The sequence below is a fragment of the Nocardioides nematodiphilus genome (genome assembly GCF_020216525.1).
Classification (GTDB): domain Bacteria; phylum Actinomycetota; class Actinomycetes; order Propionibacteriales; family Nocardioidaceae; genus Nocardioides; species Nocardioides nematodiphilus.
In genome coordinates this window covers 57,672-114,145 of sequence record NZ_JAIWOY010000011.1, presented here as the reverse complement: position 1 = coordinate 114,145, position 56,474 = coordinate 57,672, and the positions used below count along the sequence as shown (strand labels likewise).

At 70.4% G+C, this 56,474-nt stretch carries 56 protein-coding genes and 3 tRNA genes (1 of these 59 only partly in view); 28 read left to right on the top strand and 31 right to left on the bottom strand.

The features are described 5' to 3' along the window. Positions 1-432 precede the first annotated feature (432 nt). Together KSO98_RS16280 and KSO98_RS16275 are read left to right on the top strand one after the other, a co-directional pair. Complete coding sequence (locus KSO98_RS16280; protein ID WP_443680817.1) at positions 433-1,767, top strand: MATE family efflux transporter; 1,335 nt, start codon at positions 433-435, stop codon at positions 1,765-1,767. A gap of 14 nt (positions 1,768-1,781) precedes the next feature. Next, positions 1,782-2,369: a DinB family protein gene (locus KSO98_RS16275; RefSeq protein ID WP_225286742.1), complete on the top strand. Its 588-nt coding sequence runs from the start codon at positions 1,782-1,784 to the stop codon at positions 2,367-2,369. 77 nt (positions 2,370-2,446) lie between these two features. Here the strand turns inward: KSO98_RS16275 and rplI are convergent, their stop codons facing one another. The 5 genes from rplI to KSO98_RS16250 form a co-directional block, all read right to left on the bottom strand. After that, positions 2,447-2,896, bottom strand: coding sequence for a 50S ribosomal protein L9 (rplI, locus tag KSO98_RS16270; protein WP_225286741.1), 450 nt, complete (start codon positions 2,894-2,896; stop codon positions 2,447-2,449). Between the two features lie 14 nt (positions 2,897-2,910). Beyond that, positions 2,911-3,147 carry a 30S ribosomal protein S18 gene (gene rpsR, locus KSO98_RS16265; protein WP_008355445.1) on the bottom strand — a complete coding sequence of 79 codons (237 nt, stop codon included), beginning with the start codon at positions 3,145-3,147 and terminating at the stop codon, positions 2,911-2,913. A gap of 82 nt (positions 3,148-3,229) precedes the next feature. Further along, positions 3,230-3,850: a single-stranded DNA-binding protein gene (locus tag KSO98_RS16260; protein WP_225286740.1), complete on the bottom strand. Its 621-nt coding sequence runs from the start codon at positions 3,848-3,850 to the stop codon at positions 3,230-3,232. An 85-nt stretch (positions 3,851-3,935) separates the two neighbouring features. Further along, positions 3,936-4,223 carry a 30S ribosomal protein S6 gene (rpsF, locus tag KSO98_RS16255; RefSeq protein WP_225286739.1) on the bottom strand — a complete coding sequence of 96 codons (288 nt, stop codon included), beginning with the start codon at positions 4,221-4,223 and terminating at the stop codon, positions 3,936-3,938. Positions 4,224-4,344: 121 nt separating this feature from the next. Continuing rightward, positions 4,345-5,565, bottom strand: coding sequence for a D-arabinono-1,4-lactone oxidase (locus tag KSO98_RS16250; RefSeq protein WP_225286738.1), 1,221 nt, complete (start codon positions 5,563-5,565; stop codon positions 4,345-4,347). A gap of 41 nt (positions 5,566-5,606) precedes the next feature. Here KSO98_RS16250 and KSO98_RS16245 point away from each other — a divergent pair, with 41 nt between their 5' ends. Genes KSO98_RS16245 through KSO98_RS16230 form a run of 4 tightly spaced genes read left to right on the top strand, consistent with a single transcriptional unit; the run spans position 5,607 to position 10,481 of the window. After that, positions 5,607-7,376 (top strand): protein kinase domain-containing protein, encoded by a 1,770-nt coding sequence (locus KSO98_RS16245; RefSeq protein ID WP_225286737.1) that lies wholly within the window; start codon positions 5,607-5,609, stop codon positions 7,374-7,376. A 27-nt stretch (positions 7,377-7,403) separates the two neighbouring features. Beyond that, on the top strand, positions 7,404-8,192 hold the full coding sequence (locus tag KSO98_RS16240; RefSeq protein ID WP_225286736.1) for a deoxyribonuclease IV: 789 nt from the start codon (positions 7,404-7,406) through the stop codon (positions 8,190-8,192). Between the two features lie 52 nt (positions 8,193-8,244). Continuing rightward, a complete protein-coding gene (locus KSO98_RS16235) occupies positions 8,245-9,420 on the top strand; it encodes a lipid II:glycine glycyltransferase FemX (RefSeq protein WP_225286735.1) in 1,176 nt (391 codons plus the stop codon). Next, positions 9,417-10,481: an alanine racemase gene (locus tag KSO98_RS16230; RefSeq protein WP_225286734.1), complete on the top strand. Its 1,065-nt coding sequence runs from the start codon at positions 9,417-9,419 to the stop codon at positions 10,479-10,481. The genes KSO98_RS16235 and KSO98_RS16230 overlap by 4 nt, the downstream gene beginning before the upstream one ends. Positions 10,482-10,524: 43 nt before the next feature. Here KSO98_RS16230 and KSO98_RS16225 read toward each other — a convergent pair whose 3' ends face one another. After that, positions 10,525-11,976 carry a glycosyltransferase family 87 protein gene (locus KSO98_RS16225; RefSeq protein WP_225286733.1) on the bottom strand — a complete coding sequence of 484 codons (1,452 nt, stop codon included), beginning with the start codon at positions 11,974-11,976 and terminating at the stop codon, positions 10,525-10,527. 92 nt (positions 11,977-12,068) lie between these two features. After that, positions 12,069-14,360 carry a transglycosylase domain-containing protein gene (locus KSO98_RS16220; RefSeq protein ID WP_225286732.1) on the bottom strand — a complete coding sequence of 764 codons (2,292 nt, stop codon included), beginning with the start codon at positions 14,358-14,360 and terminating at the stop codon, positions 12,069-12,071. Positions 14,361-14,539: 179 nt separating this feature from the next. Here KSO98_RS16220 and KSO98_RS16215 point away from each other — a divergent pair, with 179 nt between their 5' ends. Together KSO98_RS16215 and KSO98_RS16210 are read left to right on the top strand one after the other, a co-directional pair. Continuing rightward, a complete protein-coding gene (locus KSO98_RS16215; protein ID WP_225286731.1) occupies positions 14,540-15,136 on the top strand; it encodes a PadR family transcriptional regulator in 597 nt (198 codons plus the stop codon). Further along, positions 15,136-16,218 carry an inositol-3-phosphate synthase gene (locus KSO98_RS16210; protein ID WP_225286730.1) on the top strand — a complete coding sequence of 361 codons (1,083 nt, stop codon included), beginning with the start codon at positions 15,136-15,138 and terminating at the stop codon, positions 16,216-16,218. The genes KSO98_RS16215 and KSO98_RS16210 overlap by 1 nt, the downstream gene beginning before the upstream one ends. A gap of 70 nt (positions 16,219-16,288) precedes the next feature. On the opposite strand, the gene KSO98_RS16205 is transcribed toward KSO98_RS16210, so the two are convergent. The 3 genes from KSO98_RS16205 to KSO98_RS16195 form a co-directional block, all read right to left on the bottom strand. Further along, positions 16,289-17,194, bottom strand: a complete 906-nt coding sequence (locus KSO98_RS16205; RefSeq protein WP_225286728.1) for a carbohydrate kinase family protein — start codon at positions 17,192-17,194, stop codon at positions 16,289-16,291. Next, entirely contained in the window at positions 17,191-18,405 is a 1,215-nt protein-coding gene (locus KSO98_RS16200) for an AGE family epimerase/isomerase (RefSeq protein WP_225286726.1), read from the bottom strand. The genes KSO98_RS16205 and KSO98_RS16200 overlap by 4 nt, the downstream gene beginning before the upstream one ends. Before the next feature lie 110 nt (positions 18,406-18,515). Next, entirely contained in the window at positions 18,516-18,722 is a 207-nt protein-coding gene (locus KSO98_RS16195; RefSeq protein WP_225286754.1) for a hypothetical protein, read from the bottom strand. Positions 18,723-18,794: 72 nt separating this feature from the next. Here KSO98_RS16195 and KSO98_RS16190 point away from each other — a divergent pair, with 72 nt between their 5' ends. Continuing rightward, a complete protein-coding gene (locus KSO98_RS16190; protein WP_225286725.1) occupies positions 18,795-20,423 on the top strand; it encodes an amidohydrolase in 1,629 nt (542 codons plus the stop codon). 38 nt (positions 20,424-20,461) lie between these two features. Then, positions 20,462-20,620, top strand: coding sequence for a hypothetical protein (locus tag KSO98_RS16185; protein WP_225286724.1), 159 nt, complete (start codon positions 20,462-20,464; stop codon positions 20,618-20,620). Positions 20,621-20,749: 129 nt separating this feature from the next. Here KSO98_RS16185 and KSO98_RS16180 read toward each other — a convergent pair whose 3' ends face one another. Continuing rightward, on the bottom strand, positions 20,750-21,652 hold the full coding sequence (locus tag KSO98_RS16180; protein WP_225286723.1) for a LysR family transcriptional regulator: 903 nt from the start codon (positions 21,650-21,652) through the stop codon (positions 20,750-20,752). 124 nt (positions 21,653-21,776) lie between these two features. Here KSO98_RS16180 and KSO98_RS16175 point away from each other — a divergent pair, with 124 nt between their 5' ends. Continuing rightward, positions 21,777-22,646, top strand: coding sequence for an aldo/keto reductase (locus KSO98_RS16175; protein WP_225286722.1), 870 nt, complete (start codon positions 21,777-21,779; stop codon positions 22,644-22,646). Positions 22,647-22,666: 20 nt separating this feature from the next. Next, a complete protein-coding gene (locus KSO98_RS16170; RefSeq protein ID WP_225286721.1) occupies positions 22,667-23,599 on the top strand; it encodes an aldo/keto reductase in 933 nt (310 codons plus the stop codon). Between the two features lie 67 nt (positions 23,600-23,666). On the opposite strand, the gene KSO98_RS16165 is transcribed toward KSO98_RS16170, so the two are convergent. Beyond that, a tRNA-Leu gene (locus KSO98_RS16165) sits at positions 23,667-23,750 on the bottom strand. 190 nt (positions 23,751-23,940) lie between these two features. Between KSO98_RS16165 and KSO98_RS16160 the strand changes: the two genes are divergently transcribed. Genes KSO98_RS16160 through pknB form a run of 7 tightly spaced genes read left to right on the top strand, consistent with a single transcriptional unit; the run spans position 23,941 to position 32,680 of the window. Continuing rightward, entirely contained in the window at positions 23,941-24,630 is a 690-nt protein-coding gene (locus KSO98_RS16160; RefSeq protein WP_225286720.1) for an FHA domain-containing protein, read from the top strand. Between the two features lie 9 nt (positions 24,631-24,639). Then, on the top strand, positions 24,640-25,113 hold the full coding sequence (locus tag KSO98_RS16155) for an FHA domain-containing protein FhaB/FipA (protein ID WP_225286719.1): 474 nt from the start codon (positions 24,640-24,642) through the stop codon (positions 25,111-25,113). Further along, a complete protein-coding gene (locus KSO98_RS16150; RefSeq protein ID WP_225286718.1) occupies positions 25,110-26,471 on the top strand; it encodes a PP2C family protein-serine/threonine phosphatase in 1,362 nt (453 codons plus the stop codon). The genes KSO98_RS16155 and KSO98_RS16150 overlap by 4 nt, the downstream gene beginning before the upstream one ends. Next, positions 26,468-27,865: an FtsW/RodA/SpoVE family cell cycle protein gene (locus KSO98_RS16145; RefSeq protein WP_225286717.1), complete on the top strand. Its 1,398-nt coding sequence runs from the start codon at positions 26,468-26,470 to the stop codon at positions 27,863-27,865. The genes KSO98_RS16150 and KSO98_RS16145 overlap by 4 nt, the downstream gene beginning before the upstream one ends. A gap of 5 nt (positions 27,866-27,870) precedes the next feature. Then, positions 27,871-29,343 carry a peptidoglycan D,D-transpeptidase FtsI family protein gene (locus KSO98_RS16140; protein WP_225286753.1) on the top strand — a complete coding sequence of 491 codons (1,473 nt, stop codon included), beginning with the start codon at positions 27,871-27,873 and terminating at the stop codon, positions 29,341-29,343. After that, complete coding sequence (locus KSO98_RS16135; protein WP_225286715.1) at positions 29,340-30,878, top strand: serine/threonine-protein kinase; 1,539 nt, start codon at positions 29,340-29,342, stop codon at positions 30,876-30,878. Before KSO98_RS16140 ends, KSO98_RS16135 begins: the two co-directional genes overlap by 4 nt. Before the next feature lie 2 nt (positions 30,879-30,880). After that, positions 30,881-32,680, top strand: coding sequence for a Stk1 family PASTA domain-containing Ser/Thr kinase (gene pknB / locus KSO98_RS16130; protein WP_225286714.1), 1,800 nt, complete (start codon positions 30,881-30,883; stop codon positions 32,678-32,680). A gap of 27 nt (positions 32,681-32,707) precedes the next feature. Here pknB and KSO98_RS16125 read toward each other — a convergent pair whose 3' ends face one another. Next, complete coding sequence (locus KSO98_RS16125; protein WP_225286713.1) at positions 32,708-33,523, bottom strand: DUF881 domain-containing protein; 816 nt, start codon at positions 33,521-33,523, stop codon at positions 32,708-32,710. Positions 33,524-33,592: 69 nt separating this feature from the next. Here KSO98_RS16125 and KSO98_RS16120 point away from each other — a divergent pair, with 69 nt between their 5' ends. Beyond that, the gene (locus KSO98_RS16120; protein WP_225286712.1) at positions 33,593-34,045 is read left to right on the top strand and encodes a cell division protein CrgA; all 453 of its coding nucleotides are present in this window, start codon (positions 33,593-33,595) and stop codon (positions 34,043-34,045) included. A gap of 132 nt (positions 34,046-34,177) precedes the next feature. Here the strand turns inward: KSO98_RS16120 and KSO98_RS16115 are convergent, their stop codons facing one another. The 6 genes from KSO98_RS16115 to KSO98_RS16090 all read right to left on the bottom strand — a co-directional run bounded on the left by KSO98_RS16115 (position 34,178) and on the right by KSO98_RS16090 (position 39,866). Further along, positions 34,178-34,978 carry a rhomboid family intramembrane serine protease gene (locus KSO98_RS16115; protein WP_225286711.1) on the bottom strand — a complete coding sequence of 267 codons (801 nt, stop codon included), beginning with the start codon at positions 34,976-34,978 and terminating at the stop codon, positions 34,178-34,180. 112 nt (positions 34,979-35,090) lie between these two features. Further along, entirely contained in the window at positions 35,091-35,591 is a 501-nt protein-coding gene (locus KSO98_RS16110; protein ID WP_225286710.1) for a peptidylprolyl isomerase, read from the bottom strand. Positions 35,592-35,622: 31 nt separating this feature from the next. Then, entirely contained in the window at positions 35,623-35,964 is a 342-nt protein-coding gene (locus KSO98_RS16105; RefSeq protein ID WP_225286709.1) for a DUF3817 domain-containing protein, read from the bottom strand. Continuing rightward, the gene (locus tag KSO98_RS16100; protein WP_225286708.1) at positions 35,961-36,779 is read right to left on the bottom strand and encodes an SURF1 family protein; all 819 of its coding nucleotides are present in this window, start codon (positions 36,777-36,779) and stop codon (positions 35,961-35,963) included. The genes KSO98_RS16105 and KSO98_RS16100 overlap by 4 nt, the downstream gene beginning before the upstream one ends. A 40-nt stretch (positions 36,780-36,819) precedes the next feature. Next, positions 36,820-37,701, bottom strand: a complete 882-nt coding sequence (locus KSO98_RS16095) for a hypothetical protein (protein WP_225286707.1) — start codon at positions 37,699-37,701, stop codon at positions 36,820-36,822. 29 nt (positions 37,702-37,730) lie between these two features. Further along, on the bottom strand, positions 37,731-39,866 hold the full coding sequence (locus tag KSO98_RS16090) for a phosphoinositide-specific phospholipase C-related protein (protein WP_225286706.1): 2,136 nt from the start codon (positions 39,864-39,866) through the stop codon (positions 37,731-37,733). Between the two features lie 142 nt (positions 39,867-40,008). Between KSO98_RS16090 and KSO98_RS16085 the strand changes: the two genes are divergently transcribed. The 3 genes from KSO98_RS16085 to KSO98_RS16075 all read left to right on the top strand — a co-directional run bounded on the left by KSO98_RS16085 (position 40,009) and on the right by KSO98_RS16075 (position 42,653). Beyond that, positions 40,009-42,075, top strand: a complete 2,067-nt coding sequence (locus KSO98_RS16085; RefSeq protein WP_225286705.1) for a putative bifunctional diguanylate cyclase/phosphodiesterase — start codon at positions 40,009-40,011, stop codon at positions 42,073-42,075. Between the two features lie 78 nt (positions 42,076-42,153). Beyond that, entirely contained in the window at positions 42,154-42,312 is a 159-nt protein-coding gene (locus KSO98_RS16080) for a hypothetical protein (protein WP_225286703.1), read from the top strand. Continuing rightward, complete coding sequence (locus KSO98_RS16075) at positions 42,309-42,653, top strand: antibiotic biosynthesis monooxygenase family protein (protein ID WP_225286702.1); 345 nt, start codon at positions 42,309-42,311, stop codon at positions 42,651-42,653. The genes KSO98_RS16080 and KSO98_RS16075 overlap by 4 nt, the downstream gene beginning before the upstream one ends. A 31-nt stretch (positions 42,654-42,684) precedes the next feature. On the opposite strand, the gene KSO98_RS16070 is transcribed toward KSO98_RS16075, so the two are convergent. The 11 genes from KSO98_RS16070 to KSO98_RS16020 form a co-directional block, all read right to left on the bottom strand. Beyond that, positions 42,685-42,760: transfer RNA gene (locus KSO98_RS16070), tRNA-Ala, on the bottom strand. An 11-nt stretch (positions 42,761-42,771) separates the two neighbouring features. Next, entirely contained in the window at positions 42,772-42,888 is a 117-nt protein-coding gene (locus KSO98_RS16065) for a DLW-39 family protein (RefSeq protein WP_225286701.1), read from the bottom strand. A gap of 55 nt (positions 42,889-42,943) precedes the next feature. Next, a tRNA-Ile gene (locus KSO98_RS16060) sits at positions 42,944-43,017 on the bottom strand. Positions 43,018-43,104: 87 nt separating this feature from the next. Continuing rightward, positions 43,105-43,626 carry a DUF3566 domain-containing protein gene (locus tag KSO98_RS16055; protein ID WP_225286700.1) on the bottom strand — a complete coding sequence of 174 codons (522 nt, stop codon included), beginning with the start codon at positions 43,624-43,626 and terminating at the stop codon, positions 43,105-43,107. Beyond that, complete coding sequence (gene gyrA / locus KSO98_RS16050) at positions 43,626-46,265, bottom strand: DNA gyrase subunit A (RefSeq protein ID WP_225286699.1); 2,640 nt, start codon at positions 46,263-46,265, stop codon at positions 43,626-43,628. Before gyrA ends, KSO98_RS16055 begins: the two co-directional genes overlap by 1 nt. After that, complete coding sequence (gene gyrB, locus KSO98_RS16045) at positions 46,265-48,364, bottom strand: DNA topoisomerase (ATP-hydrolyzing) subunit B (protein WP_263642881.1); 2,100 nt, start codon at positions 48,362-48,364, stop codon at positions 46,265-46,267. Before gyrB ends, gyrA begins: the two co-directional genes overlap by 1 nt. Before the next feature lie 235 nt (positions 48,365-48,599). Then, a complete protein-coding gene (locus KSO98_RS19000) occupies positions 48,600-49,163 on the bottom strand; it encodes a DciA family protein (protein WP_225286697.1) in 564 nt (187 codons plus the stop codon). Further along, positions 49,153-50,316: a DNA replication/repair protein RecF gene (gene recF, locus KSO98_RS16035; RefSeq protein ID WP_225286696.1), complete on the bottom strand. Its 1,164-nt coding sequence runs from the start codon at positions 50,314-50,316 to the stop codon at positions 49,153-49,155. The genes KSO98_RS19000 and recF overlap by 11 nt, the downstream gene beginning before the upstream one ends. Before the next feature lie 27 nt (positions 50,317-50,343). Beyond that, positions 50,344-51,231, bottom strand: coding sequence for a phosphogluconate dehydrogenase (NAD(+)-dependent, decarboxylating) (gene gnd / locus KSO98_RS16030; protein ID WP_225286752.1), 888 nt, complete (start codon positions 51,229-51,231; stop codon positions 50,344-50,346). Between the two features lie 54 nt (positions 51,232-51,285). Next, positions 51,286-52,425: a DNA polymerase III subunit beta gene (gene dnaN, locus KSO98_RS16025; protein WP_225286695.1), complete on the bottom strand. Its 1,140-nt coding sequence runs from the start codon at positions 52,423-52,425 to the stop codon at positions 51,286-51,288. A 385-nt stretch (positions 52,426-52,810) separates the two neighbouring features. Then, positions 52,811-53,230: an organic hydroperoxide resistance protein gene (locus tag KSO98_RS16020; RefSeq protein ID WP_225286694.1), complete on the bottom strand. Its 420-nt coding sequence runs from the start codon at positions 53,228-53,230 to the stop codon at positions 52,811-52,813. Between the two features lie 55 nt (positions 53,231-53,285). On the opposite strand from KSO98_RS16020, the gene KSO98_RS16015 reads away from it, so the two are divergent. Next, positions 53,286-53,726, top strand: a complete 441-nt coding sequence (locus KSO98_RS16015; protein ID WP_308012782.1) for a MarR family winged helix-turn-helix transcriptional regulator — start codon at positions 53,286-53,288, stop codon at positions 53,724-53,726. Position 53,727: 1 nt separating this feature from the next. Here the strand turns inward: KSO98_RS16015 and dnaA are convergent, their stop codons facing one another. Further along, positions 53,728-55,248 carry a chromosomal replication initiator protein DnaA gene (gene dnaA, locus KSO98_RS16010; RefSeq protein ID WP_263642879.1) on the bottom strand — a complete coding sequence of 507 codons (1,521 nt, stop codon included), beginning with the start codon at positions 55,246-55,248 and terminating at the stop codon, positions 53,728-53,730. Positions 55,249-55,634: 386 nt separating this feature from the next. On the opposite strand from dnaA, the gene rpmH reads away from it, so the two are divergent. The 4 genes in view from rpmH to yidC are tightly spaced (at most 23 nt apart) and all read left to right on the top strand, a layout consistent with a single transcriptional unit that may run on beyond the window. Further along, positions 55,635-55,772, top strand: coding sequence for a 50S ribosomal protein L34 (gene rpmH, locus KSO98_RS16005; RefSeq protein WP_225286692.1), 138 nt, complete (start codon positions 55,635-55,637; stop codon positions 55,770-55,772). Between the two features lie 22 nt (positions 55,773-55,794). Further along, positions 55,795-56,130, top strand: a complete 336-nt coding sequence (gene rnpA, locus KSO98_RS16000) for a ribonuclease P protein component (protein WP_225286690.1) — start codon at positions 55,795-55,797, stop codon at positions 56,128-56,130. Then, positions 56,127-56,375 carry a membrane protein insertion efficiency factor YidD gene (gene yidD, locus KSO98_RS15995; RefSeq protein WP_225286689.1) on the top strand — a complete coding sequence of 83 codons (249 nt, stop codon included), beginning with the start codon at positions 56,127-56,129 and terminating at the stop codon, positions 56,373-56,375. Before rnpA ends, yidD begins: the two co-directional genes overlap by 4 nt. Positions 56,376-56,398: 23 nt before the next feature. Then, positions 56,399-56,474, top strand: the 5' portion of a protein-coding gene (gene yidC / locus KSO98_RS15990) for a membrane protein insertase YidC (RefSeq protein ID WP_225286688.1). The gene runs 878 nt beyond the window's last position; the window shows 76 of its 954 coding nt (coding positions 1-76); its start codon is at positions 56,399-56,401; its stop codon lies off the right edge, out of view.

Here is a 56,474-nt window from a genome sequence, read left to right as displayed (position 1 = left end):
TGCCCGAAACCTCGCGTGTCCGCGACCCTAGCCACCCCCACCGACACTTCTCGCCGACCCGGGACTCCGCGTGACCCTACGTGCCGGACGACCCTCTGCATAACCCGGTTATCCACAGGCCCTGGGGATAACCGGGGGACAACGGTGGAGAAGCCGGGGATAGGGGTGCACAGCCTGGGGAGACGGCTGTGTACGACGCGCCGGCGGAGCCCGCTAATCACGGTCTGACCTGCGGAAACACGCCTGTGGACATGTGGAACCGAAAAAGTCCCGGATGTGACCCCGTTCACCTTCGCGTTCCTCCGCGTTTCCGGGACCATCGCCCCAACCCGCATAGTCCGGCCGTATATGCACAGGTTTTCCACCAATCGTCAAACCGACGTCCACGTGCCGTCCGGCACGTCAGCTCCCGAGCGGAGCCACTACGGTGTGCTGGTGCGTGAGCGCTCCCATCCGGCCGACCGGGAGATCCTCCGGCTGGCCCTTCCGGCCTTCCTCGCCCTGGTCGCCGAGCCGCTCTTCCTGATCGCCGACTCGGCGGTCGTCGGGCACCTCGGAACCGGCCAGCTCGCCGGCCTCGGCGTGGCCGGGGTCGTCCTCCAGACGGTCACCGGCATCTGCGTCTTCCTGGCGTACGGCACCACCGCCGCCGTCGCCCGTCGGATCGGCGCCGGCGACCTGCGCGGCGCCCTCACCCAGGGCATCGACGGTCTGTGGCTGGCCGTGCTCATCGGGGTGCTGGTCACGATCCCCTGCACCGCGCTGGCCCACCGGCTGGTCCGGCTCTCCGGCGCGAGGGGCGGCGTCGCCGACCAGGGCGCCGACTACCTGCGGATCGCCGCGCTGGGCATCACCCCGCTCCTGCTGATGATGGCCGCCACCGGTGTCCTCCGCGGCCTGCAGGACACCCGTACGCCGATGGTCGTCGCCGTCGGCGGCAACGTCCTCAACATCGCGCTCAACGTCACGCTGGTCTATGGCGCGGGGCTCGGCCTGCGCGGCTCCGCCCTCGGCTCGCTCCTCGCCCAGGTCCTCGCCGCCCTCGCACTGATCGGCGTCGTCACCCGCGCCGCAGCCCGCCAGCACGGCATCTCGCTGCGCCCCGACCTGGCCGGCATCCGGCAGGCCGCGCGCGCCGGCGTCGCGCTGGTCATCCGCACCCTGACGCTGCGCGGCGCCCTCCTCATCACCACGTACGCGGTCAGCCGCACCGGCACCGGATCGGACCAGGCGACCGCCCTGGCGACGCACCAGGTCGCCTTCACGCTGTGGACCTTCCTGGCGTTCGTCCTCGATGCGATCGCCATCGCCGCCCAGGCGATCACCGGCCGCGCGCTGGGCGCCGGAGACCCCGGGGCGGTCCGCGAGGCGACCAGGCGGATGATCCGGTGGGGCGTGCTCGTCGGCGTCGTCAGCGGCCTCCTCCTGGCCGCCGCCAGCCCGGTCCTCGGCGCGCTCTTCACCGAGGACCCGGCTGTTCGCCACCGCCTCGTCGGCGTGCTGCTCATCGCCGCCCTCGCGGAGCCGATCTGCGGCGTGGTCTTCGTCCTCGACGGCGTCCTGATCGGCGCCGGAGACGGCCGCTATCTCGCGTACGGCGGCCTGCTCACCCTGGTGGCGTACGTCCCCGTCCTGGTGCTCGCGGTGGCACTGGGCGGCGGGGTGGCCTGGGTGTGGGCGGCCTTCTCGTTCGTCTTCATGGCCGCGCGCTTCGCGGTGGTCACCCTGCGGGCGCGTGGCGACGGCTGGCTGGTCGTCGGCGCATGAGGCATGGTGTTCGCATGGAGATCGATGGCGGCGACCTCAAGCGACACCTGTGGCGCGACCTGCAGAGCCAGCGCGACGTGTTGCTCGCGAAGGTGGACGGGCTCTCGGAGCGTGAGCTCCGCCTTCCCCGGACCCCGACCGGCACCAGCCTGCTGGGCCTCGTCAAGCACGCCGCGAACGTCGAGTACGGCTACTTCGGCCCCACCTTCGGCCGCACCCTGGATGAGCCCGCGCTGATCCCGGAGGAGGCGTTCGACGCCGACCCGCAGGCCGACTGGTACGCCACCGAGCAGGAGTCGGCCGCGGACGTCATCGCGCTCTACCGGCGCGTGCAGAGCTTCGCCGACGAGACCATCGACGAGCGCGAGATCAACGCCTCCGGCGCGGTGGCGTGGTGGGCGGAGAGCCGGCGCCATGCCACTCTCGGGCGTCTGATGATCCACGTGACGCTCGACCTGGCGCGGCACGCCGGACATGCCGACATCCTGCGCGAGACCATCGACGGGGCGACCGGTCTGCGCCGCCCCGGCGACAACGTCCCGCAGGACTACGACTGGTCGGCGTACGTCGCGAAGCTGACCGCGATCGCCGACCGCTTCTGAGCCTCGGCCCAACGGGTCTGAAATGACGGCTGCGGCCGGCCCCCGAAAGGGACCGGCCGCAGCCGTGATGAGCGTGATCAGGCGGGGACGACGTTGAGCGCCACCGCAGCGGTGAGCTCGTCGTGCACGCGCACGGTGACCGAGTGGGCACCGAGGCTCTTGATCGGGTTCTTCAGCGCGACGGAGCGCTTGTCGACCGACTCGCCGATCGACGCCTCGAGGGCGCCGGCGATGTCAGCGACGGTGACGGCGCCGAAGAGGCGGCCGTCCTTGCCCGCGCGGACCTTGAGGTTGACCGAGGAGGCCTCGAGCTTGCTCTTGATCTCGGCGGCGTGGTCGAGATCGCGGGCGGCACGCTTCGCGCGCGCAGCCTTGATGTTCTCGATCTCCTTCTCGCCACCGCGGGTCCAACGGATCGCGACGCCCTGCGGAAGCAGGTAGTTGCGCGCGTAGCCGTCCTTGACCTCGACGACGTCGCCCGCCGAGCCGAGACCGGAGACTTCCTGGGTCAGGATGATCTTCGCCATGGTTCCGTCTCCTCTCAGCGACCGGTGGACGTGTAGGGCAGCAGAGCGACCTCGCGCGCGTTCTTGACCGCGATGGCCACGTCACGCTGGTGCTGGACGCAGTTGCCGGTCACTCGGCGAGCGCGGATCTTGCCGCGGTCCGAGATGAACTTGCGGAGCAGGGTGGCGTCCTTGTAGTCGACGCCAGTCGCCTTCTCCTTGCAGAACTGGCAAACCTTCTTCTTCGGCTTGCGAATCACTGCCTTGGCCATTGTGGTGCTTCCTTTCTAGAAGCCCGGCCCCTTGCGGGTTAACGCCGGAATGGTTGAGGGATTCGGTCTGGGTGGTGCTGGATCAGAACGGGGGCTCGTCGCCGGCCACGCCCGGGGCACCCCACGGGTCGTTGGCCGGAGCGCCGCCACCGGCGTTGCCGCCGTAGCCACCGCCGGCGCCGCCCTGCTGGGCGGGAGCCTGCGGAGCCGGGGTCGCCCACGGGTCGTTGGCGGGCGCGGACTGCTGCTGCGGGGCGTTGCCGCCACCGCCGAAGCCACCCTGCTGGCCACCGCCGGCGTTGCCGCCGCCGAAGCCTCCGCCACCCTGGCCGCCCTGGCGGCTGACCCGGTTGACCTTCGCGGTCGCCCAGGTCAGCGACGGGCCGATCTCGTCGACCTCGAGCTCGTTGACGGTGCGCTTCTCACCCTCACGCGTCTCGTAGGAGCGCGCCTTGAGGCGGCCCTGGACGATGACGCGGGTGCCCCGCGTCAGCGACTCAGCGACGTTCTCAGCAGCCTGGCGCCAGATCGAGCAGCGCAGGAACAGCGTCTCGCCGTCCTCCCACTGCTGGGTCTGGCGGTTGAGCGTGCGCGGCGTCGAGGCCACCGTGAAGTTGGCGACCGCAGCACCGGAGGGCGTGAAACGCAGCTCCGGGTCGTCGGTCAGGTTCCCGATCACGGTGATGATGGTCTCGCCAGCCATGGCGTCTCCCTAGGTCTTGTCGTTCTGATCTACGAACTGGTGTCGGTGCCCATCAATACAGCAAGACACCGACAAGTTCGAGGGGTCACTTGCCGGGGCGAATGACCTTGGTGCGGAGGATCGACTCGTTCAGCGTGAGCTGGCGGTCGAGCTCCTTGACGGTGGCCGGCTCGGCGGTCAGGTTGACGATGGCGTAGATGCCCTCGGCGTTCTTCTTGACCTCGTAAGCCAGACGACGACGGCCCCAGACGTCGACGGACTCGACGGTGCCACCGTCGTTCCGAACAACATTGAGGAACTTGTCGAGCGACGGGGCGACAGTGCGCTCGTCGGTGGACGGGTCCAGGATGACCACGACCTCGTATGCACGCATAGCTTCTCCACCTCCTACGGACTCAGCGGCCATGGTCTCTCCATGGCAGGAGGGCTTTGCGGTGTCTCCGCCTACAGGACAGACGGAGACGCGTCAGGCTATCAAGTCCGCGGAGGGTGGCCTAAATGCCGAGATGCCGCTCGGTCCATGCGTTGCGGAAGCGGCCCTCGGGGTCCATCCGCGCGGCGAGCGCGCGGAAGTCGTCCCAGCGCGGGTAGGCAGGAGCCAGCGCGTCGGCGCGCGCGTGGAAGACCTTGCCCCAGTGCGGCCGGGCCTGCAGCCGGAGCAGCGCCTCCTCGAGGCGCGCCACCAGCGGCAGCACCCGCTCGAAGTCGCGCTGCCAGGTGAAGTGCAGCGCCAGCACGTCGGTCCCGTACGCCCCCGACAGCCACTGCTCGTCGCCGCGCACCGTGCGCAGCTCGGTCACCAGCAACGTCTCGCCGAAGAGCTCGCCGAGCGCGCGTACGGCCGCGAGCGCCTCGCCTGCCTGGGCGAACGGGACGAAGTACTCCGTCTGCAGCTCCTCGCCCGCACTCGGCAGGAAGCCCATCCGGAAGTGCGGCAGCCGCTCGTGCCACGGGCCGGCGACGCCGAGCTGGGCGGTGGTGTTCTCCACGCCCATGCCCGCGATCATGTGGCGCTGCTCGGTCGCGGGATGCGCACCCTCGATGTCGACCGCGGCCCCGCCACGCGACTTCACCCACACCTGGCCGACCTCATCGCCGGTCCAGTGGGTGAAGACGGAGACGGAGTACGCGGCGCCGAGTACCTCGTCCACGTCCCCGAGGAACGTGTCCCAGCGCAGTCCCTCGTGGACCACCTGGGCGATCTCGAACGCGGGCTCGACGGCCAGCTCGACCGCGGTCACGACGCCGAGCAGGCCCAGACCGACGACGGCACCGTCGAGCTCGGACCCCGTCAACCGGACCAGCTCGCCGCGTCCGTCGACCAGCTCCAGGGCGCGGACGGAGGTCGCCAGCGAGCCGTTGCCCCGACCGGAGCCGTGCGTGCCGGTGGCGATCGCTCCGGCCACCGAGATGTGCGGCAGCGAGGCGAGGTTGGCCAGCGCGAGGCCGCGCGGCACCAGCTCCGTCGCCAGGTCGCCGTACTTCACCCCCGCCGGCACCCGCACCGTGTCATCGAGGATCTCGATGCCCGCCGGAAGCCCCTCCAGCGAGACCTGCACCCCGGTGGTGTCGGCCAGGTCGGTGAAGGAGTGCCGGCTGCCCAGCGCGCGCACCTTCGGTGAGGAGGCCACCACCTCCTGGAGCTCCTCGACGCTCGCCGGGGTGACCAGCGCGGTCGCTTCGTAGGTGTGGCTGCCTGCCCAGTTGGTCCGCACGAGGACAACCGTACGGGTCGCGTCCGTGCGAGCATCCACCCATGGAGAGCGGGCTCGGGAGCCGGCAGCACCCCATCGCCGGGCGGTACGTGCTCGTCGACCGGACCGGCGCGGGCTCGACGGGCTCGGTGTGGCGGGCGTACGACCAGCGCACGCGCAGCTGGCTCGCCCTCAAGGTGCTCACCGCGCGCTCCGGCTCGGTGCTGCTGCGTTTCGTGCGCGAGCAGGGCGTGCGGATCCCGCACCCGCACGTGGTCGCCCCGACCGGCTGGGTCGCCGAGGACGACCTGGTCGTGCTGACCATGGACCTGGTGCGCGGTGGCTCGGTGGCGGACCTGCTCGCGGAGCACGGCACCCTCCCCGAGCCGCTCGTCGGGGTCCTGCTCGACCAGCTCCTGCAGGCGCTCGCCGCGGTGCACGCGACCGGCACGGTGCACCGCGACGTGAAGCCGGCCAACCTGTTGCTCGAGGCCACCGGCCGCGACGTCCCGCACCTGCGGCTCGCCGACTTCGGCGTCGCCGCGGGTCGCGAGGAGCCCCGGCTCACCCGTACGCCCGGCGGCGTCGGCACCGACGGCTACCTGGCGCCCGAGCAGGAGGCCGGCGGACCGCCCGACCCGCGCTCGGACCTGTACGCCGCCGGCCGGGTCGGGATCGAGCTGCTGACCGGCTCCCCGACCTCCCCGGTGCCCGGCGGCGCTCTCGCGGCGTTGCTGACGACCCTGACCGCGCCCGAGCCGGAGGACCGCCCCGCCTCGGCGGTGGCCGCCCTGGTCGAGCTGCGCACCCTCGCGCTGCCGCCCTGCGACGGCTCGATCCCGATCCCGGAGCGCCTCCCCCAGCAGCCGCTGCCGCCGCCGGAGGGGCGGTCGGAGGGGCTGGCGCTGCCGGATCCGCGCACGGCTCAGCGCCGCCGCCATACCCGCGCCCGCCGGCGTCGCATGGCACCATCACTGCCCATGACGAGAGCACGCTGGTGGCACAGGTCGAAGCGACGGACGGACTACCGCGCCGGCGTGGACGCCGTGGTCGTCAACTACCGCACCCCGGAGGACCTGGAGGGCTTCGTCGCCTCCTTGGCCGAGCACAGCGACGGCGTCGACGTCTCCCTCGTGGTGGCGAACGTCGCCCCTCGTCAGGGTGACCTCGAGGCCGGCGAGCGGGCGCTGGGGCTCGCCCGGGACGGGCTCGCCATCCGGCACCTCGTCTTCGAGGACAACGTCGGCTACGCCCGGGCCTGCAACGCGGGCGTGCTCGGCGGCACCCACGACGTCATCGGCCTGTTCAACGCCGACGTCCGCCTCACCGCGGACGCTCTCGCCACCCTGGCCCGCGTGGTCCGGGAGAACCCGACGTGGGGCGCGGTCGGCCCGCGCCAGGTGGACCAGCTCGGCCGGATCACCTCGGGCGGCACGCTGGGCACCAACGAGCAGCCCAAGCAGCGCGGCTGGCGCCAGGACGACATCGGCCAGTTCAGCGACATCCGTGAGGACGCCGTCGCGGTCGCGGGCTCGGCGTACCTCATGCGACGCGGGGTCTGGGAGGAGCTGAGCGCCTGTCGTGCCTACCGCCGGGTCGCGCCCGGCGCCGAGGGCGCCTTCCTCCCCACGCGGCTCTTCTACGAGGAGACGTTCTGCAGCTATCACGCCACCGCCCACGGCTACCGCAACGTCTACTACGGGCCGGTGCAGATCATCCACACCTGGCACGGCTCGATCGACAGCAACGACGCGCCGGCGACCGATCTGTTCGCCGAGTCGCGGGAGTACTTCCGGCGGGCCTGCGACGCCCACGGGATCGCCCACGACTGAGCTCCGACCCGCAACTAGGCTGGCCGCATGCTCATCGGTGCGCACGTCGACCAGACCGACCCCATCGCCGAGGCGAAGGCGCGCGGCGCCTCGCTCGTGCAGTTCTTCCTCGGCGACCCGCAGGACTACAAGGGCCCCGAGATCGCGTACGCGGGCGGCGCGTCGGGCCTCAGGGCGGACGCTGAGGCGGCCGGGATCGACCTGTACGTGCACGCCCCGTACATCGTGAACGTGGCGACCACGAACAACCGGATCCGGATCCCCAGCCGCAAGCTGCTCCAGCAGCACGTCGACGCCGCCGCGGAGATCGGCGCGAAGGGGCTGATCGTGCACGGCGGCCACGTCAACAAGGCGGACGATCCCGAGAAGGGCTTCGACAACTGGCGCAAGGCGATCGAGGCCACCGACCTCAAGATCCCCGTGCTGATCGAGAACACCGCCGGCGGCGACAACGCGATGACGCGCTACCTCGACCGGATCGGCCGCGTCTGGGACGCCATCTCCGGTGCGGAGCAGGCCGACATGGTCGGCTTCTGCCTCGACACCTGCCACGCCCACGCCGGCGGCAACGCACTGGAGACCGTGGTCGCCGACGTCCTCAAGATCACCGGCCGGATCGACCTGGTGCACTGCAACGACAGCCGCGACGAGTTCGACTCCGGCGCCGACCGCCACGCCAGCCTCGGCGCCGGCCGGATCGATCCCGACCTCCTCGCCCAGGTCATCCGCGACGCCGACGCCCCCGTGGTCTGCGAGACCCCCGGCGGCGCCGAGCAGCACCAGGCCGACTTCGCCTGGCTCCGCGACCGACTCTGATCGCGACGTACGGGGAACGTCCGACGTCCGCGGCACCGGTAACCTTCCGCAGGTGAGTGTCAGCGTCCGGGTCCTGTCCAGCGAGGAACACCTCGCCTTCATCCGGAGTCGCCCCTCAGCGAGCTTCCTGCAGACGCCCGCGTGGGCGCGGGTGAAGACGGAGTGGCGCGCGGAGTCGCTCGGCCTCTTCGAGGAGGCCAACGGGGCACAGACCCTGATCGGCGCGACCCTGGTCCTGCACCGGCCGGTCCCGAAGCTGAGGAAGTACACCCTCGCCTACCTGCCCGAGGGCCCGACCCTGGACTGGGGACGCCCGCTCAGCGAGTGGATCGACCCGCTCACGGCGCACCTGAAGAAGAACGGCGCCTTCGGGGTCCGGATGGGTCCGCCGGTGCCGACGGCGACCTGGTCGGCCGACCAGGTGAAGCAGGGCATCGCCGACGAGGCCGTCCAGCGGCTCGGCCAGATCCCGCCGACCCAGCGCAGCGACATCGGCGCCCGGGTCGTCTCCCAGCTGCGCAGCGCCGGCTGGCGGCTCCAGTCCCCAGAGGACGGCTTCGGCGCGGGCCAGCCTCAGTACACCTTCGAGATCCCGCTCACGGACGCGGACGGCAACGCCCGTACGGAGGACGACGTCCTCAAGGGCATGAACCAGCTCTGGCGCCGCAACATCAAGAAGGCGGACAAGGAGGGCGTCGAGGTCACCGTCGTGACCCCCGCCTCGGCGGGCAGCGACGCCGCCTTCCAGGAGCACCTCGCGGCGTTCCACGACCTGTACGTCCACACCGCCGAGCGCGATCACTTCACTCCGCGCCCGCTGTCGTACTTCCGCACCATGTTCGCCGCGATGAGCGCCGAGGAGCCGGACCGCATCTCGCTCTTCCTCGCCCGGCACGAGGGCGACCTGGTCGCCGCCACGATCCTGGTGCGCGTCGGGGGCCACGCCTGGTACTCCTACGGCGCCTCCTCCACCGAGAAGCGCGACGTCCGCGGCTCCAACGCACTCCAGTGGGCGATGATCCGCTCCTCGCTCGCGGCCGGCTGCCATGTCTACGACCTGCGCGGCATCACCCCCACCCTCGACGCCGAGGACTCCCACGTGGGCCTCATCCAGTTCAAGGTCGGCACCGGCGGCCAGGCCGTCGAGTACGTCGGCGAGTGGGACCTGCCGCTGCGCCCGGCGATCTACAAGGCCTTCGACCTCTACATGACGAGGCGCGCACGATGACCCTCAAGCTGACCGTCGACGGCGACCGCTGGCGCGCCCACCTGCGCTCGGTCGTCGACGAGATCCCCGGCCTGGTTCCGGTCGCCAAGGGCAACGGGTACGGCCTGGGCATCGCCCGCCTCGCGCGCCGCGCCGACTGGCTGGGCAGCGACGTGGTCGCGGTCGGCACCTACGCCGAGGTGCCGGAGATCGCCAGCCGTTACCGCGGCGACATGATCGTCCTGACGCCGTGGCGTCCCCCTGCGGTCGGGCGCAGCGAGCCCGACCTGCCGACCGATCTGGCCGACCGGGTCATCCACACCGTCTCGCGGCCCAGCGACCTCGGCGAGCTGCTCGCCCGCCAGCCCGGCGCCCGCGTCGTGCTGGAGCGGATGACGAGCATGCGCCGCCACGGCCTGTCCGCCGAGGAGCTGTGGGCGCTGGCCGGCCTGGCCCGCAACCGCGCCCGCCTCGAGGGCTTCTCGATCCACCTGCCGATGGGCGAGCACGGCGCCAACCTCGCCGAGGCCCGCCGTCTGATGACCGACATCATCGGCGCGGGCGCGGCCGACGGCGCCACCGTCTGGGTCAGCCACCTCACTCCCACCGAGCTGGCGACCCTGCGCAGCGAGTACGCCGACCTGACGATCCGTCCGCGCATCGGCACGGCGCTGTGGCTGGGCGACCGCGGCGCCCTGAGGGTCACCTCGACCGTGCAGGACGTGCATGCGATCGATCGCGGCGACACGTACGGCTACCGCGGCCGGCACGCGCTGCGCCCCGGCCACCTGGTCGTCGCCAGCGGCGGCACCGCGCACGGCCTCGGCCTCAGCGCACCGACCGGCGAGTCCAGCCTGAGGGCGCGCGCCTCGGCGGCGGCCCGCGGCGGCCTCGACGCGGTCGGCGTGGTCCGCTCCCCGTACCTGCTCGACGGCATGCAGCTCTTCTTCGCCGAGCCGCCGCACATGCAGGCCTCGATGCTGCTGCTGCCGCACGGCGCGACGGCGCCGGAGGTGGGCGACGAGCTGGAGGTGCGGGTCCGCTACACCACCACCACGTTCGACGAGATCGCGCTCGACTGAGGCGACCGACGAGAGCCGTCGCGAGCGCGAGCGGGCAACGGGCTCAGGTGCCGGCCGCGAGCGCGGGAGACCGGCGCGCAGCGTCGGCCCGCGACGCAGCCTCGAGCTCGGCCTCGTCCTCGGCGCGCGCCACCGGGTCGTCCTGCGGGGCGAACATGTCGCCCAGGATCATCGCGGCCAGGTAGAGCTGGCCGATCACGCGGATCACGATGGAGAGCCAGTAGAACGGGTTGCTGGTGCCGTCGCCCGCGGTGAGCTGCCCGCCGAGATACCACCACACCGACGCGAAGTAGAGGACCTCCGTCCCCTGCCAGACGAGCTGGTCACGCCACCGCGGCCGCGCCAGGACGGCGAGCGGCAGCAGCCACAGCACATACTGCGGCGAGTAGACCTTGTTGACGATGAGGAAGCCGGCCACGATCAGGAAGCCGAGCTGCGCGAAGCGGGGCGTCCGCGGCGCCAGCATCCCGAGCACGAGCACCCCGACGCACCAGGCGCCGAACAGCACCCACGACCAGAGGTTGATCTCGTGCGGGGTGAAGGTGTGGCCGGTCACGTTCTGGAGCACCATCCACAGTGAGCCGAGGTCGGCGCCCCGGCTGCTGTTGAAGCTCCAGAAGACCTTCCACTGCGCGACCCCACCCCCGAGCATCGCGGGCAGGTTGAACAGCACCCAGGCGATCACCGCCGAGCCGGTCGCCATCACGAACTCGTACCACGTGCGCTTGCGCCAGCAGATCACCAGCAGCGCGCCGAGCAGGAAGAGCGGATAGAGCTTGGTCGCCGTGCCGAGCCCGATCATCACGCCGGTCAGCACCGGCTTGCCGCGCGACCACGCCCACAGCGCCCCGGCGACGAAGCCGACGGCGAGCAGGTCCCAGTTGATCAGGCCGGTCAGCAGCAGCGCCGGCGAGAGCGCGAAGGCCGCCGCGTCCCACGGGCGGCGCCGGTTGACACCGGCGATCAGCCAGCACGCCACCAGTGCGATCGCGGCGAAGCCCAGCGCGTTGACCGCGACGAAGAGCCGGATCTCCTTGAGCATCCCCGGCACGCCCCACAGGTCGTCCGGCTTGGTGGCCGCGCGGTCGGCGAGATCGGGCGAGCCCGAGAGCCAATGCGTGACCCAGGCGGTCCCCCAGGCCCAGTACGAGATGCCGACGGGGTACTCCATCACCTGGTAGCGCTGCCGGGTGGTGGCGTCGTCGGTGTAGGGCCACTCGAGCTCGGCCAGGCCACGCCCCGTGTAGAGGTACGGCAGGTCGGAGTAGCACATGTGGGTGTAGCGGGTGTCGCCGTTGCTCCACGTCTGCCGGTAGCAGTCGGACTTCTGCACCATGCCGAGCGCCATCACGAAGGCCGTCAGGAGCAGCAGCCACCCGACCGGCGCGAGCCGGCGGCGCCGAACGGCGTGGTCGCCGATCGGGCCGCCGATGCTCTCGCTCAGCGTCGTGACGACGCGGTCCTCGTGCGCGGGTGCGTCGACGTCGCCAGGCATGCCCGCGATAGTAGGCGACGAAGCGAACGGCCGCGCGCGCGAGGGACGGGATCAGGCCCGGCCCGCGAGGGCCGGAGCCGGTCGCCGTGCCGCTACGGGCTGGCGGTCACCGTCTGGCCGGGTGACGGCTCCTGGCTGGCACAGCCGAGCACGCCACATCCGCCGTTGCCGTTCCCGTTGCCGTTACCCGGCCCGCCGCCCCCGTCGGTGGGCTGCGGCGGAGCCGGCTGCGAGCTCTGCACCGGCGGCGGCGCGAACGACGCGGACGGCGACGGCTTGGGCTTCTTGGTGGGCTTCGGCGCCTTCGACGGCTGGGGCTTGGGCGCGATGCTCGGCAGCGGCGCGTGACCCTCCGAGGGCGGCGTGCCGGTCACGTTGGCCGGCGGCGGGAAGTCCTCCACCGGGACGCCCTCCATGTCGGCCTGCATCACCGCGAGCCAGGTCCGCGCCGGGTAGTCGGCGCCGAAGTAGGAGGGCAACCAGCCGTCGAGCGCCTCGCTGCCCTTGCCGCGGATGTACATGACGGCGGTTGACGCCTGCGGCGTGTAGCCCACGAACCAGGCCGAGGACACGTGCGTACCGACGCCGTTGGAGTTCGGCGACGTCGCGGTGCCGGTCTTGCCCGCGGCGGGGCGGCCGAGCGCGAGCGCGGCGCGGCCCGTACCGGCGTTGACCACCTGCTGCAGCGCGTACGAGACGTCGTCGGAGACGTCCGCGGGGATCGCCTGCGAGGTGTCGTTCTGGTACTTGTACAAGATGGTGCCGTTCTGGTCGGTCACCTTGTTGATCACGTGCACGTCGGCGCGCTTGCCGCCCGCGGCGATGGTCGCGTACGTGTTGGCCATGTTGATCGGGCTCACCCGGGCCTTGCCGAGCGTGATCAGCGAGTCGTCGGGCAGCAGGTCCGTCGTCGTCGACGGGATGCCCGGGTGGTCCGGGTTCGGCTTGCCGTTGGGCGTCAGGCCCATCTTGAGCGCGTTGTCGTAGATCTTCTTCGGCCCGTTGGGGATCGAGTCCGACATGTCGACGAACGCCGTGTTGATGGACTCCTGCAGCGCGTAGACCGCGTTGACGGCCGCGCCGTAGGAGTGGCCGTTGGCCTCGCCGGCCTGCTCACCCTCGTTGTGCACCTGCAGACCGCCGGTGAACGTGTACGGGGAGTTGCCGTCGAACGTCGACTTCAGCGAGTAGCCCGCCTCCAGCGCGGTGGCCAGCGTGATCGGCTTCATCGTCGAGCCGGCCATGCCGCCCGAGGCCGCCCAGTTGATCTGCGACTGGAGGAAGTCCTGGCCGCCGTAGAAGCCGAGCAGGGCGCCGGTGCCGGGCTGCACGGTGGCGACGCCGATGTGCAGCTCCTTGTCGCCGAAGCCCTCGGGCTTGGCCTCGGCCACGCCGTTGGCGGCCGCGTCCATTGCCTTCTTGGTCAGCGTGGTGGTGACCCGCAGGCCGCCGCCCTGGATCTGCTCATCGGTGAAGCCGAGCTTGAGCAGGGAGTTCTTGATCAGCGACAGCGCGTGACCGCGCTGGCCGCCGTACGTGTTGGAGGCGTGCTGCTTGGGGAAGGGCGGCAGGTGACCGGCGGCCTTGGTCGCCTCCTCCGGGGTGATGTCCCCGGCCTTGGCCATGCCGGACAGGACGTACGCGTAGCGGCCCTTGAGCGCCTCGCGGTGGGTCTTGCCGTTGGCCGGGTCGAGCTGGCTCGGGTTGTTCAGCACCGAGGCCAGCACCGCCGACTGACGCAGGTCCAGCTTGCTGACCGGCACGCCGAAGTACGCCTTGGCCGCGGCCTGGATGCCGTACGCGCCCCGGCCGAAGTAGATGGTGTTGAGGTAGCCCTCGAGGATCTGCTGCTTGCTCATCTGGCGCTGGATCTTCAGCGACAGGATCGCTTCCTTCGCCTTGCGGGAGTAGGTGCGCTCCTGGTTCAGGTACAGGATCTTCACGTACTGCTGCGTGATGGTGGAGGCGCCCTGGGTCGAGCCGCCCTTCGCGTTGCTGAAGGCCGCGCGCAGGATGCCCTTCGGGTCGATGCCGTGGTTGGTCCAGAACGTGCGGTCCTCGGCGGCGACGACAGCGGCCTTGATCGTCTCCGGCATCTGGTCGTACGAGATCGAGTCGCGGTTCTGCTCGGCGAACTGGCCGATCTCGTTCTTGCCGTCGGCGTAGTAGATGTACGACGTCTGGGTCTGGAAGTCGGCGTTCGGGTCCGGGATGTCCGTCGTGTTGTAGGCGATCACCGCGATGCCGGCGACGACGACGATGCCGGCAAGACCGACGAGCAGGCACCACTTGAGGGCGCGCTGGAGCTTCTGCTTGCGGGTCAGCGGCTTCTTCGGAGCCGCCGGCTTCTTCGGCTGTGGCCGGGCGGCGCGGGTACCACTCACGATTCAACGTCTCCAGGATCTGGGGGGTCAGGCGTCCCGATGAGAGTACGCAAGGGCCCCCACTATCACAGATTCACGAGCCTCGTACGTGACTCGGATCGGACTGCGTGACGCCGCGATCCAACACTCCGATGTACCAACGATTCGCAACGCTCGGATATATCGCTACGATAGGTCTTATGACCCGTCGCGCCGAGACCATCGAGCTGGCAGTCCTCGGACTGCTGCACGAGGGCCCCATGCACGGGTACGAGCTGCGCAAGCGGCTCAATCTGATGCTCGGCTGGGGTCGTGTGCTGTCGTACGGCTCGCTCTACCCCACGCTCAAGAAGATGCTCAAGGCGCACCTCATCGAGGAGACGGCGACCGCCCTCACCCCGGTGACGCGCCGCCCGCGCATCGTCTACCAGGTGACCGAGGCCGGTCACCGCGAGTTCGAGCACCTCATGACGGAGGTCGGCCCCACTGCGTGGGAGGACGACAACTTCGACATCCGCTTCGCCTTCTTCGGTCGCACCGACATGGAGATCCGACTGCGCGTCCTCGAGGGACGCCGCAGCCGCCTCCAGGAGCGACTCGACCGGATCCAGCGGGAGCTCTCGCTGACCCAGAAGGAGGTCGACCAGTACGCCGGGGAGCTTCAGCGCCACGGTGTCGAGTCGGTCGAACGCGAGGTCCGATGGCTCTCCGGGCTCATCGACGCCGAGCGCAATCCCACCAAGCAAGGTCTTGCGGGTGCGGAAGTCACCACCACCACTGAAAGGAAGGACCCCTGATGGGTTCGGTTCGCGTAGCAATTGTGGGTGTCGGCAACTGCGCCAGCTCCCTCGTCCAGGGCGTCGAGTTCTACAAGGACGCCGACCCGTCGGGCACCGTCCCGGGTCTCATGCACGTCACGTTCGGCGAGTACCACGTCGGTGACATCGAGTTCGTCGCCGCCTTCGACGTCGACGACAAGAAGGTCGGCAAGGACCTTTCCGAGGCCATCAACGCCTCCGAGAACAACACCATCAAGATCACCGACGTGCCGTTCAAGAACGTCGAGGTCCAGCGCGGCCCGACGCTCGACGGTCTGGGCAAGTACTACCGCCTGACCATCGAGGAGTCGGCCGCCGAGGCCGTCGACGTCGTCCAGGTCCTCAAGGACAACCAGGTCGACGTGCTCGTCTCCTACCTCCCGGTGGGCTCGGAGGAGGCGGACAAGTTCTACGCGCAGTGCGCCATCGACGCGAAGGTCGCCTTCGTCAACGCCCTGCCCGTGTTCATCGCCTCCGACCCGGTGTGGGCCAAGAAGTTCGAGGACGCCGGCGTCCCGATCGTCGGCGACGACATCAAGTCCCAGGTCGGCGCGACCATCACCCACCGCGTGATGTCGAAGCTGTTCGAGGACCGCGGCGTCCGGCTGGACCGCACCTACCAGCTCAACGTCGGCGGCAACATGGACTTCAAGAACATGCTCGAGCGCGAGCGCCTGGAGTCCAAGAAGGTCTCCAAGACCCAGGCCGTCACGTCCAACCTGACCGGCCCGCTGGCCGGCCTCAAGGACGACCGCAACGTGCACATCGGTCCGTCGGACTACGTCGCGTGGCTCGACGACCGCAAGTGGGCCTACGTCCGCCTCGAGGGCACGACCTTCGGTGACGTTCCGCTGAACCTCGAGTACAAGCTCGAGGTCTGGGACTCCCCGAACTCCGCCGGCATCATCATCGACGCCTGCCGCGCCGCGAAGATCGCCAAGGACCGCGGCGTCGGTGGCCCGGTCATCGCCGCCTCGGCCTACCTCATGAAGAGCCCGCCGGTTCAGATCGAGGACACCGAGGGTCGCGCCCTGCTCGAGCAGTTCATCTCGGGCGAGTGATCCTGGCTCTCTGACCCAGAGACCGACGAAGGCCCCGTTCCTCCTTGGAGGGACGGGGCCTTCGGCCGTGTCAGGACAGCTCGTGGCGCCAGGGCGGGTTCGCGCCGGCCCGGCTGACGGTGACCGCGGCGGCCGCCGCTCCGTGGCGTACGACCTGCGCCCACGCGGCCGCGGGCAGCGCACGCAGCCGCTCACGCTCCCGCGGCTCGCTGACCACGTCCCACAACGCGTCGATCAGACCGGCGGAGAACGTGTCCCCCGCGCCGATCGTGTCGACGACGCTCACCCTCACCGAGGGCACCTCGATCCGCGCTCCGCGGCTGAAGCAGACCGCGCCGTCACCGCCCAGCGTGAACGCGACCGCGGCGCAGCCGCCGGCCAACCATCGCAGGGCGACCTCCTCGAGCGGCGTGCCCGGGAACAGGAAGGCGATGTCCTCGTCGGAGGCCTTCACCACGTCGGCGACCGCGGCGATCGCCTCGACCGCGGCGCGGGTCTGCTCGAGATCGGGCATCAGCAGCGGGCGGGCGTTGACGTCGTAGAAGACGTACGCGTCCGCGGCGTGCTGCTCGACGAGCGTCCGCACCGCGCTCGCGCCCGGCTCCAGCACCGCGCCGATCGAGCCGACGTGCACCACCGCCGGACGCGTGTGGACCACGCCCGGATCCAGGCTCCAGGTCAGGTCGAACTCGTAGCGCGCCGCGCCGTCCCCGTCGAGCACCGCACGGGCCGTGGAGGTCGCCGGCTGCTCGTCGACGACCAGCTCGACACCGGCATCGCGCAGGTGCCGGCAGACGAGGTCGCCGTACGCGTCGCGCCCCAGCTGGGTGACCAGGGTCGTCGGTCGCTCGAGCCGCGCCAGCGCGACCGCGACGTTCGCGCAGCTGCCGCCGGGGTGCTCCTCGACCGAGTCGCCGGAGTCGACGATGTCGACCAGGGCCTCGCCGATGACGAGCACGCCACCGCGGGCGCTCACCGCAGGAGCCCGTCACGGAGTGCGACCGCGAGGGCCGGCGCGAGCGGGAGACGGGGCAGCAGGGTCGCCTGGACGACGTGGTAGATGTCCGGCTTGCCCGACCACGTGCCCGAGGCGGGCTGGTTCGACGCGTCGAGCTCGTGGCGCCACGAGCCGGCCGGGTCGATGACGTGCTCGGCGGCGTAGTCCCACCACGTCTCGTACTGCCGGGCGTAGGAGTCCTCCCCCGTGACGCGGTGGAGAGCGGCCGCAGCCGCGATCGCCTCCGTGACGACCCAGTGCATCCGCTCCCGCACGACGGGGGCGCCCTCCCAGTCGACGGTGTAGACGAAGCCGTCCCCGCCGTCGACCCCCCAGCCGTCCCGGGCGGCCGTCGCGAAGAGCGAGCGGGCGTCGTCCACGAGCCAGGCCGGCGCATGGTCTCCGAGCGCGGCGGCGAGGTGCAGGCACAGCCGGGCCCACTCGAACCCATGGCCGACGGTCGCGCCGTAGGGACGGAACGGATGAGCGGGCTGATCGCGGTTGAAGTCGAGCACGGGCGTCCAGGTCTCGGTGTAGTGCTCGGGGATCCGCCAGCTGTTGGCGGCCGCCTGCTCGTGCACGATCCGGGTGCAGATCCGCAGGGCGCGCTCGCGCAGCCGGGAGCCGTCATCGACCACGTCGGCCACGGCGAGCAGCGCCTCGACGGTGTGCATGTTGGCGTTCGCGCCCCGGTAGCCGTCGAGCCGGATGAAGGTCCGGTCCCACTCCTCGACCACCGCCCCCGCGTCCTCGTCCCAGAAGTGACGGTCGTGGATCGCGAGCGCGTCCTCGAGCAGCGCCGCCGCTCCCGGGCGGCGGGCGGCGGTGGCGCTCGCCGCGGCGAGGAGGACGAAGGCGTGCTCGTACGCGGTCTTCGCCCCGGACGCATCCGGACCGAGCGCGGCGTACCAGCCGCCGTTCACGTCGTCGCGGAACGGTCCCGCCAGCGCACCGACACCGTGGTCGGCGAGGGCGCCGGCACCGGGGCGGCCCATCAGATGGGCGAGGGCGTAGACGTGCGTCATCCGGGCGGTGATCCACAGCTCGATCGGCCGCTCGAGGTCGGGGCGCCCGGCGTCGTCCAGCCACGCGAAGCCGTCGGGACGACGGGCCGCGGCGCCGAACGCGAGCATCCGGTCGGTCTCGCTCTCCAGCCAGCGGCTGTGGGCGGCGGAGGTCAGCCAGCTCATCGCGTCTCCGCCAGCCGGTGCGCCGTGCACCGTACGACGACAGCGAAGGTGGCGACGGTGGTCCCCTGGGTCATGGGGTCATCCTCTCGTGGGTGCGGCTGTGGGCGTACTCATTCGGAGGTGAGGCTGCTCGCGGCGAGCAGCCGTCGGGTGTACGCGTCGCCCGGGCGCGCGACGACCTCGGCGGTGTCCCCGGTCTCGACGACCACGCCCTCGTTGAGCACGTAGATCCGGTCCGAGATCTGTGCGACCACGCCCAGGTCGTGGGTGATGAAGAGGATGCTGACCCCCTCCTCGTCGTGCAGCCGGGTGAGCATGCCGACGATGTTCTGGTCAAGCAGGCTCTTGGCGTCGGTGATCCGGAGGTCCTGCGCTTCTAGACTGCGCGCGTGAGCACCCTCTACCTCGGCGGCGCCCTCTTCCGTACCGGCGTCGGCGGTCTGCCGGGCTGGGGGCTGCGGGTGTCGGGCGCGCGGATCGAGGCGGTCCTGCCCGACGACGTGCTCCTCGCCGACCGCGTGTCCGGCGACGAGGTCGTCGACGTGCGCGGCGGGCTGATCAGTCCCGGCTTCATCGACGCCCACTACCACCCGACCATCGGCGGGCTCGACCTCAACGCCTGTGACCTCACCCCGGCGACGAGCGCCGAGGAGTGCTTGGCGATCATCGCCGCCTACGCGGCCGCCCACCCCGAGCGGGAGTGGATCGTCGGCGCCGGCTGGCAGGTGCCGTGGTTCCCCGGCGGCCTGCCGACCGCGGCGATGCTCGACGCCGTCGTGCCCGACCGGCCGGTGCTCCTCGCCAACGCCGACCACCACGGCCACTGGGCCAACTCGGCCGCGCTGCGCGTCGGCGGCGTGAGCGCGACGACACCCGACCCGACCGGCGGCCGGATCGAGCGCGACGCCGCCGGCGAGCCGACCGGCGTGCTGCACGAGGCCGCGAGCGACCTGGTCGGCGAGCACCTCCCGCCGATCACCGAGGACGCCATCGACGAGGCGCTGGCCTCCGGCCAGCGACATGCCCTCTCCTACGGCATCACCGGCTGGCAGGACGCACTGGTCGGGCGCAGCGGCATCACTGCGGACAACCTCGGCGCCTATCTACGCGCCCGGGCCGCGGGCACGCTGAAGGCGCGCGTACGGCTCGCGCTGTGGTGGCAGCGCGACCGCGGCCTGGAGCAGATCGAGGACCACGTCACGCGTCGCGCGCTGGCCGCCGAGGCCGGTCTCGACGCGAGCTCGATCAAGCTGATGGTCGACGGGGTCGCGGAGAACTTCACCGCCGCGATCAGCCGGCCCTACCTGGACCCCTGCGGACACGTCACGAACAACAGGGGCCACTCCTTCATCTCCGCCGAGATGCTGAAGGAGGCCGTCGCGGCGCTGGACGCCGAGGGCTTCCAGTGCCACTTCCACGCGCTCGGGGACCGGGCGGTCACCGAGGCGCTCGACGCCGTCGAGTACGCGCTGGAGCGCAACGGTCTGTGGGGCAATCGGCACCATCTGGCGCACCTGCAGATGGTGCAGATCCGCGACACGAGTCGCTTCGCGCGCCTCGGCGCGGCCGCGAACCTGCAGCCGCTGTGGGCGCAGGCCGAGGAGCAGATGATCGAGCACACGCTGCCCTACCTGGACGCCGCCCTGCGCGATCGGCAGTACCCCTTCGGCGATCTGCTCGCCGCCGGGGTGACGCTCGCCGCCGGCTCCGACTGGCCGGTCTCGTCGGCCGATCCGCTGGCCGGCATGCAGGTGGCCGTCACCCGCCAGTACGTCAGCGACCCGCTCGACCCGCTGCTCCCCGAGCAGGCGCTGCCCCTCGAGCGGGCCTGGACCGCGTACACCGCGGGCTCGGCGTGGGTGAACCACCTCGACCACGAGACCGGCGCCCTCGTGCCGGGGCACCTGGCCGACCTGGCGATCCTCGACGGCGACCCGTTCGCCGGCCCGCCGCACGAGATCAGCAGCCACCGCGTCGTCCGTACGGTCGTCGGCGGCGAGACCGTCCACGAGGCCTGAGGAGCACCTGCGGCTTCGATCCGCGGCCGGCCGGACGGTTGTGGCTGCTCCAGCCCCCACCCGGCTTCGACTCGCTCGACGCCGCGCTGACACACCTGTCCGCGTCGGCGACGGCCGCAGGGCTTCCGATCCTCGCCGACCGGACCTTCGCCGAGCATGTCGGTCGCGAGGTCGCCCGGATCTTCACGCAGCCCTGACAGCCGTACGGCCAGCCGGCGGTTCCCCGGCGGGCGCGATCACCCGACTGCTCGACCCCGGCCGGGACGCCGGCACGATCCGAGCCGATGCTCGATCTGCTTCTCGACGGCCGGATCGCGCCCTGAGCGTCACTTCGCAGAGAGGCTGGCCGCCCCCGGCTCGGCGACGAGATCGATGAAGTGAGGCGCGGGCGAGTCCGCGCGGTCCCATCCCGCCGCGACGAGCGAGACGATCCACTCCGGCCCGGCGTCGGGCCGCAGCGGCACCACCGCCAGACCCGCGGCCTGCGGCTTGGCCCCGACGTGACGCGGGACCACCGCGATGCCCATGCCGCGCCCGACCAGATCCAGGAGCGTGTGGACGTCGTTGACGGTGAGGTGGACCCGCCGGGTCACGCCGACGGCCGCGAAGGCGGTGTCGTTCAGGCGACGGACGGCCCACGAGGGGTGGAAGTCGACGAACGGCTCGCTCGCGAGATCGGACCGATCCAGCCAGGGTCGTGCGCCGAGCTCGTGCCACGGCGGGAGCAGCACGACGAACGTGTCACGTCCCAGCTCGGCGCGCGACAGCGCGCCGACATGGTCCGCGCCCGCGACGAACACGACGTCGAGGAGCTGCTCGCGCACGCCGCCGAGGAGCTCCTCGGACCCCGCCTGGGTGAAGGCGATCTCGACCTGGGGGTGCCGGTCGTGGAACCGCTCGAGCACTGCCGCGACATCGACCATGCCCAGGCATTGCTCCGCACCGACGCGCAGCTGGCCCGAGAGCTCGTTCGAGGAGCGTACGACCGCGTCGCGTGCTGCGGCGGCCTGGCTCAGCATCGAGCGCGCGTACGGAAGAAGCGCATGGCACGCCTCGGTCGGCTCGACCTTGCGGGTGGTCCGCTGGAAGAGCTTGGTCCCCAGCTCGTCCTCGAGGTTGCGGATCGCCGCCGACAGGCCCGACTGGGAGATCCGGGCGAGGTCGGCCGCCCGGGTGAAGTGTCGCTCCTCGGCGAGCGCGACCAGGTACTCCAGCTGACGCAGCTCCATTGATGACTTCTTCTTCTGAGATGGATGACCAAGAGTCGTTGGACTTCTAGATTAGCCGTTCTTAGGGTGAAAGGCGGCGGCGACCGCCGTCCACTCCGCTTCACCGTCCAGGAGCTCATCACCCATGCAGACCCGCACTCTGGGAGACCGCCAGGTCAGCGCCATCGGCCTCGGCGGCATGCCGATGTCGATCGAGGGCCGGCCCGACGAGGCACGCTCGATCGCGACCATCCACGCCGCCCTCGACGCCGGCGTCACCCTCATCGACACCGCCGACGCCTACCACCGCGACGCAGGCGAGGTCGGCCACAACGAACAGCTGATCGCCGCTGCGCTGAGCAGCTACGGCCAGGACACCTCGGGCGTCCTCGTCGCGACCAAGGGCGGACACCTGCGGCCGGGGGACGGCCGCTGGACCCAGAACGGCGACCCGTCCTATCTCAAGGAGGCCGCCAAGGCCTCGGCGCGGCGACTCGGCGTCGACGCGATCGGCCTCTACCAGTTCCACCGTCCTGACCCGGGCATCCCGTACGCGGAGTCCGTCGGTGCCATCCGCGACCTGCTCGACGAGGGCGCCATCCAGATGGCCGGCATCTCCAACGCGGACCCGGACCAGATCCGCGAGGCGTACGACATCCTGGGCGGGCGCCTGGTCTCGGTGCAGAACCAGTTCTCCCCGCGCTTCCGGTCCTCCCTCCCCGAGCTCGAGCTCTGCGCCGAGCTGGGCATCGCATTCCTGCCATGGAGCCCGCTCGGCGGGATCTCGCTCGCCCGCTCCGGAGAGCTCGGCGCCGAGTACCAGGCGTTCGTGGACATCGCCGAGGACCGTGGGGTCTCCCCGTTCCAGGTCGCCCTCGCGTGGGAGCTGGCGTTGGCGCCCGTCGTCATCCCGATCCCGGGCGCCTCGCGGCCGGCGTCGATCCAGGACTCTGCCGAGGCTGCCGATCTCGTCCTCACGACGGACGAGATCGCCCGTCTCTCGGCCACGGCCTGATCCTCAGGAGAGCAACGACCATGAAGACCTTCACCCTTCCGGGGACCGATCTCCTCGTCCCGAACGTCGTCCTGGGGATGATGCGCATCCAGGACAAGACCGACGAGGAGATCCGTACTCTGGTCCGGACCGCCCTCGACGCGGGCATCAACTTCCTCGACCACGCCGATGTCTACGGCGCCGACCTGCACGGATGTGAGCGACGCTTCGCCGAGGCGATGCGGCTGACCTCCTCCGAGCGGGAGCAGCTCGTGATCCAGACCAAGGCAGGCATCGTCCGCGAGGGGCCGTACTTCGACTTCTCCTACGACCACCTCATCGCGTCGGTGGACGGGTCGCTCGAGGCGCTCGGCACCGACTACATCGACATCCTGCTGCTCCACCGTCCCGATGCGCTCGTCGAGCCCGACGAGGTGGCCCGGGCCTTCGACGACCTCGCCGCCTCCGGCAAGGTGCGCCACTTCGGTGTCTCCAACCAGACCCCGGGGCAGATCGAGCTGCTGCGCCGTTCGGTGCGCCAGCCCCTGGTCGCCAACCAGCTCCAGCTGTCGGTCACCCACGCCGCACTGGTCGCCCAGGGCGTCGCGGCCAACATGAGCGACCTGGACCAGTCGATCTCGCGTGACGTCGGCGCGCTCGACTACTGCCGGCTCAACAACATCACCGTGCAGGCGTGGTCGCCCTTCCAGGGCGGGTTCTTCACCGGAGCCTTCCTCGGATCCGATGAGTACCCCGAGCTCAACGCGGTCATCGACCGGCTCGCGGCGCAGTACGGCGTACCGGCGATCGCGATCGCCACCGCCTGGATCACCCGCCACCCGGCGAACATGCAGGTCGTGCTCGGCACCACCACCCCGGAGCGGGTGGCCGGGGCGGCACAGGGATCCGACCTCCCCCTCACCCGCGCGGAGTGGTACGAGATGTTCCGCGCCGCCGGCCACGCCGTGCCCTGATCGGCCGGCCCGGCTCACGTCGCGACATGCAGAAGGCCCCGGTCACTGACCGGGGCCTTCTGTGCTGTGCGCGCGGGGAGAGTTGAACTCCCACGTCCTTTCGGACACACGGACCTGAACCGTGCGCGTCTGCCTATTCCGCCACGCGCGCTTGAAGCAGTCCGAACGTTATCCCAACCCACACGTCACACCCAAACCGGCGGCGCGTGCGGGCGACCTACAACCGCGACACCGATACGATCGAGCGAACCCGACGGGCCCGTCGGGTCTGCGTCGCGTGCCGGAGCACCCTCCGGGACATGGGGCGACCGACGAATGAAGCATCAGTGAGAGGAGCGCGCGTGGGCGGCTTGCAGCGGTTCGAGCAGCGCCTCGAGTCGGCGATCTCCGGCGCCTTCGCCCGCGCCTTCCGCAGTGCGGTCCAGCCGGTCGAGATCGCGGCCGCGCTCCAGCGCGAGTGCGACAACAACGCGCAGATCCTCAGTCGCGAGCGGCGCCTGGTGCCCAACGCGTTCCACGTCGAGCTCTCCGCCAGCGACATGGCGCGGCTCAGCCCGTACGACACGGCGCTCGCCAGCGAGCTCGGCGAGCAGCTGCACAAGCACGCCGAGGCGCAGGCGTACGTCTTCCCCGGGCCCATCCGGATCGACTTCGAGGAGGCGGCCGACCTCACCACCGGTCGCTTCCGGATCCGCAGCAAGGCCCAGGCCAGCGTCACCGGCAACGCGTCGGCCACCGAGGTGCGCCGCGCCACCGCGCTCATCGAGGTCAACGGCTCGCGCCACCCGATCTCGCTCGGAGGCCTCGTGGTCGGCCGCGGCACCGACGCCGACCTGCGGATCAACGACCCCGGCGTGAGCCGACGCCACATCGAGTTCCGTCAGACCGACAAGCACGTCGAGGTGCACGACCTCGGCTCCACCAACGGCATGCTCGTCAACGGCCAGCGGATGACCAGCTCGCTGCTCGACGACGGCACGGTGGTGCGCATCGGCAGCACCGACCTCGTCGTCCGGATCACGGAGAGCTGACCTGCCTCGATGTCCGAACTGACTCTCTTCCTCATCCGGGTCGCCTTCCTGGCGGTGCTGTGGATCTTCGTGCTCAGTGCCGTCGGCGTGGTCCGCTCCGACCTCTTCGGCGCCCGCGTCGAGGAGCCGACCGCGTCGAGCGAGGCCCGCAGCAGGTGGAGCCGCGCCAAGCCGGCCAAGCCGCGCCGCGGCGCACCCACCCATGTGCTGGTCGTCGAGGGTCGCAGCCAGGGCGAGCGCGCCGACCTGAGCCAGGCGCCGATCCTGATCGGCCGCGGCGCGGACGCCGCGATCGTGCTCGACGACGACTACGTCTCCACCCGGCACGCCCGGATCGCCTCGAGCGGTGACCAGTGGTTCGTCGAGGACCTCGGGTCCACCAACGGCACCTACATCGGCAGCGTCCGGATCAACCAGCCGACCGCGATCGCGGTCGGCACCCGCGTACGGATCGGGAAGACCATCCTGGAGCTGCGCAAGTGACGCTCCGACTCCGCTACGCCGCCGTCTCCGACGTGGGACGGGTGCGCAAGGACAACCAGGACTCCGGCTACGCGGGGCCCTGGCTGCTGACCGTGTGCGACGGCGTCGGCGGCGCGGCCCGCGGCGACATCGCCAGCGCGACCGCGATCGGCCAGCTGCGCCGGCTCGACGCTCCCCCGGTCCCCGAGCACACGGAGGAGGAGCTGCTCGGCCTGGTCGCCGGCGCCCTCCACCGCGCCCACGACCGGATCGGCGAGCTGGTCGACCACGACCCGGCGCTGGCCGGCACCAGCACCACCGCCACGATCGCGCTCTTCGACGGCGAGATGATCGCCGTCGGGCACGTCGGCGACTCGCGCGGCTACCTCTTCCGCGACGGCCACATCAGCCAGGTCACCCACGACCACACGTTCGTGCAGACCCTGATCGACGAGGGCCGGATCACCGAGGCCGAGGCGCGGATCCATCCGCACCGCAACCTGATCCTCCAGGCGATCGACGGCACCCGCGACATCGAGCCCGACCTCTTCATCATCCGGCTCCAGGCCGGTGACCGGCTGATGCTGTGCAGCGACGGCATCACCGCCTCGCTCGACGACGGCCGCCTGGCCGACATCCTCGCCACCGGCACTCCCGACTACGCGGCGGTCGAGCTCACCCGCGCCAGCCTGGAGGCCGGCACCACCGACAACGTCACCTGCATCGTGGCCGACGCGCTCGACGCGGAGACCGCCGACGCCGCGGAGGAGGTGCCGACGCCGCTGCTGGTCGGCGCCGCCGCCGAGCTGCGCAAGCGCGCCCCGCTCACCGCCCGTACGTCCCTCTTCCGTGGACACCGCAACGGCGACACCGGCGAGCTCGAGCCGATCAACGCCGAGCTCCTGGAGCCCGACGCGGCGGCGACGGTTCGCGCCGAGGCGGCGGCCGCCGCCGTGGGCTCCGGCGAGGTCCCGGCCGAGGCGATCGCCAACGACCCCCTCGACGCCGAGCGACGCCGCTACGCCCTCCAGCCGCACCGGGGCGGCGCCCGCGCCTGGATCCGCGGCATCCTCGCCCTGCTGCTGGTCGTCGGCCTGGTCTGGATCGTCGCCGCGGCCGGATGGTCGTGGACGCAGAAGCAGTGGTACGTCGGCGAGCAGGACGGCAAGGTCACGATCTTCCGCGGCGTGCACACCACGCTCCTCGGCTTCGACCTCTCCACCGCCTACCAGACCAGCGACCTCGAGGTCGGCCAGCTCCCCGACACCTACGCCGACCAGATCCGCGACGGCATCCATCGCGACTCGCTCGAGCAGGCCCGGACGAAGGTCCAGGAGCTGCTCTGCACCGCCTCGACCCCGGGCAGCGGCTGCGCATGAGCGCGCAGACCTGGGCCCGCGAGTTCGTGCACCGGCGTCGCCGGGGCGCGGAGCTCTTCCTGCTCATCCTCAGCCTCGTCGTCGGCATCGGCGGCTACGCCGCGGTCGGTCTCGGCGTCGACCAGCAGGTCCCGGCCGGGATCGTCGGCTACGGCGGCTGGCTGGCGGCGCTGATCATCGGCGCCCATGTGGTCGTCCGGATGGTCGCCCCGTACGCCGACCCGGTGCTGCTCCCCCTGGTCGCGATGCTCAACGGCCTCGGGCTGGCGGTCATCCACCGCCTCGACCTGGCCGCCGGCGCGACCCAGAACGACGGCTACGCCCGTCAGCAGCTGATCTGGATGACGATCGGCGTGATCCTGTTCGCCATCACCCTGGTGAGCCTGCGCGACCACCGGATCATGCAGCGGTTCACCTACACCTGCGGCCTGGGCGCGGTCGTGCTGCTGCTCCTGCCGATGCTGCCCGGCATCGGCAAGAGCGTGAACGGCGCCCGGATCTGGATCCACGTCGGCTCGATGAGCTTCCAGCCCGGTGAGGTCGCCAAGGTCCTGCTGGTCATCACGTTCGCCGGCTACCTGGTGCTGCACCGCGACGCGCTCGCGCTGGCCGGGCGCCGGATCGCCGGCATCGACCTGCCGCGCGGTCGCGACCTCGGCCCCATCCTGGCGATGTGGCTGATCAGCCTCGCCATCCTCGTACGGCAGAGCGACCTCGGCTCGAGCCTGCTCTTCTTCGGGCTCTTCGTGATCATGCTCTACATCGCGACCGAGCGTCGCGGCTGGATCGTCGTCGGCGGCGGGCTCTTCCTCGGCGGCGCTCTCGTCGCCTCGCGCTTCATCCCGCACGTGACCGCCCGCGTCGACATCTGGCTGCATCCCTTCGACCACTACCAGACCGCCACCGGACCCCACTCCGACCAGCTGGTCGAGTCGATGTTCGGGATGGCCTGGGGCGGCCTGCTGGGTCGCGGCTTCGGCAACGGCTCCCCCTACCGGATCTCCTTCGCCAACTCCGACTTCATCATGGGCGCCATCGGCGAGGAGCTCGGCCTGACGACCGTGCTGGCGGTCATCCTCTGCTACGGCCTCATCGTCGAGCGCGGCCTGCGCACCGCGATCATCTGCCGCGACGACTTCGGCAAGCTGCTCGCCGTCGGTCTGGCCGCGTCGTTCGCGCTGCAGGTCTTCGTCGTCATCGGTGGCGTGACCCGGCTGATCCCGCTCACCGGCCTGACCACCCCGTTCCTCTCGTACGGCGGCTCGAGCCTGGTCGCGAACTGGGTGATCGTGGCGTTGCTGCTGCGCGTCTCGGACCACGCGCGCCGCCCGCTCCCGGACTTCTCCTTCGACCCGGGCGAGGCGACCACGCAGATGGTGAGGCTGCCCTCGTGACGGTGATGAACGGCGGCATGAACCGCCCGGTCCGCACCCTCAGCGTCTTCTTCCTGGTGCTCTTCCTGGCGCTGATGGCCAATGCGACCTACCTGCAGTTCGTGAAGGCGAAGGACCTCAACGACGACGCTCGCAACCGGCGCGTCGTCCAGGCGGCGTTCTCCCGCCAGCGCGGCGCGATCCTGGCCGGGAAGACCGCGGTCGCGCACAGCGTGCCGTCGAAGGACCAGTTCAAGTTCCAGCGGGTGTACCCCAAGAGCAAGGAGTACGCGCCGGTCACCGGCTACTTCTCCTACTACTCCCAGACCGGCATCGAGCACAGCCAGAACCAGGTGCTCTCCGGGGACGACTCGCGCCTCTTCGTCCGTCGCCTGATCGACCTGGTGAACAACACCGACCCCAAGGGCGGCAACGTCGAGCTGACCATCGACCCGGCCGTCCAGGACGCCGCATTCAACGGCTTCAAGGCGCTGGGCGACGGCGTCGAGGGCGCAGCGGTCGCGATCGAGCCGAGCACCGGCCGGATCCTGGCGATGGTCTCCACGCCCAGCTTCGACCCCAACGAGATGGCCGACCACGACGTGACGGCCTCCACCAAGGCGTACGAGCGGCTGCTCAAGGACCCGGCGCAGCCGCTGCTCAACCGCGCCATCCAGACCACCCTGCCGCCGGGCTCGACCTTCAAGCTGGTCACCGCCGCGGCCGCGATGGAGGACCTCGGCATGACGCCGGACTCGATGGTCGACGGCCGCGCCTCGCTGAAGCTGCCGCAGACCAGCCACGTGCTGCACAACGAGAACAACATCCCCTGTGGTGGCGACCAGGTGACGCTCACCCGGGCGCTGGACCGCTCGTGCAACGTCGCCTTCGCCGGCGTCGGCCTCAAGCTAACCGACGCGCAGCTGCGCAAGCAGGCCGAGAAGTTCGGCTTCGGCCAGACCTACCTCACCGACCTGTCGGGCCAGGCCACCAGCCGCTTCCCGACGACGCTGTCGCCGCCGCTGCGTGCGCAGTCCGCGATCGGCCAGTACGAGGTCGCCGCGACCCCGCTGCAGATGGCGATGGTCTCCTCCGGAATCGCCAACCACGGTGTCGTGATGACGCCGTACGTCGTGGACCGGATCACCTCCAGCGACCTCGACGTCCTCGACCAGACCAACCCGACCGAGCTCTCCACCGCGGTCTCGCCGCGCACGGCGGGCATGCTGACCCAGATGATGACCTCGGTCGTCGACCAGGGCACCGGCACACCCGCCCGGATCCCGGGCGTCCAGGTCGCCGGCAAGACCGGCACCGCACAGTCCACGGCCGAGCGCCCCCCGTACGCCTGGTTCACCGGGTTCGCGCCGGCCGACAACCCGAAGATCGCCGTGGCGGTCCTCGTGGAGTCCAGCAACACCAGCCGCGACGAGATCGCCGGCGGCGCTCTCGGCGGCCCGATCGCCAAGGCGATGATGGAAGCGGTGATCAACCCGTGACGACCAACCAGCCGAGCCCCGGGCGCTATGTCTTCGGTGAGCTGATCGCGACCGGTGGGATGGGCGAGGTCTATCGCGCCACCGATACCGCGCTCGACCGCCCGGTGGCCATCAAGCTGCTGAAGCCGGAGTACGCCGACGACCCGGTCAACCGAGCCCGCTTCGACTCCGAGGCGCGGCACGCCGCCGCGCTGCACCACCCGCACGTGGCGGCCGTCTACGACGTCGGCGAGATGCCGACGGCCTCGGGACTCCTGCGCCCGTACCTCGTGATGGAGCTGGTCGACGGCCAGCCGCTGTCCTCGCTGCTGCGCGACGGGCAGCCGATGGACCCTGCGGTCGTGCGCGACCTGCTGGGCCAGGCCGGCGACGCGCTCGCCGCCGCCCACCGCGCCGGCATCGTGCACCGCGACGTGAAGCCGGGCAACCTGCTGGTCACGCCGGAGCGCGAGGTCAAGGTGACCGACTTCGGCATCGCCCGCGCGGCCTCCACCGCCGCGATCACCGGCACCGGCCAGGTGATGGGCACCCCGCAGTACCTCTCCCCCGAGCAGGCCCGCGGCGAGCAGGCGAGCCCTGCCTCCGACGTCTACTCCCTCGGCGTGGTCGCCTTCGAGTGCCTGACTGGCCACCGCCCGTTCCAGAAGGAGACGCCGGTCGCGACCGCGCTGGCGCACCTGCACGACCCGGTGCCGCCGCTGCCCGACTCCGTACCTGCCGATCTCGCCCGGGTGGTGACCCAGGCACTCGCCAAGGATCCGCGTGACCGGTTCCCGGACGCAGCCGCGTTCACCGCCGCCCTGCGCGGCGTCGGCAGTGGCCGTACCGACACCCCGGCCAACGGCATCGCCGTCCCCGTCGGCGCGGCAGGCGCAGCGGGCGCGATGGCGACGGATGCGACCCAGGTGGTCGGCGAGGCGGTGCCGCCGACCGGGCCGATCGCGGCCATCCCGTACGAGGAAGAGCCGCAGCGCAACTGGCTCAACGTTCTGCTGCTCGTCTTCCTGGTCCTGGCGCTGGCCGCGGTCGCGCTGGTGGCCTGGCTGGTGCTGCGTGGCGGCTCGACGCCGCCGCCCACCGACACTCCGACCGCGAGCCCCACGCCGACGGCGACCACCGAGCCGCCGAGCCCGACCGCGAGCCCCTCGGAGATCACGCTCGAGGAGACGGACTACGTCGGCCGCAACATCGACGACGTGCTGGCGGACCTGCGCGCGCTGGGCCTGCGCCCGCATCCTGTCCAGCAGCCCAACGACGGCTCCCACCACGACGACTCGGTCATCTCCGTCTCCCCGACCACCGGCCTGGCCGAGGGCGACCGGGTGACGGTCGACTACTACGGGGCGGCACCCAAGAAGAGCCCCACCCCCACGCCGTCCCCGACGCCGACGCCCAAGCCCACGCCGAAGCCGACGCCCACCCCCACCCCGACCCCCACGCCGACCCCGTCCCCGACGCCTGCCGCGCCGGCGACCACACCCGCCGCGGAGACGACCGTGCCGGGTGCCGCACCACTGAGTAGCCCGGGAGCCTGACCATGGTCCAGCCTGAGCCCACCATCGTCGGTGGCCGATACGAGCTCGGCGAGCTCCTCGGCCGCGGCGGGATGGCGGAGGTCCGCAAGGGCACCGACACCCGTCTCGGCCGGATCGTCGCGGTCAAGCGCCTGCGCACCGACCTGGCCAGCGACGCCACCTTCCAGGCCCGCTTCCGCCGCGAGGCGCAGTCCTCCGCCAGCCTCAACCACCCGGCGATCGTCTCGGTGTACGACACCGGCGAGGAGCCGGTCGCCGGCGACCACGCCGGTGGCGCCGTCGCCCAGCCCTACATCGTGATGGAGTACGTCGCCGGCCGCACCCTGCGCGACATCCTGCGCGAGGGGCGCAAGATCCTGCCCGAGCGCGCCCTGGAGATCACCTCCGACGTGCTCTCCGCGCTCGACTACAGCCATCGCGCGGGGATCATCCACCGCGACATCAAGCCCGGGAACGTCATGCTGACGCCGAGCGGCGACGTGAAGGTGATGGACTTCGGCATCGCCCGTGCGATCGCCGACTCGCACCAGACGATGACGCAGACCGCCGCGGTCGTCGGCACCGCGCAGTACCTCTCCCCCGAGCAGGCCCGCGGCGAGACCGTCGACTCCCGCTCCGACGTCTACTCGGCCGGCTGCCTGCTCTACGAGCTGCTCACCGGCCGGCCGCCGTTCGTCGGCGACTCCCCCGTCTCGGTCGCCTACCAGCACGTCCGCGAGCAGGCCTCTCCGCCGTCGACCCACGACACGGCGCTGCCGGCCGCGATCGACACCATCGTGATGAAGTCGCTCGCCAAGCGCGTCGAGGACCGCTATCAGTCGGCGGCCGCGATGCGCAACGACATCGAGCGCTACCTCGCCGGGCGTCCGGTCGAGGCCGTCGCCCCGGTGGTGGCCCCCGAGCCCGGCCCCGCCACCGCCGCGACCCAGGTCGTCTCGCAGACGAGCGTGGTGCCGATGAGCAACGCCGTCGACGAGGAGGAGCGATCCGGCCCCCGTACGGGGCTCCTCATCGCGATGGCGCTGATCGTGCTCGCGATCATCGCGGCCGGCGCGTTCTTCCTGCCGCGGATGTTCAGCGACGGCAACGGCCAGGTGGCGGTGCCGAACGTGGTCGGCAAGACCCAGGACCAGGCGCGTCAGGCGATCGCCGACGCCGGCCTGAGCGTGAACATCGAGGGCTACGAGCCCTCCGACACCGTCGCGGCCGACACGGTCCTCAAGCAGACCCCCGAGGGTGGGGTGGGCGCGTACGCCGACCCGAACACCACCGTCAGCATCACCCTCTCCTCCGGCAAGCCCGACGTCACCATCCAGCAGGTCGCCGGGATGAGCTTCGCCGACGCCAAGGACCTGCTCACCGGCGCCGGCCTGGTGGTGCGGCGCAACGACGTCGAGTCCGATCAGCCCAAGGGCCAGGTGCTCTCGGCCAACCCCGCGCCCGGCACCACCGTGCAGAGCGGCACCACCGTCACCCTCGACGTGTCTGAGGGCCCGAAGGCCGTCCCGGACGTGTCGAAGATGACGGTCGAGAAGGCCGAGCAGGCGATCCGGCAGGCGGGCTTCGTCCCCGTCCGGACCGACGACAACACCTCGACCGAGCCAGCCGGCACCGTCACGCGGCAGTCGCCGCAGGCCGGCACGACGCAGAAGCAGGGCTCACAGGTGGTCATCTGGGTCTCGACCTACACCCCCACGCCGACCCCGCCCCCGGCGACGCCGACCTGTGATGCGCCGGTCACCAACCCCGACGGCACCGTGACCTGCCCCGACGACACCACCGGCGGCGGCCTGCTGCCGTAGCCCGCGGAGCCGCTCCCAGGAGGCTGATCAGCTGGTGGGGAGCGGCTCGGCGTAGGTCAGGTCGAGCAGACCCTTGTACGCGGGCGCCTTCACCTCGGCGTCGGCGTCGACCGACCAGCCGACGGAGATCGCCGGATCGGCAGCGTCCCGGCGGTAGGTCTGGAGATAGCTGCTGTCCTCGATCGCGCCGAGCAGCTCGCCGCGGTCGCCGACCGCCTGGATGACGAACGGCTGCGGGTAGGGCACGCCCTGCAGCAGCACCGTGCTGCCGGAGCACTTGATGCCGGTGGTGGACACGATCCGCTGCCCGGCGACGGTGACGGCGCGGGCACCACCGGCCCACAGCGCGTTGACGACCGCCTGGATGTCCTGCTGGTGCACCACGAGCAGGTTGGGGTCGAGGGTGGTGTTCTCGACCAGGTCGCGCGGAGCGTCCGATAAGGTGATGCTCACCCCCTCGCCCGCGACGGCGGTGAGCCCGGCGGGCTGGCGCAGCGCGTCCGCCTCGCCGCGGGCCTTGCGTACGGTCGCGTCCGGGACGGCGTTGGTCAGGTCGGTGACCTGCTTCTGCAGGCCGGAGACCTGGCGCTCGAGGTCCTGGTAGTCGCTGCGCTCGCTCCCGGCCAGTGCCGCGAGGTCGACGTAGCGGCCCGGACGCAGGTCGGTGCCGTGGCTGTTGACCGCGCTGACCACGAAGAGGCCACCGCAGACCAGGACGACCAGGGGCGTGGCCACCCGCCACGGCGACCAGCCCCGGCCCTCCCCGGATCGGACGCCGAGCAGCGCGCGCCGGAGAGGCGTGGGGGCCTTCTCGTCGGGGCTTGCGTGGGTTCCGGGGGTCACGGCGACTAGGCTACGCGGGATCGTCCAGCCCGGACGAAGTGATGAAGCTGTGGAACAGGAGCAGTACCCGTGGCCAAGATCAAGCTGGGGAGCCCGCTGGACGAGGACCGACCCAAGGTCTTCTCGGTGCGGTTCCTGGTCGCACTCGTGGCGATCGCGCTCGGCATCGCGTGGATCCTCTACTACTACTTCGGCGCCCGCACCGGCCTCGACGGCAAGGAGCACGGTCTCGGCTTCATCCGCGACCTCGCGGGCTGGAACTACCTGATCGGCTTCGTGCTCTTCTTCCTCGGCCTGATCATCGCGGCCCACCCGGACACCCCGCTCGGCCGGGGCCGCGGCGTCGTCACCGGCATGCTGGGCTGCTTCATCCTGGGCCTGATCTGGATCTGCGTGTACTACATCTTCTCGAACAACGGCATCGAGAAGGTCTGGGTCTTCAACGACCTCGGCCAGAAGAACCTGCTGGTGGGCATCGGCTTCATGGCGGTGGGCTTCGCCTACGCGACCCGCTGGGAGTGAGTCTCACCCCCACGTACGACAAGAACCCCCGGCGTCCTGTGGACACCGGGGGTTCTGCACATCCGGGGATAACCCTGTGGATGAATTACACGCGTGTATTTCATCCACAGGCCTCTCCACACCTGTGGGAAATCAGCCCAGCTGGACCGATCGCACCACGATGGCGACGACCAGGAGCACCGCAGCGCCGGCGAGGCCGGACCACTGCAGGTGCTTCTGGCGCACGTCCGCGGTGAACGCCATGATCGCGCCGATCACCAGCCCGCCGATGAAGCCGCCCAAGTGGGCCTGCCAGGAGATCCCGGCGTTGCGGAAGGTCAGGTAGAAGTTGAGCGCGGCGACGATCACCAGCTGCTGCACCGGCAGCCCACGACGGACGAACAGCACGATCAGCGCGCCGAGCAGTCCGAAGATGGCGCCGGAGGCGCCGAGCGTCGGGGTGTACGGGTCGGCGGCCCAGTAGACCAGCGCCGAGCCGGCCAGCCCGCACAGCAGGTAGGTGGCGAGGTATCGCGCCTTGCCGAGCCCCTGCTCGAGGGGCGGGCCGATCATCCACAGCGAGAACATGTTGAACGCGAGGTGGAGCAGCTGCTGGTGGGTGAAGACGCTGGTCAGCAGCAGCCAGTATCCGCCGTCGGCGACGCCGGGGGAGAACGTGCCGCCGTGCGTCGAGCAGGTCGCGTGGTCGGTGACCAGCGTGGCGCCCGGGATCGTGCAGAAGCTCCGGGCGTGCAGCATCAGGTCGTAGAGCACCCCGTCGGAGGCGACCTGGACCAGCAGGAAGATCGCGACGTTGATGCCGATCAGCGTCCACGTCACCGGCATCGCCCGGAACGCCGAGCGAGCGGCGTAGCCACGCTTGGGCTGGCGGACCGTACGGCGGCCCTCGGCGATGCACTCGGGGCACTGGAAGCCGACCGAGGCCGGCGTCATGCAGTCGGGACAGATGGGCCGGTCGCACCGCTGGCAGCGGATGTGCGACTCGCGCCCGGGGTGTCGGTAACAGACCGGCACCCCGGGCGACTCAGCCGCGTGTGTCGGTTGCTCAGTCAACGATCTCGACGGTGTTGATCACGACGGCGTCCTTCGGACGGTCCATCGCGCCCGTCGGGACGGTGCCGATGGCGTCGACGACGGCCTTCGACTCGTCGTCGGCGACCTCACCGAAGATGGTGTGCTTGAAGTTGAGCCACGTGGTCGGCGCCGTGGTGATGAAGAACTGGGAGCCGTTGGTGCCCGGGCCGGCGTTGGCCATGGCGAGGAGGTACGGCTTGTCGAAGACCAGCTCGGGGTGCGGCTCGTCCTTGAACGTGTAGCCGGGGCCGCCGGTGCCGGTGCCCTGGGGGCAGCCGCCCTGGATCATGAAGCCGTCGATGACGCGGTGGAAGACGAGGCCGTCGTAGAACGGCTCGCCGGGCGCCTTGGCGGAGTTCTCCTTCTCGCCCTTCGCCAGACCGACGAAGTTCGCGACCGTCTCCGGCGCGTGGTTCGGGAAGAGCTCGATGCGGATGTCGCCCTTGTTGGTGTGCAGGATCGCGGTAGTCACCCCGCGAGCCTATCTCTAGGCCCGGTGGAGGTCAGGCGGCGAGGACGTCGGCGTGCTCGGCCTGGACCGCGCGGATGGCGCGGATCTCGGCCCAGAAGCTCGCGAACGGGATGGTGCCGCAGACCAGCGTGACGATGGCGAAGGGGATGTCCCACTTCGCCTGGCGGGCCAGAAGGAACGTCACCACCAGGTAGACCATGTAGAGATAGCCGTGCGCGATGCCGACGTTCTGGGTGATGAAGCCACCGATGTCCTTGACCGTCGAGCCCTCCGCACCGAGCAGGTCCATCGGCAGGCCGATGACGACCAGGACGATCAGCAGGACGCCCACGATGGTGGCGATGATCTTGTAGGCGGTCAGCGTCTTCTTCACGTGGCAGAGGGTACGTCGTGGGCCACCGGCTCCTGCTCGTCGGGGACGAGGGGAGCGGGTGCCGGGTGGGTCGCGTCACGGACCCAGCGCCACCAGATGTAGAGGGCGAACACCGCGAAGACCCACCACTCGAGGGCGTAGAGCGCGTTGCGCAGACCGGTGGTGAAGCTCGCCTGCGGCAGCGAGTTGAGCGTGGCGGCCTCGAGGCCGGTGGAGCCGTCGTTGACCGCGGCGTCGCTGGCCGGCCAGCCACCCTCACGGTCGGCGACGACGGCGTATCCGCTGTAGAGGTCCTGGCCGACGTGGCTCATCGCGTCGGCGATGTTGAGCTCGGGGAGCATGGCGTCGGCCGGGTCGTCGTCGGTCAGCCCACCGTCCTCGGGCGGCTGGAGCCAGCCGACGAGCTTCGCGGTGCCCGTGGGGGGAGCGGGTGCCGTGGCCGGATCGGCGGTCCACCCACGCACGACGTAGATCGCGGAGGCGGCGTCGATGCGCAGCGGCGTGGCGACCCAGTAGCCGTCCTGGTGGCCGCTGACGTAGACGGTGCCCTCCGGCAGCCAGGTGCCCTCGAGGACCGCCGGACGACCGGTCTCCTCGCCGGGGAAGGCGTCGTTGTGGCCGAAGACGTCGCTCAGCGGGACCGGCGTCGCATGCGCGAGCGCGGCACTCTTCTCGTCCTTGTGGCCCTGCGAGACGCTCCACTGCCACCAGCCGAGCAGGATCGTGACGACGACGACCACGGTGCCGAGCGCGTGCAGGCCCCACAGGCGGGTGCTCCACCACTTCGGGGGCACGGGCGCGGGGTCGGTCGACACCCCGTCAGGGTACGTCGCAGCACCGCACGGGACCGAACCGTCAGTCGGCGCACATCGCGAACGGCAGCTTGCTGCGCAGCGCCTGCTGGGCGGCGTCGACCGGGTCGGTCATCGTGTAGCCGATCCGACCGGTGCCGGGGTCGGCCGCGCCGTGGGTGAACGCCGCCCGGAATCCGGCGACGCCCTGGCCCAGCCGCATCCGTACGAACAGGTCGTCGCGGTCCGCGCCGAGGTAGGCGGTGGCCAGGCTCTGGCCGAAGCTCACGGCGTACGCGTCGAGCGGCTCGAGCCGCTGCCCCTGGGTGTCGCCGGGCAGGCAGCCGCGGGCGACGTACGTCGACTCCGCCTCGGGCCCGGTGACCAGCGCCGCGAGATCCGTCCAGCCGGCATCGGTGGGCGCCAGCGGGCTGCTCGTGACGACCCGGGCCGTGGCGTCCACCTTTGCGCCGGCGAGCGGTCCGATCCCGACGGCGACGGCCTTCTGCACCGCGCCCATGTCGGCATGCGGGCCGAAGGCGAGCACCCAGCCGGTCGAGGCGGCGTCCGCGCCGGAGTAGTGCGCCTCCCAGGCGACGTCGTCGGGCCCGAAGCCGTGCAGCTGCCGGGCGTAGGGCCGCAGCATCCCGGTGCTCAGCAACGGGGAGTGCCTGGTGGCGTCCTGCCAGAAGCCGGGGTCACCGGGCTCGGCGCCGTACTGGGCCCTGACCTGGTCGAAGTCGGTGATGCTCAGCGTGGTCGCGTCGTGCGGGACGAGCGCGAGCACCGCCTGCGCGGTCGGCAGCGCGGGGTCGTACGAGGGTGCAGCGCTCGCGCTCGCCGACGGAGTCGGCGTGGGCGCGGCCACCGGGTCGTGTCCGCACGCTGCCAGCACGGGTGCCAGCAGCCCCAGCGCGACGAGCCCCATGCCCCACCGCTTGGTCATGGTCGCCACCTTAGGCGAAACCGACGCGTTCAGAGCCCGTTGAGCCGCCGGACCTGTCCGAGGAGATCGCCCTGGTCGTAGTTGTCGACCGCGACGAAGTTCGGCAGCATCCCGCGCTCCTGCCGGCACGTGTCGAGCCGGGCCCCGAGGACGGCGTCGCTGTTGGCCTCACGCGAGGCGCTCACCCGGAGCGGCCGGTTGAGCCAGTGGTTGACCAGGAAGAGGGGCGCGGTCGCGGGTCCGCGGTTGAGCCGGCAGCTGAAGTCTCCGACGCGGCGGGCGTTGAACGGCGTGTCCTGGACCTCCTCGAACGCGGGCAGCAGCCACGGGTAGCGCTCGCCGCCACCCTGGTTCTCGGCCATCACCACGATGCGATGGCCGGAGTCGATCATCTGCTCGAGCGTGGGCCAGGCACCGTCGCCGCTGGGCGTGTACACCTCGGGGAGGAGCCCCGCGTCCGCGAAGACCCGAGCCGTGGTCGCCGGCGAGACCTCGTCCTGGAGGATGAACGTGATCACCTCGCGGGGATGGCTGTCGAGCCAGGTGCGGATCTGCGCCATCAAGGGCTCCCAGGCGGTCGAGCCGAGGACGCAGAGCGCGTGGCAGAGGTACGCCGACGTCGGTCCCTCGGGGACCAGCCGGGCGGCCTGGCGCAGCCGCAGCACGCTCGCGACCACGTCCGCTCCCCACTCCCGCTCGGCCTCGGCCAGTGCGGCGGCCTGGTGGTCCTCGGTGTTGGCGACCACGCCGGGGCGCTCGGTCGCCTGTCCGTACCAGGTGTCGATGAGGAACCCGCGGATCCCCGCGTCCAGCTGGTCGAGGAGACCGTTCGGCTGCTCGGCAAGGAACCAGCCCGGCTGGTCGGCGGCCGCCATCGAGTTGTGCGTGGCGGGGAAGGACACCTGGTCGTAGCGGCGCCCGCAGAGCTGCGGTGAGCCGTTGCAGGCGGTCGGGTCGGCCGTGCGCAGCGAGCCCGCCGCCGTGCTGCCGCCGCTGTTCCACACCACCAGGCCCACGAGCAGCGCCAGGGCGAGGGTCGCCGCCGCCACGACGCCGAACCGCGGCGGACCACCGGCCTGGGCGCCACGACCCGGCATGACAGCTCCGTGCGCGTGCGCCCACGTGGTGATCGCGCCACCCGCGATCCGGGCGAGGGCCACCGCGCCGTGCAGCCCGATCACCGCTCCGGCGATGATGGCCAGCACGGTGAGCATCGCGCTCGGCTCCAGGACGAGCAGGACCCCGACGATGGTCGCCGCACTGGCGACGCTCAGTCGCGCGCGGACCGGGAGGTCGGCCCAGCGCACCGTGGCGAGCCAGCCCCGCCAGGCACCGGCACCGGCGCCCAGCCCCGAGACCAGTCCCGCGAGCACCGGCCTCCGCGAGGCGACGGCCAGCAGGTACCCGGCACCGGCCGCGATCAAGGCGGTGTCCCGCAAGGGACCCGCCAGCTGCCGCCACCCGGCCGCGACCAGCGAGCCGGTCAGCGTGTCCGGCACGATTCGCGCCGCGAGGAAGGAGACGACGACGCCGAGCAGGGCCAGCGCGACGCCCGACGCCGCGATCGTCATCCCCACTCCGCCGAGCACCGAGCTCCGCCGGCCCCGGGCCAGGGCGACCACGCCGGCGAAGCACAGCAGGCTCACCAGCGGACCCAGCCAGCTGAGCACCCGCACCGTGCGCAGGCCACTGACCGTCATCCGACTCGGATCGCCGGAGCCGAGACGCGCCAGCCTGACCTCGAGGTCCGTCGGCAGTCGCTCGACCGCCTCATCCGGCAGCACCGGACGCACCACCGCGAGGAGCACGGCGCCGAGGTCGGCCAGGCGCAGCACCAGGGTCGGAGGCGCCTGGCCCGTCAGCGCCTGATGCAGCGGGGCGACCGCCGTCCGGAAGAGCGGCCGGAACGCCGGGCTGCGGACGACGCCCTGCAGGGTGCCCTCCAGCAGCGGTCGGACGGCCACCAGGTCGGGTTGCTCCTCGATGAGGGCATCGCTGAGCGCCTCGGCGAGGTGGCGCGCGACCGCCGGGTCCTGACGCACCCGGTCGGCGTGCGTCACGAATCGCGACGTGTCGAGCAGCTGGCGATCGGCGACCCCGGCCAGCAGTCCCACCACGAGCGCGACGGCGCCGACGATGGCCAGGATCCGACGTACGGCGCGCACGCGACCATCATGCACCGGTCCCGCACCCGCCGGCCGCTGTGGCACTCACAGGTGGTGAGACTTCGATCGACCCGCGGCCGGCCGATAGGACCTCATGACCAGATGGCCCGTCGGGCCCCCCACCCTGTCCTCGGAGAACCGCATGGTGAACAACGAGCTGTTCGACCCGCTCGTCCTGGTCGCCGGCGAGTCGGTCTGGGAGCGATACGGCGATGGCCGCCTGGTGTGGCACGCCTCCCCCTGTCGGGACACGCTCGGCTTCGACGAGATGTTCGCGGCCGGTACCTTGTCGGCGTTCATTGCCCGCCTGCACCCCGACGACGTCACACACGTCCACGCGCGCTTGGACTCCGAGGCCGCCGCGCCGGGCGTGGCCTGGATCGACGAGTACCGGCTGCGCCGTGACGACGGCATCTACGTCACCCTCGCCATCCGGGGCTACACCCTGCCGCCCGGGTCCGACCCGTCAGGACCGCTGACCGTCGGCACGGCACGCGACGTGACCGCGGAGCGGGAGAACGAGCGCAAGCTCGGGGCGGCGGTCGACTACGCCGACGCGCTCATCGACTCCATCCCCGGCGCGTTCTACCACGTGGATCGCGAGAGCCTCCTGATGCTGCGCTGGAACTCGACGTTCCGCGAGATCACCGGCTACTCCGACGAGGAGCTCGCCACCATGACGGCCGGTGAGTTCTTCGGAGCCGACGAGCAGGATCAGGTCCGATCCGCCATCGATGACATCTTCGTCCGGGGCCACGGTCAGGTCTCCGCCGGCTTCCTGTGCAAGGACGGCACCCGCAAGCCGTACTTCTTCACGGGTCGCCCCTACCTGCACGAGGGCAGGGACAGCTACGTCGGCGTCGCGGTGTCGATGGACGAGCAGGTCGCGCTCCAGCAGCAGCTTCGGCACGCCGCGACGCACGACGCCCTGACCGGCCTGGCGAACCGCAGCCTGCTGCACGAGGAGTTGGGCCGCGCGATCGAGGAGGCGGCCGCAGGCGGGCACCGGGTGGCGGTCCTCGATCTCGACCTCGACCGCTTCAAGGTGGTCAACGACGGGTTCGGCCACCCGTACGGCGACAAGGTCATCCAGGCCGTCGCGCACCGGCTCCGCGCGCTGGTCTGCCTGGAGGACACGGTCGCGCGGATGGGAGGCGACGAGTTCGTCATCCTGGCGCCGCTCGTCCACCGGTACGAGGACATCCACGAGATGTCGCAGCGGCTGGTCGACTCCTTCAGCGAGCCCTTCGTGGTCGAGGAGCGGCAGATCCACCTCACCGGCAGCATCGGCGTCAGCTTCTACCCGCGCGACGGGCTCCGCGGCGCCGAGCTGATCGACAACGCCGACATGGCGATGTACTACGCGAAGGCCGCCGGCCGCAGCGCGTTCCGGGTCTTCGCGCCGGTGATGGCCGAGGAGGCACAGCGGCGCACGGACATGGAGACCCACCTGCGCACCGCGGCCGCCGACGGCCAGCTGTGGCTCGCCTTCCAGCCGAAGGTCGACCTCGCCAGCGGCACGGTCACCGGCTGTGAGGCGCTGCTGCGCTGGAACCACCCCGAGCGCGGCCCGATCCCACCGTCCGAGTTCATCCCGGTCGCCGAGGAGTCGGGGATGATCCTGCAGATCGGCGAGTGGGTCCTCGAGGAGGCCTGCCGGCAGGGCCGCGCCTGGCTCGACGAGGGCCTGGCGCCGCTGTCCATCGCGGTCAACATCTCCGCCGCGCAGCTCCTCCAGCCCGACCCGGTCGGCTGGGTGAAGGCGACGCTGGCACGCACCGGTTTCCCGGCGGAGCTGCTCGAGCTGGAGCTGACCGAGTCCCAGCTCTCGCAGGACGTCGAGACCACGATCCGGGTGATCCGTGGGCTGCGTGACCTCGGCGTCACCATCGCGATCGACGACTTCGGCACCGGTTACTCCTCGTTGGAGTACCTGCGCCGATTCGACGTCACCTCGCTCAAGATCGACCGCTCGTTCGTCGACGGCATGCTCGCCGAGTCCAGCGACGAGGCGATCGTCCGCGCGGCCATCGCCCTGGGCGGCGCCTTCGGCATCTCGGTCACCGCCGAGGGCGTCGAGACCGAGGCGCAGCAGCGCTTCCTCGCCGAGCTGCGATGCGATGCGATGCAGGGCTACCTGGTGAGCAAGCCGGTCCCGCCGATGGAGTTCGCCGACCTGCTCACCGACGGGTGGACGACCCGGCAGTGAGGGCGCAGGAACACCTCATTCGAGACTAATGTCTACCCCGGACTGAAGTCTGCTTGAACGGGGCCGAAGAATAGGGGTGTGATCCAGATTCTCATCGGCTTCGTTCTCGTCCTGCTCCTTCTCGTCGTGCAGACCGTCGTGTGGGCCTTCCAGCTCGTGGTGGCCCTGGTCCGCCTCCCCTCCACGCTCCTCGCCAGCACCCACCGCGCTCGATCGGCTCGTACGCTGACCGCATGAGCATCGCGGCGACGCCCGAGCCCCCGTACACGGCGGTCATCTTCACGTCGCTGCGCACCGACGGCGACCACGGGTACGACGTCATGTCGGCCCGGATGGAGGAGCTCGCCGCGCAACAGCCCGGCTACCTCGGCATGGAGTCGGCCCGCGAGCGCCTCGGGATCACCGTCTCGTACTGGGTCGACGACGCCGCCGCGGCCGGCTGGAAGCAGGTCGCCGAGCACCTGGTCGGGCAGACCCGCGGCCAGCAGGCCTGGTACCGCGACTACGAGGTCCGCGTCGCCACCGTCACGCGCGCGTACGGCCACCCGCAGGGTCCGCGGGGGAGCAGCCCGAAATGACAGAAACCGCAGGCTGACCTGCGGTTTCACGTGGTGGAGAATAGGGGACTCGAACCCCTGACATCTGCCTTGCAAAGGCAGCGCTCTACCAGCTGAGCTAATTCCCCGTGTTGAGTTGTCAGACCTTGTCGACGACCGAGGACCAGGCGGCCTGCTCGGCCTTGCTCTGGTCGAGTCGCTTCTTCGCGACAACGACGCCGGCCGCGGCCAGAGCGATCAGGATCAGCTTCTTCATCGTCGTCCTCTCGTGAAAAACCCCGGTCCGCGTGTTCGCGTCCGGGGCCGTTCCGTGCGCCTAGGAGGACTTGAACCTCCGACCCCCACATTATCAGTGTGGTGCTCTAACCGTCTGAGCTATAGGCGCGGGTGGCCCGGCCTCAGGGTGGAAGCCCCGTTGGCCGAACCGAGGTGAAACACTACCGGTGACCCGCCGGATCGATGAAATCGACGCTCAGTTGTCCTCGGCGAGCGTGACCTCGATGCCGCCGATGAGCGCGGCGGCCATGTTGTAGAGGAACGCGCCGAGCGTGGCGACCGCGGTCAGCAGCACCACGTCGATCACCGACACGACCATGGTGAACCCGAGCACCCGCGACGTACCGAGGTAGTCCTCGACGTTGAACGTGCTCGACTCGCTGCCCACGATGTCCTGGACGGTGCGGTTGACCGAGTCCCAGACGCCGGCCGCCGAGAGCACGCCCCAGACGATCGCCACGGACACGATCATCACGATGCCGAGCGCGACCGAGAGCAGGAACGCCGTCTTCATCACCGACCACGGGTCGATCCGGGTCAGCCGCAGCCGCGCGCGGCGCGGGCCGCGGGTGGCCGCGGCCGGCGTGGCCACCGTGGGGGCCGTCGCGTTACGACGAGCCTCCTCGGCCGCCGCGGCCAGCTTCTCCTGCACGCGCTTGGTGAGCGGGCGTACGGCGGTGTCCTCCCGACCGGTGTCGGTGCTGGGACGTTCCGTCATCAGCCGTCAGCTCCCTCGATAGGCGTCTCGTTGGCCTCGATTGTTGCATCCGGCCCAACCTCGGCCTCCGCCGCGACCTCAGCACCGGTCTCGCCCTCGACCAGATCCTCGTCGAGCTCGTCCTCGTCACGCGCCTCGACCGAGCGGGCAACCACGGCGACGGCATCGCCCTTCTTCGGCGACACGAACTTCACGCCCTGCGTCGAGCGACCGGTGGGCCGGAAGTCGGCGTTGATGGGCGATCGGACGACCTGTCCGCCGGTGGTGATCGAGAGGACCTCGTCGCCGTCCTTGACGATGAAGGCGCCGACCAGGCCGCCGCGGTCCTCGTTGGCGAGCGCCATCGCCTTGATGCCCAGACCCGAGCGCGACTGCAGCCGGTACTCGGAGATCCTGGTGCGCTTGGCGAAGCCGCCGTCGGTGATCGTGAAGACGTACTGGACCTCGTCGGAGGCCTGCTCCGTGTCCTCGGCGGCGGCGTCCTCGGCGCGGATGACCGACATGGACAGCAGCGAGTCGCCCTCGCGGAACTTCATGCCGGTGACGCCGGAGGTGGCGCGACCCATCGGACGCAGCTGGTCGTTGCCCGCGGGGAAGCGGATCGCCTGACCCTTGCGCGAGACGAGCAGGATGTGGTCCTCGTCGTTGACCAGCTCGGCACCGATCAGCTCGTCGTCCTCCTCGCGGAAGTTGATCGCGATGACGCCGGCCTGACGCGGGGAGTTGTAGTCCCCCAGGCGGGTCTTCTTGACCAGGCCCGAGCGGGTCGCCAGCACCAGGTACGGGGCCTGCTCGTAGTCCCGGATCGCGAGCACCTGGGCGATGTTCTCGTCCGGCTGGAAGCTCAACAGCCCCGCGACGTGACCGCCCTTGGCGTCGCGTGACGCCTCCGGCAGGTTGTACGCCTTCGTGCGATACACCCGGCCGGCCGTGGTGAAGAAGAGCAGCCAGTGGTGGTTGGTCGTGGAGATGAAGTGCTCGACCACGTCGTCACCGCGCAGCGAGGCACCGCGTACGCCCTTCCCGCCGCGCTTCTGCGTGCGGTACTGGTCGGCGCGGGTCCGCTTGGCGTACCCGCCGCGGGTGATCGAGACGACCAGCTCCTCGTCGGGGATGAGGTCCTCCATGGAGAGGTCGCCCTCGGCCGCGATGATCTGCGAGCGGCGCTCGTCGCCGTACTTCTCGACGATGCCCTCGAGCTCCTCGATCACGATCGAGCGCTGACGCTCCGGACGCGCGAGGATGTCGAGGTAGTCGGCGATCTCGATCTCGATCTCGGCGAGCTGGTCGATGATCTTCTGGCGCTCGAGGGCGGCCAGTCGACGCAGCTGCATGTCGAGGATCGCATTGGCCTGCAGCTCGTCGATCTCGAGGAGCGCGATGAGGCCCTGGCGGGCGTCGTCGACCTCGGGGGAGCGGCGGATGAGCGCGATGACCTCGTCGAGCGCGTCGAGCGCCTTGACCAGGCCGCGGAAGATGTGGGCGCGCTCCTCGGCCTTGCGGAGCCGGAACTCCGTGCGCCGGCGGATGACCTCGATCTGGTGGGTGACCCAGTTGCTGATGAACTGGTCGATCGAGAGCGTGCGCGGCACCGAGTCGACCAGCGCCAGCATGTTGGCGCTGAAGTTGGTCTGCAGCTCGGTGTGCTTGAGCAGGTTGTTGAGCACCACTCGGGCCACCGCGTCGCGCTTGAGCACGATGACGATGCGCTGACCCACGCGGGAGGAGGTCTCGTTGCGGACCTCGGAGATGCCCTGGACCCGGCCGCCGTCGGCGAGCTCGGCGATCTTCACGATCAGGTTGTCGGGGTTGACCATGTACGGCAGCTCGGTGATGACGAGCATCGTGCGGCCGGACTTGTCCTCGTCGACCTCGATCACCGCGCGCTGGGTGATGGAGCCGCGGCCGGTGCGGTAGGCCTGCTCGATGCCCGAGCGGCCCACGATCATCGCGCCGTTGGGGAAGTCGGGGCCCTTGATCCGCTCGATGAGCGCGTCCTGGAGCTCCTCGCGGGTGGCCTCGGGGTTCTCGAGGGCCCACTTGGCGCCCTCGGCGACCTCGCGCAGGTTGTGCGGCGGGATGTTGGTCGCCATGCCGACCGCGATGCCCGCGGAGCCGTTGACCAGCAGGTTCGGGAAACGCGCCGGCAGGATCGTCGGCTCCTGCGTCTTGCCGTCGTAGTTCGGGATCATGTCGACGGTCTCTTCGTCGATGTCCCGGACCATCTCCATGGCCAGCGGCGCCATCCGGCACTCGGTGTAACGCATGGCGGCCGCGGGGTCGTTGCCCGGCGAGCCGAAGTTGCCCTGCCCGGCGACCAGCGGGTTGCGCATCACCCAGGGCTGGGCCAGACGTACGAGGGTGTCGTAGATCGCCGAGTCGCCGTGCGGGTGGTAGTTACCCATGACGTCACCGACGACGCGGGCACACTTGTTGAAGCCACGGTCGGGGCGGTAGCCGCCGTCGTACATCGCGTAGAGCACGCGCCGGTGGACCGGCTTGAGGCCGTCGCGTACGTCCGGCAGCGCGCGCCCGACGATGACCGCCATCGCGTAGTCGATGTAGGACTGCTGCATGGAGGTCTGCAGCTCGATCGGCTGGACCCGACCGCCGGTGGGAGGAAGCGGAATCTCACTCATCAGATATCGAGGAACCTAACGTCCTTGGCGTTGCGCTGGATGAAGGAGCGGCGGAGCTCGACGTCCTCGCCCATCAGGATGGAGAAGATCTCGTCGGCCTGGGCCGCGTCCTCGAGGGTGACCTGCAGGAGCACGCGCTGGTCGGGGTCGAGCGTGGTCTCCCACAGCTCGTCGGCGTTCATCTCACCCAGACCCTTGTACCGCTGGATCGACGCCTCACGGGGCAGCTTCTTGCCGTTGGCCTGACCCTCGGCGAGCATCGCGTCGCGCTCGGCGTCGGAGTAGACGAACTCGTGCTCGTGCGGCTTGTTCCACTTGATCCGGTAGAGCGGCGGCTGGGCCAGGTAGACGTGGCCGGCCTCGATCAGCGGCTTCATGAAGCGGAAGAGCAGCGTGAGCAGCAGGGTGTTGATGTGATGGCCGTCGACGTCGGCGTCGGCCATCAGCACGATCTTGTGATAGCGCAGCTTGGCGAGGTCGAACTCGTCGTGGACGCCGGTGCCGAGCGCCGAGATGATCGCCTGGACCTCCTGGTTGGCCAGGACCTTGTCGATACGCGCCTTCTCGACGTTGAGGATCTTTCCGCGGATCGGGAGGATCGCCTGGACCCGGTTGTCGCGGCCCATGACGGCCGAGCCGCCGGCCGAGTCACCCTCGACGATGAAGACCTCGCACTCCTCCGGATCGCGCGAGGAGCAGTCGCGCAGCTTGCCGGGCAGGCCGCCGCCGCCGAGCACGCCCTTGCGCGTACGGGCGAGGTCGCGGGCCTTGCGGGCCGCGATCCGGGCGGTGGCCGCGGCCATCGCCTTGCGGATGATCTCCTTGCCGTCGTTCGGGTTCTGCTCGAGCCAGGCGCCGAGCTGGTCGTTGACGACCGACTGGGTGAAGCCCTTGGCCTCGGTGTTGCCGAGCTTGGCCTTGGTCTGACCCTCGAACTGCGGCTCGGAGATCTTGAGGCTGATGATGGCGGTCAGGCCCTCACGGATGTCGTCACCGGTGAGCCTGTCCTCCTTCTTCTTGATCAGGCCCCACTCCTCGCCCCAGCGGTTGATCAGCGAGGTGAGCGCCGCACGGAAGCCCTCCTCGTGGGTGCCGCCCTCGGGGGTGTTGATCAGGTTGGCGAAGGTGTGGACCGACTCGTTGTACGAGGACGACTGCCACTGCATCGCGAGCTCGAGGCTCATCGCGTTCGGCGCCTCGGGACCGGTCTCCGCCTCGAAGGAGATGATCGGGGAGAGGGGCGTACGGCGCTTGTTGAGGTGGTCGACGTAGTCGACCAGACCGCGCTCGTAGTAGAAGACCTGCTCCAGGCCGGTGCCGCTGGCGTGGATCTGGTCCTCGGCGGGGGTGCTGGCGTCGAGGTCCGCGTCGAGGTCGTCGCCGACGGCCGCGGCGATCTCCTCTGCCTGCGGCCGCTGGTCGCGCAGCTCGATGCGCAGGCCCTTGTTGAGGAACGCGCGCTCGCGGAAGCGGGTGGAGATCGTCTCGAGGCTGTAGTCGGTCGTCTCGAAGATCTCGGGGGAGGCCGACCAGGTCACCGTGGTGCCGGTCTGCTCGCCGTCCTCGAGGGCGCGGACCTGACGCAGCGGGTAGTCCGGGACGCCGAGGCTGAACTCCTGCTCCCAGAGGTGCCCACGGTTCTTGATCTCGAGCTTCAGGTGCGTCGACAGCGCGTTGACGACCGACGAGCCGACGCCGTGCAGACCGCCGGAGACCTTGTAGCCGCCGCCGCCGAACTTGCCGCCCGCGTGCAGCACGGTCAGTGCCAGCGTCGCCGCCGGGATGTCCTGACCGGGCGCGGTGTCGGTCGGGATGCCTCGACCGTTGTCGGAGACGCTGACGGAGTTGTCGGCGTTGAGGGTGACCTTGATGGTGTCGCAGTAGCCGGCCAGGGCCTCGTCGACGGAGTTGTCGACGATCTCCCAGATCAGGTGGTGCAGACCGCGCTCGCCGGTGGAGCCGATGTACATACCCGGTCGCTTGCGGACCGCCTCCAGACCCTCGAGGACCTGGATCGCCGAGGCGTCGTACTCGACGCCGTTGGGCGGGGTGGGGGCATCTTGGGACACGTTCACCTCTGGTGATGGGGTGCAGGGCATGCAACGGGTCGACGCAGCACCTTTTTTCGGCGGTCGACCCAGGCGTCAGTCTACCCGCCAGGGCCCTCTACGAAACGGTCTGGCTCCCGAGAACTGCCGAAGTGGCGCGAAAAATGCCCCTGTGCGCCGTTTCTTGGCACTTTCGCGGCCCTTTTGGGGCCTCGTCCGAGTCCCTATACGTCTTTGAGGCCGTCAGATCGCCAGATCTGAAGCCTCGGCGACGCGATGGGAGCGCTCAGCCGTACGTGTCGCGCGGACCGCGGGCACCCCGGATCGAGCGGGGCCCCTTCTTCCACGTCGGGCCGTTCGGTCCGAGCACGTCGATGACCGTCACGGTGCCGTGGCCGAGCTCCTCGTTGAGCCGCTGCACCAGGGTGGGGGCGAGTAGTCGCAGCTGGGTGGCCCAGGCCGTCGAGTCGGTGCGCACGACCAGCTTGCCGTCGGCGAAGGACTCCGGATCGCAGTGCTGGGCGATCTCGTCACCGACGATCTCGCGCCAGCGACCGAAGACGCCGTGCACCCGTAGAGACAGGTCCCAGCCGTGGTCGCCGACCAGCCGCCGCATGGTCGCGTCCAGTGTCTGCGGGTCGCGCTCGTCGGGGTGCGCGCCGGAGACCCGGCCCTTGCCGCTGCGCGGCTTCCACTTGCTGTCGCCGGGTGTGGAGCGGCGTCGCGCCGGCTTCCCGCCGACCCTCGCGACGGCGCGGGTGAACGCGCGCGCCAGCTCCAGGCCGTCGGGGTCGTGCTCGACCTCGGGCTTCGCGGGGAGCTCCTCCTCCGGGGTGTCCTCACTGCTCACGCGTCACCTCACCTCCGGCGACCCGGTAGCGCGCACCCTCCAGCGCCTTCGGCACGTCCTCGGCTACCGCGGCGGTGACCAGCACCTGCTCGGCGCCGGCGACCAGCGCGGCGAGCTGCTCGCGACGCTCGGCGTCGAGCTCGGCGAAGACGTCGTCGAGGATGAGGATCGGGTCGTCGCCGTCGGCGCGCAGCAGGTCGTACGACGCGAGCCGCAGCGCGAGCGCGAACGACCACGACTCACCATGGCTCGCATATCCCTTCACCGGCAGCAGCTGCCCGCCCGCGTGCCCCAGGGTGCAGAGCAGGTCGTCGCGGTGCGGGCCGACCAAGGAGACGCCGCGATCGAGCTCGTCGCGCTGGCGCCGGGCGAGCTCGGCCAGGATCGCCTTCTCCAGTCCCTCCTGGGTCGAGGGCCGCAGGCCGTCCTCGTCGATCAGCTCGAAGCTCGGCCGGTACTCGATCCGCGCGTCCTCGCGGGTGGCCCCGCGCGCGACGGTCTCGTAGGCCTTGCCGACGTACGGCCGCAGCGCCTCCACCAGGGCGAGCCGCTCGGCCAGGATCTCCGCCCCCGTGCGAGCGAGGTGGTCGTCCCAGACGGCCAGGGTGGACGTGAGGTACTCGTCCGGGGCCCGGCGCCCCCCGGAGCGGGCGGTCTTGAGCAGCGAGTTGCGCTGCTTGAGCACCCGGTCGTAGTCGGCGCGCACGCCGGCGAGCCTGGGGGAGCGGAGCACGAGCAGGTCGTCGAGGAAGCGCCGGCGATCCGACGGGTCTCCTTTGACCAGCGACAGGTCGTCGGGCGCGAAGACGACCGTGCGCACCAGGCCGACCAGCTCGCGCGTGCGGGGGAGCGGCGACTTGTTGATCCGCGCCTTGTTGGCCCGGCCCGGGTTGATCTCGATCTCGAGGGTCGCGGTGCGCCCGTCGCGGACCACCGCCGCCCGGACGACCGCCTGCTCGGCACCGGCGCGCACCAGCGGCGCGTCACTCGCGACGCGGTGCGACTGGAGCCGCGACAGGTAGTCGATGGCCTCGATCAGGTTGGTCTTGCCCTGGCCGTTTCGGCCCACGAATGCCGTCACACCTGCCTCCAGCGGGACCTCGGCGCTCGGGTAGGAGCGGAAGTCGTGCAGAGACAGGTGTGAGACGTACAACGGCGTGGTGGCTCGCCGGTGCGGGAGCTACTCGCCCTTGACGGCGTGGCCGCCGAAGCCGTTGCGCATCGCGGCGATCGCCTTCATCGCGTAGTCGTCCTCCTGGCGGGAGACGAAGCGGGCGAAGAGCGAGGCGGAGATGGCCGGGAGCGGGACGGCGTGCTCGATCGCGGCCTCGACGGTCCAGCGGCCCTCGCCGCTGTCGTCGGCGTAGCCGCGGATCTTGTCGAGGTGCTCGTCGGCCCGGATCTGGTCCACGAGCAGGTCGAGCAGCCACGAGCGGACGACCGTGCCGGTGCGCCACGAGGCGAAGATCTCCGGGACGTTCTCGACGATCTCGGCCTTCTCGAGCAGCTCCCAGCCCTCGGCGTAGGACTGCATCATCGCGTACTCGATGCCGTTGTGGACCATCTTGGAGAAGTGGCCGGCACCGGGGGTCTGGCCGCAGTGGACGAGGCCGTCCTCGCCCTCGGGCTTGAGGGTGAGCAGGGCCGGCATGACCTTCTCCGCGTCCTCGGTCTTGCCGCCGTACATCAGGGCGTAGCCGTTCTGCAGGCCCCAGACACCGCCGGAGACACCGCAGTCGACGAAGCCGATGCCCTTCTCGGCCAGCGACGCCGCGTTGATCGCGTCGTCGGTGTACTTCGAGTTGCCGCCGTCGACGACGAGGTCGCCCTCGCTCAGCAGCTCCTTGAGCTCGGCGATCGTCGAGCGGGTCGGGTCACCGGCTGGCACCATCACCCAGACGACCTTGGGCGAGGGCAGCGCCTCGACCATCTCGGCCAGCGAGGCCACGTCGGAGATCTCCTGGTTGCGGTCGTAGCCGACAACCGTGTGACCGCCGTTGCGCAGACGGGTGCGCATGTTGCCACCCATCTTGCCCAGGCCGATGAGTCCGATGTCCATGGAACAGATCCTCTCGAGGTTCGTTGTGCCCTCCTGCCGGGATCTCCGGGGAGGACCGCGGGGTCAAGAAAGCAGGCGGCGCGGCATCAGGAGGTAACGGAATCCGAGAGCGGTGGATTCCTCGTCGCGCCCGCTGATGACGACGGGCTTGGAGGCCTGGGTGAAGGCCAGCTCGACGGAGTCCTGCTCGAGGGCCGTCAGACCGTCGAGCAGGAACTGCGGGTTGAAGCCGGTGGTGAGGTCCTCGCCGTTGACGGTGGCCTCGATCGCCTCGGAGGCCTGCGCCTCGTCGCCGGAGCCGGCGTCGAGGGTGAGCTGGCCGTCGGCGAAGGCCATCTGGACCGCGGTGTTGCGCTCGGCGACCAGGGCCACGCGCTTGACCGAGTCGATGAGCTCCTTGCGGTCGACGACCGCGGTGGTGAGGTGCTCGTTCGGGAAGAGGCTGCGGACCTTCGGGAACTCGCCGTCGAGCAGGCGCGTGGTCGTACGACGCACGCCGCCGGCGGCCGCGCCCTCGAAGCCGATGATGCCCTCACCCGTGCCGGTGGAGGAGAGCGCGATCGTGACCTCGGAGCCGTTGGTGAGCGACTTGGCGGTCTCGGCGAGCACCTTCGCGGGCACCAGCGCGGCGACGGTCTCGTCGGGCGTACGCGGGTTCCACGACAGCTCGCGCAGCGAGAGCCGGAAGCGGTCGGTGGCCAGCAGCGAGATCGTGGAGCCCTCGATCTCGATCCGGACGCCGGTCAGCACCGGCAGCATGTCGTCCTTGCCGGCGGCGGTGACGGCCTGGCTGACGGCCTTGGCGAACTCGCCGCTGTCGACCGTGCCGGTCGCGCTCGGCATCTCCGGCAGCGTCGGGTACTCGTCGACGGGCATCGTCTGCAGGGTGAAGCGCGCCGAGCCGCAGGTCAGCGAGACCCGGGCGCCGTCGATGGCGAAGTCGATCTGCTTGCCGGCGGGAAGAGCGCGGCTGATGTCGGCGAGCATGCGACCGCTGACCAGCGACTTGCCCTCCTCGACGACATCCGCGCTGAGCGTCGCCCGCGCCGAGGTCTCGTAGTCGAAGGTCGACAGCATCAATCCCTCGCTGCCGGCCTCGATGAGGAGGCCGGAGAGAACAGGGCTGCTGGGCCGGACCGGAAGGCTGCGGGCAGCCCAGGCGACGGCATCCGCGAACACGTCGCGGTCGACGCGGAACTTCACTTGAGACCAGTCCTTGCGAGTCGGTGGTGCTTGGGACCTGCATCCTGCCATGTCGGCCGCACGCGCGTCAGAGGCGGGTTGGCGTGTGATTCGTGATCCACAGGCAAGGGGCCCGGAGGAGTTCAGCGATCGATCGTCATGTGTGTGGTTCAGAGTGAGTAATAGCGTCGGTGGAAACTGTGGAGGGGCGACGTTTCCGCAGGTGGTACGGAGCGAAGCTCGTTCACAGGGGGTGTGCACTCAGCTGGGGAGACGCGAGGGCGGCTGTGGGGGATCACCAGTTGTCGTGACCCCGACCGCGGCCGCCCCGCATCTCACCACCGTGTAATTCATTTGTTCTGGTGCGAGTTGTCCACAGGCTGGTGGACGAGATCCGCGTCGTGGGTCAGTTGACGGTGAGGACGACGTCGACGTTCCCACGGGTCGCGTTGGAGTACGGGCAGACCTGGTGCGCCTGCTCGGCGAGCTCCTGGGCGGTCGCCGTGTCGACGTTGGGGATGGTCACCTCGAGCTGCACGGAGAGCTGGAACCCGCCCTGGCCGTTGTCGTTGAGCGAGACGTCCGCCACGACCTCGGACTCGGTGGCGTCGGCCTTGGCACGGCCGGCGACCAGCTTGAGCGCGGAGTGGAAACAGGCGGCGTAGCCGGCGGCGAAGAGCTGCTCGGGGTTCGTCGCACCACCGGCGCCACCCAGCTCCTTCGGCATCCGGACGTCGAGGTCGAGGATCCCGTCGGTGGACTGGACGTGGCCGTTGCGGGCGTCCCCGGTCGAAGCGGCGGAGGCGGTGTAGAGAGGAGTCGTCATGTCAGCAACCATATTGTGCACAATCGAATGATGCAAGAGGTAGAATCGGCGTGTTATGACCTCCTACCCGCAGCTCAAGCTCGACGCCCAGCTCTGCTTCCCGCTCTACGCCGCCACCCGCGCGGTGACGAGGAGGTACGCCGAGCTGCTCGACGGCACCGGCCTGACGTACCCGCAGTACCTCGTGGTCCTGGTGCTGATGGAGCGCGAGGAGCCGATGTCGGTGGGCGACCTGGGCACGGAGCTGCGGCTGGACTCGGGCACGCTGACACCGCTGCTGAAGCGACTCGAGGCGGCCGGTCTGGTCCGCCGCGAGCGCGACCCCGAGGACGAGCGGCGCGTGCTGGTCGAGCTGACCGGTGCCGGCTGGGAGCTCGAGAAGCGGCTCGCCGAGATCCCGGCGCGGCTCGGTTCTGCGATGCGGATCACCCTGGAGGAGGCGACCGCGCTGCGCGACCAGCTCAACGGGCTGATCGCCAACCTCGATCAGGCCTGAGTCACGCCTGTCGGGCCTGCATCTTCACCCGGTTGGTGAGCTCGGAGACCTGGTTGAAGACCGCGCGGCGCTCCTTGAGCAGCTGGTTGATCTTCCGCTCGGCGTACATGACCGTGGTGTGGTCGCGTCCGCCGAAGTGCTTGCCGATCTTCGGCAGGGAGTCGTCGGTGAGCTCGCGACACAGATACATCGCGATCTGGCGCGCCATCACGAGATGACGCCCCCGCGAGGGCCCGGTGAGCTCGGCGATGTCGAGCCCGAAGTACGCCGCAGTCTGCCCGATGATGAGCGCCGCGGTGATCTCGGGGTCGCCGCCCTCGGGGATCAGGTCCTTGAGCACGATCTCGGCCAGGGTCATGTCGACCTCCTGGCGGTTGAGGTTCGCGAAGGCCGTGACCCGGATCAGCGCGCCCTCGAGCTCGCGGATGTTGGTCTGGATCTTGCTGGCGATGAACTCCAGCACGTCGGCCGGCGCCTTGAGCCGCTCCATCGCGGCCTTCTTGCGCAGGATGGCGATGCGGGTCTCGATGTCCGGCGGCTGCACGTCGGTGATCAGGCCCCACTCGAACCTGTTGCGCAGCCGGTCCTCGAGCGCCTCGAGTCGCTTGGGCGCCCGGTCGGAGGTCAGCACGATCTGCTTGTTCGCGTTGTGCAGCGTGTTGAACGTGTGGAAGAACTCCTCCTGGGTCTGGGTCTTGCCCTCCAGGAACTGGATGTCGTCGATCAGCAGCACGTCGATGTCGCGGTACTTGCGCTTGAACCGGTCCTGCCGGTCGTCGCGGATCGCGTTGATGAACTCGTTGGTGAACTCCTCCGAGCTCACGTACCGGACCTTCGCGCCGTTGTAGAGGCTGCGGACGTAGTGGCCGATGGCGTGCAGCAGGTGGGTCTTGCCCAGGCCGGACTCGCCGTAGACCAGCAGCGGGTTGTACGCCCGCCCGGGTGCCTCGGCGACGGCGACGGCCGCCGCGTGCGGGAAGCGGTTGGACGACCCGATGACGAAGGTCTCGAAGGTGTACTTCGGATTGAGCCGGCTCTCGGTGGTGGAGCGCTCGGACGTCGACGGGGCCTCGTGCCGCGGCGGCGGGAGCTGCACTCCCCCGAGGCTGCTCCCGATGTTTGTCGACATATCGATGTGTTGATTGATCGTCGAATCGACAGCCACGGGCGTCGGCTCCACGACGGGCGCGGCCGGCTCGGGCGGCAGGTCCTCGAGCTCGGGCTTCACGATCGCCGCGATCCGCATCTCCTGGCCGAAGGCGCTCGACAGGGCGTCCTCGAGCTCAGGACGCAGCCGGCCCTCGAGCTGGTTGCGGGTGAAGTCGTTGGGGACGGCGACCAGGACGGTGGTCCCGTGCATCGCCTCGGGGACGCACGCCGAGAGCCAGGCGCGCTGACTGGGCTGGAGGTCGGCCACGATGCGCTTCCACGCCTGGGCCAGCTCGTCGTGCTGTCCGGCGTCGGAGGGCGTCTCCACTGCTGTCCACCTTCCCCATCGGGGTTGTTGCTGATCGAGTGTCATGATCCGTCCACAGCTCTATCCACAAGTTGTGAACCATGGTCTGGTCCTGTGGAAAAGCCCACCGAAAAACATCGCCGCGACCGTCATTCGACCTGTTTGTGCAGGTCATGAGGGAACGAAGACAGAAAGATGCTGTCGCATGAATCCCCCAAGACGTGGTCGCCGGCCATCAGCACGGAACCTCGGTAGACGCCGAACCTAACGCCGCGGGTCTCCCGGGGCAACCCGTCATCCACAGGGGACGGTTAACCACAGCCATGTGGTTTCGGGTAGATGTCGCGCGGGTTTGACCCTACTTCTCGCCAGCGCGTACCGTTGACCGGTCGCTCGCACAGTGTTTTGTGCTGTGCGAAGGCCCAGAAACCTAAGCGAAAGAGATTGAGCTCGTGAGCAAGCGTACGTACCAGCCGAACAACCGTCGTCGCGCCAAGACGCACGGCTTCCGCCTGCGCATGCGCACCCGCGCCGGCCGCGCCATTCTGAACGCTCGCCGCCGTAAGGGTCGCAAGGAACTCGCGGTCTGAGGTCGGCCCGGCTGACCTCGCCGTGCTTTCCCGCACGCACCGATTGACCGACCCGGACTCGTTCCGGGTCGCGGTGCGTCAGGGACGTCGAGCCGGAACCTCTCGTCTGGTCGTGCACCTGTGGCACGCCGACGAGGTGGCTCCGGCTCGAGTCGGTTTCGTGGTCAGCAAGGCTGTCGGCCCGGCTGTGGTCCGCAACCGCGTGAAGCGACGCCTCAGGCATCTGGCCCGGGAGTCCCTCAGGGACCTCCCGGGCTCTGCTGTGCTCGTCGTACGCGCGAATCCGGCCGCAGCCGACGCCACCTATGAGGAACTGGGCGCCGACCTCGGTCGTTGTGTGCAACGGGTGATGTCGTGAAGCACGTTCTCATCGGTCTGCTCAAGGCCTACCGGTTCCTGATCAGCCCGCTCTACGGCCAGGTGTGCCGCTATCACCCGTCGTGCTCGGCGTACGCGCTGGAGGCGGTGGAGCGTCACGGCGCTCTCCGCGGCTCCTGGCTCGCGGTGCGCCGGCTCGGCCGCTGCCATCCCTGGACGGCCGGCGGCTACGACCCGGTGCCCGAGCGCACCCCCACCCCTTCGTCCCGCGGCTTCGCGGGTTAATCCGATAACAAGGAGCCTGATCCGTGGGCGATTTCTTCAGCGCGATCGCGACGCCGCTGTACTACGCCATCTCCGGCATTCTGCTGTTCTGGCACCGGG

Excerpts from the sequence above, each read along its gene's own strand:
- KSO98_RS16275 (WP_225286742.1), top strand. The coding sequence starts at position 1,782 with ATGGAGATCGATGGCGGCGACCTCAAGCGACACCTGTGGCGCGACCTG.
- rplI (WP_225286741.1), bottom strand. The coding sequence starts at position 2,896 with ATGGCGAAGATCATCCTGACCCAGGAAGTCTCCGGTCTCGGCTCGGCG.
- rpsR (WP_008355445.1), bottom strand. The coding sequence starts at position 3,147 with ATGGCCAAGGCAGTGATTCGCAAGCCGAAGAAGAAGGTTTGCCAGTTC.
- KSO98_RS16260 (WP_225286740.1), bottom strand. The coding sequence starts at position 3,850 with ATGGCTGGCGAGACCATCATCACCGTGATCGGGAACCTGACCGACGAC.
- rpsF (WP_225286739.1), bottom strand. The coding sequence starts at position 4,223 with ATGCGTGCATACGAGGTCGTGGTCATCCTGGACCCGTCCACCGACGAG.
- KSO98_RS16245 (WP_225286737.1), top strand. The coding sequence starts at position 5,607 with ATGGAGAGCGGGCTCGGGAGCCGGCAGCACCCCATCGCCGGGCGGTAC.
- KSO98_RS16240 (WP_225286736.1), top strand. The coding sequence starts at position 7,404 with ATGCTCATCGGTGCGCACGTCGACCAGACCGACCCCATCGCCGAGGCG.
- KSO98_RS16230 (WP_225286734.1), top strand. The coding sequence starts at position 9,417 with ATGACCCTCAAGCTGACCGTCGACGGCGACCGCTGGCGCGCCCACCTG.
- KSO98_RS16225 (WP_225286733.1), bottom strand. The coding sequence starts at position 11,976 with ATGCCTGGCGACGTCGACGCACCCGCGCACGAGGACCGCGTCGTCACG.
- KSO98_RS16215 (WP_225286731.1), top strand. The coding sequence starts at position 14,540 with ATGACCCGTCGCGCCGAGACCATCGAGCTGGCAGTCCTCGGACTGCTG.
- KSO98_RS16210 (WP_225286730.1), top strand. The coding sequence starts at position 15,136 with ATGGGTTCGGTTCGCGTAGCAATTGTGGGTGTCGGCAACTGCGCCAGC.
- KSO98_RS16200 (WP_225286726.1), bottom strand. The coding sequence starts at position 18,405 with ATGAGCTGGCTGACCTCCGCCGCCCACAGCCGCTGGCTGGAGAGCGAG.
- KSO98_RS16195 (WP_225286754.1), bottom strand. The coding sequence starts at position 18,722 with ATGCTCACCCGGCTGCACGACGAGGAGGGGGTCAGCATCCTCTTCATC.
- KSO98_RS16180 (WP_225286723.1), bottom strand. The coding sequence starts at position 21,652 with ATGGAGCTGCGTCAGCTGGAGTACCTGGTCGCGCTCGCCGAGGAGCGA.
- KSO98_RS16175 (WP_225286722.1), top strand. The coding sequence starts at position 21,777 with ATGCAGACCCGCACTCTGGGAGACCGCCAGGTCAGCGCCATCGGCCTC.
- KSO98_RS16170 (WP_225286721.1), top strand. The coding sequence starts at position 22,667 with ATGAAGACCTTCACCCTTCCGGGGACCGATCTCCTCGTCCCGAACGTC.
- KSO98_RS16155 (WP_225286719.1), top strand. The coding sequence starts at position 24,640 with ATGTCCGAACTGACTCTCTTCCTCATCCGGGTCGCCTTCCTGGCGGTG.
- KSO98_RS16145 (WP_225286717.1), top strand. The coding sequence starts at position 26,468 with ATGAGCGCGCAGACCTGGGCCCGCGAGTTCGTGCACCGGCGTCGCCGG.
- KSO98_RS16140 (WP_225286753.1), top strand. The coding sequence starts at position 27,871 with ATGAACGGCGGCATGAACCGCCCGGTCCGCACCCTCAGCGTCTTCTTC.
- pknB (WP_225286714.1), top strand. The coding sequence starts at position 30,881 with ATGGTCCAGCCTGAGCCCACCATCGTCGGTGGCCGATACGAGCTCGGC.
- KSO98_RS16115 (WP_225286711.1), bottom strand. The coding sequence starts at position 34,978 with ATGACGCCGGCCTCGGTCGGCTTCCAGTGCCCCGAGTGCATCGCCGAG.
- KSO98_RS16095 (WP_225286707.1), bottom strand. The coding sequence starts at position 37,701 with ATGACCAAGCGGTGGGGCATGGGGCTCGTCGCGCTGGGGCTGCTGGCA.
- KSO98_RS16085 (WP_225286705.1), top strand. The coding sequence starts at position 40,009 with ATGGTGAACAACGAGCTGTTCGACCCGCTCGTCCTGGTCGCCGGCGAG.
- KSO98_RS16075 (WP_225286702.1), top strand. The coding sequence starts at position 42,309 with ATGAGCATCGCGGCGACGCCCGAGCCCCCGTACACGGCGGTCATCTTC.
- KSO98_RS16065 (WP_225286701.1), bottom strand. The coding sequence starts at position 42,888 with ATGAAGAAGCTGATCCTGATCGCTCTGGCCGCGGCCGGCGTCGTTGTC.
- KSO98_RS16055 (WP_225286700.1), bottom strand. The coding sequence starts at position 43,626 with ATGACGGAACGTCCCAGCACCGACACCGGTCGGGAGGACACCGCCGTA.
- gyrA (WP_225286699.1), bottom strand. The coding sequence starts at position 46,265 with ATGAGTGAGATTCCGCTTCCTCCCACCGGCGGTCGGGTCCAGCCGATC.
- gyrB (WP_263642881.1), bottom strand. The coding sequence starts at position 48,364 with ATGCCCTGCACCCCATCACCAGAGGTGAACGTGTCCCAAGATGCCCCC.
- KSO98_RS16020 (WP_225286694.1), bottom strand. The coding sequence starts at position 53,230 with ATGACGACTCCTCTCTACACCGCCTCCGCCGCTTCGACCGGGGACGCC.
- KSO98_RS16015 (WP_308012782.1), top strand. The coding sequence starts at position 53,286 with ATGACCTCCTACCCGCAGCTCAAGCTCGACGCCCAGCTCTGCTTCCCG.
- dnaA (WP_263642879.1), bottom strand. The coding sequence starts at position 55,248 with ATGACACTCGATCAGCAACAACCCCGATGGGGAAGGTGGACAGCAGTG.